The 57,671-nt window shown below is 43.3% G+C and carries 54 protein-coding genes (2 of these 54 running past the window's edge); 23 read left to right on the plus strand and 31 right to left on the minus strand.

Annotated elements, in window-relative coordinates; genetic code table 11:
- Positions 1-342, plus strand: the final stretch of a protein-coding gene (locus BLS59_RS05080) for a DUF58 domain-containing protein (RefSeq protein ID WP_091147329.1). It extends 579 nt beyond the left edge of the window; the window shows 342 of its 921 coding nt (coding positions 580-921); the start codon falls outside the window, past its left edge; it ends in the stop codon at positions 340-342.
- 101 nt (positions 343-443) lie between these two features.
- Here the strand turns inward: BLS59_RS05080 and BLS59_RS05085 are convergent, their stop codons facing one another.
- Both BLS59_RS05085 and BLS59_RS05090 read right to left on the minus strand, forming a co-directional pair.
- Positions 444-1,766 (minus strand): sensor histidine kinase, encoded by a 1,323-nt coding sequence (locus BLS59_RS05085; protein WP_091145577.1) that lies wholly within the window; start codon positions 1,764-1,766, stop codon positions 444-446.
- Between the two features lie 10 nt (positions 1,767-1,776).
- Positions 1,777-2,454 carry a response regulator transcription factor gene (locus tag BLS59_RS05090; RefSeq protein ID WP_091145582.1) on the minus strand — a complete coding sequence of 226 codons (678 nt, stop codon included), beginning with the start codon at positions 2,452-2,454 and terminating at the stop codon, positions 1,777-1,779.
- A 328-nt stretch (positions 2,455-2,782) separates the two neighbouring features.
- Between BLS59_RS05090 and BLS59_RS05095 the strand changes: the two genes are divergently transcribed.
- Positions 2,783-4,252 (plus strand): glycoside hydrolase family 130 protein, encoded by a 1,470-nt coding sequence (locus tag BLS59_RS05095; protein ID WP_091145585.1) that lies wholly within the window; start codon positions 2,783-2,785, stop codon positions 4,250-4,252.
- Between the two features lie 245 nt (positions 4,253-4,497).
- Here the strand turns inward: BLS59_RS05095 and BLS59_RS05100 are convergent, their stop codons facing one another.
- The 13 genes from BLS59_RS05100 to BLS59_RS05160 form a co-directional block, all read right to left on the minus strand.
- Positions 4,498-5,523 (minus strand): glycosyltransferase family 4 protein, encoded by a 1,026-nt coding sequence (locus BLS59_RS05100; protein ID WP_240315152.1) that lies wholly within the window; start codon positions 5,521-5,523, stop codon positions 4,498-4,500.
- Positions 5,524-5,629: 106 nt separating this feature from the next.
- Entirely contained in the window at positions 5,630-7,906 is a 2,277-nt protein-coding gene (locus BLS59_RS05105; RefSeq protein WP_091145590.1) for a glycosyltransferase family 4 protein, read from the minus strand.
- A gap of 633 nt (positions 7,907-8,539) precedes the next feature.
- Positions 8,540-9,730, minus strand: a complete 1,191-nt coding sequence (locus BLS59_RS05110; RefSeq protein ID WP_091145592.1) for an aspartate aminotransferase family protein — start codon at positions 9,728-9,730, stop codon at positions 8,540-8,542.
- A gap of 329 nt (positions 9,731-10,059) precedes the next feature.
- The gene (locus BLS59_RS05115; RefSeq protein WP_091145594.1) at positions 10,060-10,548 is read right to left on the minus strand and encodes a hypothetical protein; all 489 of its coding nucleotides are present in this window, start codon (positions 10,546-10,548) and stop codon (positions 10,060-10,062) included.
- Positions 10,549-10,560: 12 nt separating this feature from the next.
- Entirely contained in the window at positions 10,561-11,502 is a 942-nt protein-coding gene (locus BLS59_RS05120; RefSeq protein ID WP_091145597.1) for a hypothetical protein, read from the minus strand.
- A gap of 61 nt (positions 11,503-11,563) precedes the next feature.
- Positions 11,564-12,118, minus strand: a complete 555-nt coding sequence (locus BLS59_RS05125; RefSeq protein WP_091145600.1) for an RNA polymerase sigma factor — start codon at positions 12,116-12,118, stop codon at positions 11,564-11,566.
- A 27-nt stretch (positions 12,119-12,145) separates the two neighbouring features.
- On the minus strand, positions 12,146-13,111 hold the full coding sequence (locus tag BLS59_RS05130; RefSeq protein ID WP_091145603.1) for a transketolase family protein: 966 nt from the start codon (positions 13,109-13,111) through the stop codon (positions 12,146-12,148).
- Positions 13,112-13,311: 200 nt separating this feature from the next.
- Positions 13,312-14,157 carry a transketolase gene (locus BLS59_RS05135; RefSeq protein ID WP_091145607.1) on the minus strand — a complete coding sequence of 282 codons (846 nt, stop codon included), beginning with the start codon at positions 14,155-14,157 and terminating at the stop codon, positions 13,312-13,314.
- A 68-nt stretch (positions 14,158-14,225) separates the two neighbouring features.
- A complete protein-coding gene (bcp, locus tag BLS59_RS05140) occupies positions 14,226-14,684 on the minus strand; it encodes a thioredoxin-dependent thiol peroxidase (RefSeq protein WP_091145609.1) in 459 nt (152 codons plus the stop codon).
- Between the two features lie 84 nt (positions 14,685-14,768).
- Positions 14,769-16,484: a M23 family metallopeptidase gene (locus BLS59_RS05145; protein ID WP_091145613.1), complete on the minus strand. Its 1,716-nt coding sequence runs from the start codon at positions 16,482-16,484 to the stop codon at positions 14,769-14,771.
- A gap of 3 nt (positions 16,485-16,487) precedes the next feature.
- On the minus strand, positions 16,488-17,099 hold the full coding sequence (locus BLS59_RS05150; RefSeq protein WP_091145616.1) for a fumarylacetoacetate hydrolase family protein: 612 nt from the start codon (positions 17,097-17,099) through the stop codon (positions 16,488-16,490).
- Between the two features lie 184 nt (positions 17,100-17,283).
- Positions 17,284-17,748 (minus strand): IS200/IS605 family transposase, encoded by a 465-nt coding sequence (tnpA, locus tag BLS59_RS05155; protein ID WP_091145620.1) that lies wholly within the window; start codon positions 17,746-17,748, stop codon positions 17,284-17,286.
- Between the two features lie 1,218 nt (positions 17,749-18,966).
- Complete coding sequence (locus tag BLS59_RS05160) at positions 18,967-19,497, minus strand: T9SS type A sorting domain-containing protein (RefSeq protein WP_091145624.1); 531 nt, start codon at positions 19,495-19,497, stop codon at positions 18,967-18,969.
- Between the two features lie 195 nt (positions 19,498-19,692).
- Between BLS59_RS05160 and BLS59_RS05165 the strand changes: the two genes are divergently transcribed.
- Together BLS59_RS05165 and BLS59_RS05170 are read left to right on the plus strand one after the other, a co-directional pair.
- On the plus strand, positions 19,693-21,642 hold the full coding sequence (locus BLS59_RS05165; protein ID WP_091145627.1) for a KUP/HAK/KT family potassium transporter: 1,950 nt from the start codon (positions 19,693-19,695) through the stop codon (positions 21,640-21,642).
- A gap of 75 nt (positions 21,643-21,717) precedes the next feature.
- Positions 21,718-22,332: a phosphatase PAP2 family protein gene (locus BLS59_RS05170; RefSeq protein ID WP_091145630.1), complete on the plus strand. Its 615-nt coding sequence runs from the start codon at positions 21,718-21,720 to the stop codon at positions 22,330-22,332.
- Positions 22,333-22,414: 82 nt separating this feature from the next.
- Here the strand turns inward: BLS59_RS05170 and BLS59_RS32660 are convergent, their stop codons facing one another.
- From BLS59_RS32660 to BLS59_RS05185, 3 genes are all read right to left on the minus strand, one after another.
- Positions 22,415-22,576, minus strand: coding sequence for a DUF559 domain-containing protein (locus BLS59_RS32660; RefSeq protein WP_091147331.1), 162 nt, complete (start codon positions 22,574-22,576; stop codon positions 22,415-22,417).
- A 618-nt stretch (positions 22,577-23,194) separates the two neighbouring features.
- Positions 23,195-23,608, minus strand: a complete 414-nt coding sequence (locus BLS59_RS05180) for a DUF5655 domain-containing protein (RefSeq protein WP_240315153.1) — start codon at positions 23,606-23,608, stop codon at positions 23,195-23,197.
- 8 nt (positions 23,609-23,616) lie between these two features.
- The gene (locus BLS59_RS05185) at positions 23,617-25,329 is read right to left on the minus strand and encodes an amino acid permease (protein WP_091145634.1); all 1,713 of its coding nucleotides are present in this window, start codon (positions 25,327-25,329) and stop codon (positions 23,617-23,619) included.
- 80 nt (positions 25,330-25,409) lie between these two features.
- Here BLS59_RS05185 and BLS59_RS05190 point away from each other — a divergent pair, with 80 nt between their 5' ends.
- Complete coding sequence (locus tag BLS59_RS05190; protein WP_091145638.1) at positions 25,410-26,078, plus strand: phosphatase PAP2 family protein; 669 nt, start codon at positions 25,410-25,412, stop codon at positions 26,076-26,078.
- A 150-nt stretch (positions 26,079-26,228) separates the two neighbouring features.
- Here BLS59_RS05190 and BLS59_RS05195 read toward each other — a convergent pair whose 3' ends face one another.
- From BLS59_RS05195 to yihA, 8 genes are all read right to left on the minus strand, one after another.
- On the minus strand, positions 26,229-26,897 hold the full coding sequence (locus BLS59_RS05195; protein WP_091145641.1) for a hypothetical protein: 669 nt from the start codon (positions 26,895-26,897) through the stop codon (positions 26,229-26,231).
- 187 nt (positions 26,898-27,084) lie between these two features.
- Positions 27,085-27,744: a Rossmann-fold NAD(P)-binding domain-containing protein gene (locus tag BLS59_RS05200; RefSeq protein ID WP_091145643.1), complete on the minus strand. Its 660-nt coding sequence runs from the start codon at positions 27,742-27,744 to the stop codon at positions 27,085-27,087.
- Between the two features lie 424 nt (positions 27,745-28,168).
- Positions 28,169-29,869 (minus strand): M3 family oligoendopeptidase, encoded by a 1,701-nt coding sequence (locus BLS59_RS05205; protein WP_091145647.1) that lies wholly within the window; start codon positions 29,867-29,869, stop codon positions 28,169-28,171.
- A gap of 243 nt (positions 29,870-30,112) precedes the next feature.
- Positions 30,113-31,039, minus strand: coding sequence for an NAD-dependent epimerase/dehydratase family protein (locus tag BLS59_RS05210; protein WP_091145650.1), 927 nt, complete (start codon positions 31,037-31,039; stop codon positions 30,113-30,115).
- 320 nt (positions 31,040-31,359) lie between these two features.
- Complete coding sequence (locus BLS59_RS05215) at positions 31,360-31,965, minus strand: Crp/Fnr family transcriptional regulator (RefSeq protein WP_091145653.1); 606 nt, start codon at positions 31,963-31,965, stop codon at positions 31,360-31,362.
- Positions 31,953-32,807: a UbiA-like polyprenyltransferase gene (locus BLS59_RS05220; RefSeq protein ID WP_091145657.1), complete on the minus strand. Its 855-nt coding sequence runs from the start codon at positions 32,805-32,807 to the stop codon at positions 31,953-31,955. The genes BLS59_RS05215 and BLS59_RS05220 overlap by 13 nt, the downstream gene beginning before the upstream one ends.
- 1 nt (position 32,808) lies before the next feature.
- Complete coding sequence (locus BLS59_RS05225; RefSeq protein ID WP_091145661.1) at positions 32,809-33,204, minus strand: endonuclease domain-containing protein; 396 nt, start codon at positions 33,202-33,204, stop codon at positions 32,809-32,811.
- A 423-nt stretch (positions 33,205-33,627) separates the two neighbouring features.
- Positions 33,628-34,275 carry a ribosome biogenesis GTP-binding protein YihA/YsxC gene (gene yihA, locus BLS59_RS05230; RefSeq protein WP_091145666.1) on the minus strand — a complete coding sequence of 216 codons (648 nt, stop codon included), beginning with the start codon at positions 34,273-34,275 and terminating at the stop codon, positions 33,628-33,630.
- 147 nt (positions 34,276-34,422) lie between these two features.
- Between yihA and BLS59_RS05235 the strand changes: the two genes are divergently transcribed.
- Positions 34,423-34,911, plus strand: coding sequence for a VOC family protein (locus BLS59_RS05235; RefSeq protein ID WP_091145669.1), 489 nt, complete (start codon positions 34,423-34,425; stop codon positions 34,909-34,911).
- A gap of 317 nt (positions 34,912-35,228) precedes the next feature.
- Here BLS59_RS05235 and BLS59_RS05240 read toward each other — a convergent pair whose 3' ends face one another.
- Positions 35,229-35,966 carry a 3-keto-disaccharide hydrolase gene (locus BLS59_RS05240; protein WP_240315154.1) on the minus strand — a complete coding sequence of 246 codons (738 nt, stop codon included), beginning with the start codon at positions 35,964-35,966 and terminating at the stop codon, positions 35,229-35,231.
- Between the two features lie 84 nt (positions 35,967-36,050).
- Positions 36,051-37,421, minus strand: coding sequence for a Gfo/Idh/MocA family protein (locus tag BLS59_RS05245; RefSeq protein ID WP_091145672.1), 1,371 nt, complete (start codon positions 37,419-37,421; stop codon positions 36,051-36,053).
- A 212-nt stretch (positions 37,422-37,633) separates the two neighbouring features.
- Here BLS59_RS05245 and ubiE point away from each other — a divergent pair, with 212 nt between their 5' ends.
- The 14 genes from ubiE (at position 37,634) to murI (ending at position 51,357) form a co-directional block, all read left to right on the plus strand.
- A complete protein-coding gene (gene ubiE / locus BLS59_RS05250; RefSeq protein ID WP_091145675.1) occupies positions 37,634-38,365 on the plus strand; it encodes a bifunctional demethylmenaquinone methyltransferase/2-methoxy-6-polyprenyl-1,4-benzoquinol methylase UbiE in 732 nt (243 codons plus the stop codon).
- On the plus strand, positions 38,362-39,099 hold the full coding sequence (gene porT / locus BLS59_RS05255; RefSeq protein ID WP_091145678.1) for a type IX secretion/gliding motility protein PorT/SprT: 738 nt from the start codon (positions 38,362-38,364) through the stop codon (positions 39,097-39,099). Before ubiE ends, porT begins: the two co-directional genes overlap by 4 nt.
- A 536-nt stretch (positions 39,100-39,635) precedes the next feature.
- The gene (locus BLS59_RS05260; RefSeq protein WP_091145681.1) at positions 39,636-40,394 is read left to right on the plus strand and encodes an SDR family oxidoreductase; all 759 of its coding nucleotides are present in this window, start codon (positions 39,636-39,638) and stop codon (positions 40,392-40,394) included.
- A 193-nt stretch (positions 40,395-40,587) separates the two neighbouring features.
- Positions 40,588-41,037, plus strand: coding sequence for a GatB/YqeY domain-containing protein (locus BLS59_RS05265; RefSeq protein ID WP_091145685.1), 450 nt, complete (start codon positions 40,588-40,590; stop codon positions 41,035-41,037).
- 159 nt (positions 41,038-41,196) lie between these two features.
- A complete protein-coding gene (locus tag BLS59_RS05270) occupies positions 41,197-41,958 on the plus strand; it encodes an alpha/beta fold hydrolase (RefSeq protein WP_091145689.1) in 762 nt (253 codons plus the stop codon).
- A gap of 1 nt (position 41,959) precedes the next feature.
- Complete coding sequence (locus BLS59_RS05275) at positions 41,960-42,622, plus strand: CBS domain-containing protein (RefSeq protein WP_091145692.1); 663 nt, start codon at positions 41,960-41,962, stop codon at positions 42,620-42,622.
- A 112-nt stretch (positions 42,623-42,734) separates the two neighbouring features.
- Positions 42,735-43,616, plus strand: coding sequence for an NAD kinase (locus BLS59_RS05280; protein WP_091145695.1), 882 nt, complete (start codon positions 42,735-42,737; stop codon positions 43,614-43,616).
- A gap of 9 nt (positions 43,617-43,625) precedes the next feature.
- Positions 43,626-44,411, plus strand: a complete 786-nt coding sequence (gene porG, locus BLS59_RS05285; RefSeq protein WP_091145700.1) for a type IX secretion system protein PorG — start codon at positions 43,626-43,628, stop codon at positions 44,409-44,411.
- 650 nt (positions 44,412-45,061) lie between these two features.
- Positions 45,062-45,583, plus strand: a complete 522-nt coding sequence (locus tag BLS59_RS05290) for an ExbD/TolR family protein (protein ID WP_091145703.1) — start codon at positions 45,062-45,064, stop codon at positions 45,581-45,583.
- Between the two features lie 399 nt (positions 45,584-45,982).
- Positions 45,983-46,723 carry an undecaprenyl pyrophosphate synthase gene (locus BLS59_RS05295; RefSeq protein ID WP_091147342.1) on the plus strand — a complete coding sequence of 247 codons (741 nt, stop codon included), beginning with the start codon at positions 45,983-45,985 and terminating at the stop codon, positions 46,721-46,723.
- A gap of 63 nt (positions 46,724-46,786) precedes the next feature.
- Complete coding sequence (gene bamA, locus BLS59_RS05300; protein WP_091145707.1) at positions 46,787-49,339, plus strand: outer membrane protein assembly factor BamA; 2,553 nt, start codon at positions 46,787-46,789, stop codon at positions 49,337-49,339.
- A gap of 14 nt (positions 49,340-49,353) precedes the next feature.
- On the plus strand, positions 49,354-49,884 hold the full coding sequence (locus tag BLS59_RS05305) for an OmpH/Skp family outer membrane protein (protein ID WP_091145711.1): 531 nt from the start codon (positions 49,354-49,356) through the stop codon (positions 49,882-49,884).
- Positions 49,885-49,932: 48 nt separating this feature from the next.
- A complete protein-coding gene (locus tag BLS59_RS05310) occupies positions 49,933-50,445 on the plus strand; it encodes an OmpH/Skp family outer membrane protein (protein WP_091145715.1) in 513 nt (170 codons plus the stop codon).
- A gap of 69 nt (positions 50,446-50,514) precedes the next feature.
- Positions 50,515-51,357 (plus strand): glutamate racemase, encoded by an 843-nt coding sequence (gene murI / locus BLS59_RS05315; protein WP_091145718.1) that lies wholly within the window; start codon positions 50,515-50,517, stop codon positions 51,355-51,357.
- Positions 51,358-51,818: 461 nt separating this feature from the next.
- On the opposite strand, the gene BLS59_RS05320 is transcribed toward murI, so the two are convergent.
- Entirely contained in the window at positions 51,819-53,000 is a 1,182-nt protein-coding gene (locus BLS59_RS05320) for an asparagine synthetase B (protein WP_091145722.1), read from the minus strand.
- A 322-nt stretch (positions 53,001-53,322) separates the two neighbouring features.
- Here BLS59_RS05320 and BLS59_RS05325 point away from each other — a divergent pair, with 322 nt between their 5' ends.
- Both BLS59_RS05325 and BLS59_RS05330 read left to right on the plus strand, forming a co-directional pair.
- Entirely contained in the window at positions 53,323-53,760 is a 438-nt protein-coding gene (locus BLS59_RS05325) for a peptidylprolyl isomerase (RefSeq protein WP_091145726.1), read from the plus strand.
- Between the two features lie 69 nt (positions 53,761-53,829).
- Positions 53,830-54,351 (plus strand): DUF5606 family protein, encoded by a 522-nt coding sequence (locus BLS59_RS05330; RefSeq protein WP_091145729.1) that lies wholly within the window; start codon positions 53,830-53,832, stop codon positions 54,349-54,351.
- Between the two features lie 394 nt (positions 54,352-54,745).
- On the opposite strand, the gene BLS59_RS05340 is transcribed toward BLS59_RS05330, so the two are convergent.
- Both BLS59_RS05340 and rlmH read right to left on the minus strand, forming a co-directional pair.
- On the minus strand, positions 54,746-55,678 hold the full coding sequence (locus BLS59_RS05340) for a cation diffusion facilitator family transporter (RefSeq protein ID WP_091145737.1): 933 nt from the start codon (positions 55,676-55,678) through the stop codon (positions 54,746-54,748).
- Positions 55,679-55,910: 232 nt separating this feature from the next.
- Positions 55,911-56,384 (minus strand): 23S rRNA (pseudouridine(1915)-N(3))-methyltransferase RlmH, encoded by a 474-nt coding sequence (gene rlmH / locus BLS59_RS05345; protein WP_091145740.1) that lies wholly within the window; start codon positions 56,382-56,384, stop codon positions 55,911-55,913.
- A gap of 67 nt (positions 56,385-56,451) precedes the next feature.
- On the opposite strand from rlmH, the gene BLS59_RS05350 reads away from it, so the two are divergent.
- A protein-coding gene (locus tag BLS59_RS05350; RefSeq protein WP_091145743.1) for a MutS-related protein crosses the window boundary here: on the plus strand, positions 56,452-57,671 show its 5' portion. It continues 589 nt past the right edge of the window; 1,220 of the gene's 1,809 nt are visible here — the first part of the coding sequence; its start codon is at positions 56,452-56,454; its stop codon lies off the right edge, out of view.

Genomic DNA, 57,671 nt, shown 5'->3' on the forward strand with positions numbered 1-57,671 from the left:
AGCCTTAACCCCGAAAAATTACAGGCGCTGTTTGCGGCGGTTCAGCATTTAAAGTTCAGCAAGCACGAGGTAATTATTTTTAATGTAAGCGATAAGCAAAAAGAAATAGACTTTAATTTTGATAACCGCCCGCACCATTTTGTTGATATGGAAAGCGGTGCCGAAATAAAGGTGCATCCAGGCAAGGTGCGCGATACTTACCGCCGGTTATTAACAGCATATCGCCATGAGCTGGAGCTTAAATGTGCCCAATACCATATCGATTTGGTGGATGTGGATATCAACGGGGGTTACCACGAAATGCTGAAAACCTACCTGGTAAAGCGAAACAAGATGATATAAAAAAAGACTGCCCATTACTGAACAGTCTTTTTAAAAAAAATAAAGCTAACGCATTAAAAACAACAGTAAAGTAACACCTTGTACATGAAGATAAGGTGAACTTAATTCTGCGTGTTAAATATCAGCCTCACCGTGGTGCCGCTGCCCTTTACCGAGCTTATTTTAATAACGATATTGTGAAACGAGGTAATACTTTTTACAATAGCCAGCCCCAAACCATAACTTTCTTTCTCGTCGGTATCCAGCTTTTCAAAGCGGTTAAAGGCGCTGTCAATTTGTTGCTGGTCCATGCCTGCGCCGGTATCGGCAATTATAAGTGTGTAGGTGCCTTCAGCAAGTTCATCGCTAATGGTAATGGTACCCGCCTGGTTGTTGTATTTTATAGAGTTATTAATAATGTTGAACAACAGGGTGTGCATGAGCGGGCGGTTACCCTGTATGGAGTAAATGTATTTAATAAGATTGGCGAAGATTAGTTGTTTTTCCTCAATCCGGTCTTCCAGTTCTTCCTGGATCTCCATAACAACGGCCGCAATCATTACCACATCGGCTTTATCATATTGGTTGTTTTCAACCTTTGATATGAGCAGTAAACTGTTAATAATTGATTTTAATCGGTTAAGGGTTTTCAGCGAGGCGTGCATTTTATTTTCGCTGCCTTCAGTAAGTTCTTCCTGTAACAGTATATTCTCCAGCCGCGAGCTGATGATGGATATCGGGGTAAGCAACTCGTGCGATACGTTGGCAATAAACTGCTTTTCGAGGATGAACAAATTAGAGATCTTTTTCATCAGCGACGAGATACTATCGTCCAGCAGTTCAAAATCCTGGGTGGTGGTTTTTATCTTTTCATAGTCGAAATTCATAGGGTCGTTAACCTTTATCAGCTTACGATCAATGATCTTATAAAAAGGGGCCAGCAAAAATTTGGTAAATATAAGGTCGCTCACCAGGGTAAGCACCAGCGCTATAATCAGTACAACCAGCGTAAACTTTTTGATAATGGATTTAAGCTCCTCTACCGATTCAATGGCTTCGCCAATCTCCAGCATATAGGTATGCCCGTTAAAATTAAACCGGTGCGACAGGATACGGTAAGTTTGCGTATTGGTATCAACACTGCGGGTTTCGGTGCTGAATTTTACATCTTTAGTAATTACCGGATTAAACTTAACAGGGGTTATAGTTATAAATTCCTCTTTTAAAATGTTATAATCGGTATATTTTTTATTGGTACTTATAAAGCTGTTGATCTCTTTTGATGAAAGGCTGTTCATCGTTTCCTTTTTATCTTCTTCCAGCCTTAGTTCAATATGGTTATAGGAGATTTTTTCTATAGATAACAGAATAAGCAAACCGGTAAGCAGAATGATAGCTACCTTGGTTAAGGTATTATATAGGGCCAGTTTTACCTGTAATTTCATTTACCTGCTGTTAAATATTTATGCGGTAGCCGATGCTCCTAACGGTTTCAAACCAATCAATAGGGATGTATTGTGAAAGTTTTTTGCGCAGGTTTTTAACGTGCACATCCACAAAGTTCGAGTCGCTGTTTATTTCCAGTACATCGCCCCAAACATGCTCGGTTAGATTGGTGCGCGATATTACCCTGTTTTTATTGAGCACCAGGTAGTTGAAAATTTCAAACTCCTTTTTGGTGAGGTTAATGCGCTCGTCATTAAACATCACCGTACGGTTTTGGATGTTTACCTTCAGTCCTTTTATATTAATATCATTGCTTTCCAGACGGTGCTTACGGCGGGTAATGGCGTGCATTCGCGCCAGCAGCTCATTTAATGAAAATGGTTTTGCCAGGTAATCATCGGCACCTTGCTCAAGGCCCAACACACGATCATCAACGGCGCCGCGGGCAGTGAGGATGATAACGGCATCCTGGCGGTCTTTAATACCCTTTAACATTTTCAGCAGGTCGAAACCATCGCCATCGGGCAGGCCAAGGTCAAGCAGTATAAAATCGTAGTTGTTTACAAAGATCTTTTCCTCTGCCGATTTTTTGGTACGGGCATGCTCTACCGTAAAACCTTCATGACTTAAAAATTCGTCAACCTCAAGGGCCAAACCCTTTTCGTCTTCAACAATTAATACATTCATACGCCTGCAATTTACGAGATTTCAAGGACTTTGGAACAAGGATTTGGAGAGTAAGGAACAAGGATTTTGGGATGAAGGACTTTTGGATGAAGGAGTAAAGATTTTTGGAGCAAGGACTTTTAGATAAGGGATTTATTCTGCTGACGAATTATTATCAGTGATGATAATTCCATCTCATGTCCGAGAGGCCTTGCTCCAAAAGTCTTAACTCTCCAAAAAGTCTTTGCTCCTTACTCCAAAAATCTTTACTCCCGATTTCCGAAAATCTCAAAATAGCTAAATCAATTTAAGATCATCACTGTTACAAAGTAAATGCTATCTTTCATATATGAGACTTTCCATTGAACGAAAACCCATAAGAGTAAACCCCGATCCGAAACGTGTTATCGCCAGATTCTTTTTTAATGGGAACGACCGCGCCAAGGAAGTTCTTGAACGGGTAATGGGCATTAGCGAAGATGTTGCTTTTGGCATCGTATCGCCGCTATTGCAGGAGTACTCCAAAAGGCATCGTAATATTACCCGCGTATTAAACAGGCATTGCAGTAAATTAAAACCACTTTTTGAGGAGTTAAATATTGATTATGATACAATTACCATTTATCGCAAGCTGCTCATAGGTTCCTATTTTACACATGAATATTCAATCGAATCGGCAGCGTTCTTTAATCCATCTATAGTTGAAGACCCTGATCAAACCGAACTGGAAGACGGGCAGCGCCGGGTAATTATCAGCTTTAGGGCAGTGGGCGAGGGGCACATCTCTTCCATTACTTTCCGCCGCGGATTAATTGACAAGGACAATAACATCACCATTTTACCTGCCGGAAGCTATATAGACGAAGCCGAAATTGTGCGGAATGCCGTTTATAACAAGAAGCTTTTCTTTGAAAAAGCTGCTATAACACAAATTAATATAGATGTGATAAGCGAGCTGGAATCAAAGCTCGACCATCATTTTGAGTACGCCAACCTGCGCCGCATCATCCTCGATTCGCAAAAATTGCAGGAAAGCGATATGAAGCGCCTGGAATACGACAAGGTTCTTTGGCTGGCTGATTCCTACTATGAAATTGTTTTTTCGTTGGATACTGATATCTCCGACAGGGTAATATTCCCCATCTCCGAGTATGAACGCAAAGGTATTGAAGATGCCCGTTTTGTACATTTTACCAATGAGGATGGCAGCAAGGTTTATTACGCTACCTACACGGCCTATGATGGCTCGCTCATTATGCCAAAACTGCTGCAAACCAACGATTTTTATAATTTTAAGATAATGCCCCTGTATGGTGCCGGGGCGCAAAATAAAAACCTTGCCCTATTCCCCCGTAAGGTGAACGGCAAGTTTGTAATGATATCACGTATAGACGGCTGCAACAACTACATTATGTATGCCGATAAAATAAACATCTGGGAAAAACCCATCCTGCTGCAACAGCCAAAATTTAGCTGGGAATTCATCCAGATAGGTAATTGCGGTTCGCCAATTGAAACCAAGGACGGCTGGATAGTAATTACCCACGGTGTTGGCCCAATGCGCCGCTATGTACTGGGCGCAAGTTTGCTAAAGCTGGATGATCCTGCTGTAGAGATTGGCAGGCTTAAAGAGCCTTTATTAATTCCTAACAGCGATGAGCGCGAAGGGTACGTACCCAATGTGCTATACTCCTGCGGTGCCATAGTACACAACGAAAAATTGATCATCCCTTACGGCGTATCCGATTCATCAACCGCCTTTGCCGAAGTTGGTTTACAGGAGTTACTGGATAAGTTAAAGGAAGATAAAAGCGAGTAGGGAACTTAAAGCGAAAAGCAGTAACACTACTACCGCGAGCTTTCAGCTCGTGGGGCGCATGGTGTCAGCTTTCAGCTGAATGTAAGCCAAAGGCTTTAACCAAGTTACCCACGAGTTACGCTGCGCTAACCTCGCGGGAGTAGTTCTTTAAATTTGTCATTCTGAACGGAGTGAAGAATCTAATTGCCGATGTGCTTGCCGATTAACAGATTCTTCACTCCGTTCAGAATGACAAGAAAAGTGTATTACCCCAAAATCTGTTTATACAATTCAAAATAATCTCCAACCATTTTATCGCAGGAAAACTGCGAGCTTGCCCAGTTATAGCAATCTATCCTGTTGATCTCATTTAACCTGCCAACAGCATTCACGGCTTCATCAACGGTATTAACCAGGAAGCCGGTTTGGGCATCTTTTATCAGCTCGGGCATCGATCCTTTGTTGAAGGCAATTACCGGGGTGCCGCAAAGCATGGCTTCGGCTACGCTCATGCCAAAGGGTTCATTAAAACTTATGGGGTGCAGCAGGGCATAAGCATTACCCAAAAGCTCCTTCCGCTTATCGGGACCGGCGTGGCCTGTGTATTGAATTTGATCACCAAGGTGGGGTTCAACCTTTTCGCGGTAATAATTTTCATCCTGAATAATACCGGCTATCAGTAGTTTTCGTTTGCTTTTTTTAGCTATCTCGATGGCTTCGGCTGTTCCCTTATCCGGGTGGATGCGGCCGAAATATAACAGGTAATCCTGCGGTGTTTCGTAGAAGGTAAAATCACGCGTATCCAACCCGTTGTAAACCGTGGCCAGGTAATCAAGCTCCGGGCTGCGGTCGGAATTACTAATGGATACATAATGACCAATGCCATTGTACTTCTTATAAACCGGCACAATCCGCGGCGACGAAAAACCGTGGATGGTTGTTATCACCGGTGTTTTTATGAGCCCGCTATAGGTAAGCGGCAAAAAATCAAAGTTGTTGTGGATAATATCAAACTCACTGGCCTTTTCCATCAGATTGCTGATGTGCAGGCATTCCAGCACTTTGGCATCCTGGTTGCGGTCTTCTTCATAACCGGTTGCGCAAACAGCCTCCAGTTTGCCAGCGGTAATGGAATCGCCGGTAGCGAAAAGGGTTACTTCGGCACCCAGTTTTAGGAGGCCTTCGGCAATGTTTGATGCAATTTGTTCCCACGGTCCGTAATGCCTGGGCGGTGTGCGCCAGGCAACAGGAGCTAATACAGCTACCTTCATGTTTTTGATGTGCAGATTCAAATTTCAGATTTCAGATGTGCAGATATGCAAATAATTGATTTAAAGATTTGTTAATGTCCAAATTTTCTAATCTGCACATCTGAAATCTGCATATCTGCACATTCATTTAACATACTTCCAGTTTTTGGCCGTATTTGTTGTACTCGTATTCCAACTCAAAGGCTTTAAGTACCGTTAAGTGCGATATTAGGTATGCCAGCGTGCTTTCGGCGCCCTGATTACGGTTTATGCCGCTTGGCAGCAAGCCATCGCAGCAGCCCTTGGTTTCGTGATCATACAACGGCGCACGCAGTGTGTTTTCGCCCAGGAACCATTTATAGCTCAGGAACATTTTTTCAATATATTGCGGCACACGGAAAATCTGGTAAGCCTGGAAATGCATCAGTACCATCGCCATAGTTTCAATAGCCTGCTGATCAAACGTTGGGAAGGTACCACCACGGTAATACCAGCCATCATTACCAACCGGACTTAAATAACCGTTCGCCAGTGTTAGCTTATCTAAAAACGCCATGCTGGCTAAGGCAATCCTTTTGGCATCCTCGTTACCGGTGATCTCGCACGAGTGGAGCAACGCTAACGGAAGTATGGCATTATCATAGGTCATTTTTTCTTCAAACCATTGCCAGTCGTCAGATTGGTTTTTTTCGAAAGCATCAATCAGCGGCTTGGTTAAATCGTTCAATAGTTTGATCATGCCTTCATCTGTCGGGATAGCCTGCAGATACAAACTGATACCAATAATGGTATTGCCTATCCCCCTTAAATGGGTGAGAGCTGTAAAATGCGGTACCGATTTATGGAAAATCTCCAGCGCAAACTCCCGGTAAGAGTTGCTGGCAGCACAACCAATTAAATGCCCTAACGACCAAATGGTACGGCCAAATGAATCTTCAGAACCAACCTCATCAAGATACCTTCTGTCGAAACTCAAGAAATTGCGGAAATTACCATCATCGGTTTGCATATAATGGATATAGCTCAGGTAGATGGGCAGCAATTCAAATGCTTCCTTGCTACCGCTGCGCTGATAGGCCATAAGCGCCATGATAAGCGCGCGGGCGTTATCGTCCAAACAATACCCCTCCTTTAAATTAGGGATGCCGTACTTGGCATGCTGAACAATCCCGGTATCATCGGTTAGGCGCAGTACGTGGGTAAGGCTAAACTTGGGTAGTATTTCGGGGTCAACAATGCTGTTCTTTAATATCTTGTCGCTAAAGTCAAACGTAGCTATCGACTCTTGTGCAACCTTAATAAATTCGGCACCGGTAACAGGCCAGCGCAGGTGCAGGCCATATTCATAGGCGTTTTCTTTTAGTTCGTTTAAAACACGGTCCTGGTCAAGCAGTTCAATTGTAATATCGGCCAGCGCCTCGTTATTTTTAAAATCAAAAAGACGCCCACGTTTATCGGCCAAAAGCTCGGTAGCATGCCAGTAAGGGGTTGATACCACAGCGGCACCGGCGCCTACGGCGTATGATAATGTACCGCTGGTTATCTGCGCTTCGTTCAGGTAAGGTGTTACGTAAATTTCGCAGGCGGTAAGGTAATTTACCAGCTCTTCTTCGGTTACAAATTTATTGATGAAAGCCAGGTTTTTTGATACACCCAGCTGGTTTGCCAGCGTTTTTAAATGATCGCGGTATTCCTCGCCCGAGTTTTTTATTACCCCCGGATGCGTGTTACCCAATATCACATACATAACATCGGGGTGTTTTTCAACTATTTTGGGTAGCGCTCTAACTACGGTTTCCAGCCCCTTGTTGCGGCTTATTAAACCAAATGTTAATAATACACGGTGGTTTTTAAATGCCGATAGGTTTTTTACCGGGTTTTCCTCAGGTGCTTCCACATCCGGCACGCCATGCTCAATGATCTGGATCTTCTCGGCCGGAATTTCATAAATGGTAGTTAAAAACTCCACGGCCCGCTTACTCATCACAATTATTTTTGACGATTGCTCGGCAATTTCACGGATGATGATGCGCTGTACGTAGCTGGGATCTTTTAATATGGTATGCAGTATAGATATCAGCGGTTTCTCCAAACGGTTTATCAGCGGCAGGATATAAATACCGCTTTCGCCGCCATAAATGCCAAACTCATGCTCCATGATACATACATCGGCGCTGCTGGTGTTTATGTAGTTGGCCGCACGGATGTAATCCTTTTGATGATTTTGGCGGATAACATATTTAACCTCCTCGGGGTATTCATATTCCTGTATACTTTCCGAATCGTTTAACGCAACCACAAAGCCGCCTTGTCCTAACGAACGACGTTCGGGGAAATTGGCGTTAATGGCACGCATCAAATTTTGATTAAATGTAGCTAAGCCGCATTCGCGAGGTGGATAAGTTGATATATATGCTATTTTCATATGTAGATAGAATTTTTAAAACCTGTAGTTGTAAAAATTAAACAACAGCTTTTTGCTTATTGTTTAACAGGTGACTATAAAAAAGTGCATTTGTGTGCTTATTTCTCCTATTCCAGTTATTTTAAGCGCATTTTTTGATAGTTATCTAATAAATGCACAAACCATACCAGTTTAACTCAAACTAAAATTTATGAGGTATTATTTAATATGGTAACTTAAATGTTACTCAGAAAAGCACAGGAATAATTAATACTTGATGATTTTTAAAGGGTTTTGCTTTAAGGATCAGCGGCGGAAGATTTGCTACGATATTTGGGATAATCGCATCATTTCAAATATAATCAAAAAAGGCGGGAATGCTTGTATTGATGCTATGGCGGAGTTATAGCCCCTTATCAAATATAGAGAATAAACGGATTTACTAACTCCATAGGAGTTTCGTGTTTATAGATATTGTATGTAATGATTAGCTCCATAGGAGCTTCCTGTTAAATAAGGAGGCACCTACGGAGCCATCGAAAGCTACGTTTTAGCTATAAACACGTTGCCCCGATGGGGCTTAAAATATAGACGATTGTTTTACATGCGCTATCTGCCGCATTATCGGGGATGTTTTGACCTTAGCCTGATATATCAGCTTGTATAAAAATTAATAGCCTCAATGATAACCGCGCAGGCTTTTTCTATTTCGTGGGGTTTTATGATGAGGGGAGGGGCAAGGCGCATGGAGTTGCTGCAGTGCAGAAACCAGTCGGTTATTACGCCGTTTTCAATACAGCGGTCAATTATTTTTTTATTCAGGTCGAAGCTGTCCAGTTCAACGGCAAGCATAAGGCCTTTGCCGCGCACTTCTTTGATGGCAGGGTGAACCAACAGTTTACGGAAAAGGGCTTCTTTTTCGGCTACGCCGGATGGCAGATCCTCGTTCAGCAATACTTCCAGCGCCGCCAATCCCGCTGCACAACAAACCGGGTGACCACCGAAAGTGGTGATATGACCCAGGATGGGGTTATCTTTCAGCGAATCCATAATTGAGGTCGATGAAATAAAAGCACCAATAGGCATACCCCCGCCAAGTGCTTTGGCAAGCAACAATATATCGGGCACTATTCCAAAATGTTCAAACGCGAACAGCTTGCCGGTACGGCCAAAGGCGGCCTGTATCTCATCCAAAATAAGCAATGTGCCTGTTTCATTACAGCGGGCGCGCAAGGCCTGCAGATAGGCTGCATCGGGTACACGGATACCGGCTTCACCCTGGATGGTTTCTATGATAATGGCGGCGGTTTGTTCGGTGATCAGTTCGAGATCATCAACATTATTAAACCGGATAAAACCTACACCCGGCAATAGCGGACGGTAAGCCTGCTTAAATTCCTCATTCCCCATTACGCTTAACGCACCATGCGTACTGCCGTGGTACGAGTTTTGGCAAGCCAAGATCTGCTGCCTGCCGGTAAAGCGTTTGGCCAGTTTTAAGGCCCCTTCAACAGCCTCGGCACCCGAGTTGGTAAAATATACCGATTGCAGATTATCGGGCAGTATGGATATCAGCTTTTCGGCAAAGCGTACCTGCGGGGTTTGCACAAACTCGCCGTATACCATCAGGTGCATGTATTTATCAACCTGTTGCTTTACGGCTTCAATAACGTGCGGGTTGCCATGCCCCAAACTGCTCACCCCAATACCCGAGATCAGGTCTATAAAAGCTTTACCGCCGGCATCGTACATATAAATACCCTCGGCACGTTCAAATTCCAGCAATAAAGGAAAATTGGTGGTTTGCGCGTTATTAGCCAAAAAGAGTTGTCGTAGGGTAGGCATGGATGGTAATTAGTGAGTGGGTGAATTAGTGAATTAGTGAGGGAATTGTGGATTAGTGAATTTGAGAGTTAGTGAATTAGCGAATAATAAATGAAACACGTCATTGCGAGGTACGAAGCAATCTTTACAGACGCAAAGCAGTTATGCAAATCCGCTATGTAATACTTAAAGATTGCTTCGTACCTCGCAATGACGGTGTTGTTTAAACAGGCTCAGCATGACAGCCTTTTTTATGCTTTGCAAAAATCGGCATTCTAATTAATAATTCACGAATTAAATCAACGATTCCAAAATTCAATAAATCACTAATTCAATAATTCAAAACTAACTTAGTTCCCTGCTCTTTCGCTGCTTTCGCTGAGGCGTTTGATGAGTTCATCGTTAAATTCGCGTTCGCTTTTGTAAAGCTCGCTTACTTTTTCGGGAGGGAGTATTTTGAGGAAAGCATCCTTATACCTTTTGCGGATGGCTACCAGCTGGCTTTCGTAATAAATCTCTTTATCAATTTGCTCGGTACCATTGGCAGCCGTGCTTGAGTTATTAAGGCGTTTCAGGATGCGTACTGCGGTTAGTTCCTGCTGATACTGGTTATAAATGGGCCAAAACTTGGTCGATTCGTTATCGGTAAGACTAAGCTGTCTATTGATGAAATTTTGGCGGGCAGCTTCCAGCTTTTTACCCATAGCGCCTTTTTTTCCCTTGTTTTCAGGGGATACTCTTTGGCTGGGCTGAAGGTTATTTCGTACCTGCGCAAAAGATTCATAGCCGGCGGCTACAGTAAAAAACAAAACAAAAACAAACCTTATCAAATTACTCATTAAACTTTATAATCAATTAGCATCAATATAATCCGACAGATCTTCATCTGTATTGGAACTATTACTTTTCTGGTTGGCATCCATCAGCGTACGGGTATCGCTTGCATCGCTATGCAATTCCAGGTAACTCCTGATCTCGTCAACAGGTACGGCCGAAACCTGCTCATGTAAAAACGAGTGGTTATGGTCATGTGCCGGTACCGAGCTTCTTAACACAACGGTTATACCCAGTATAAGGGCAAAGCAGGCAGCTGTAGCATACCTTATGGTGTGTGAAGCCCAAAGCTTGCGTACTGTAGCGCGCTTTTTAACCGCATCCTGAAAGTTAATAACGTTATCGGTTTCTTGAACCTCATTAACGGTTTTGGCAAGGATGCTGGCGTTAAGCTTTTCAAAATAATTTTCAGGAACGGTAAAGCTTTCGGCTTCAATGCCTATATGCTCCTCCACATTAATCCTGCTTTGGATGTTGCTGCTCAGCTCCTCAAAATAATTTTCGGGCACGGTAAAATCCTGCGCCTGGTGGTTAACGTATTCCTCAATATTTATCCGGCTCTGGATATTATTGCTTAATTCATCAAAATAATCTGGCGGTACAGCAAAGCCGCTATCTTGTTTATTTAAAACATCTTCAACAGCTATCCGGGCCTGGATGTTGCTGCCTAATTCTTCAAAATAGTTTTCAGGAACGGTAAAGCCTGTGTTTTGGTTATTGGCAATCTGCTCAATAGTTATGCGGCTTTGTATGTTGCTGCTTAGTTGTTCAAAGTAATTTTCAGGAACAGTAAAGCCTGTGGATGAGCTTTTTAACTCTTCCAGCCTTACGCGTGATGCTATGTGCTGCGCTAATTCATCGAAATAGCGGGCAGGCACTGTAAACGGATCAATTGCATTGATCTGCTTTAGTGCCGTATAATCATCCAGCCATTCCCTATTGTCCATATCGCTTTTCATACATAACTATAGATGAACGAAGTGCTAAAAGGTTTAACGTGATTCTGAATTAATTTTGAATTTAATCTTTTGAAAGCAAATAAGCCTCAATTTTTTTTACTGCCAGGTGAAAAGATGCCTTTAAAGCACCCACACTTGTACCCAAAACCTGCGATATTTCCTCGTATTTCATGTCCTCGTAATACTTCATGTTAAATACAAGTTTTTGCTTTTCGGGCAGGGTTAACAGGGCCTCCTGTAATTTACGCTGTGCCGCATCGCCATTGAAATAGGTCGAGTCGGCCAGCGTATCTGCCAGTTCGTAGGCCACATCATCTAAAGATACATTGTTCTTTTGTTTTTTCTTATTCAAAAAAGTAATGCACTCGTTTGATGCTATGCGATACATCCAGGTATATAATTGCGCGTCGTTCCTGAAACCAAGCAGGTTTTTCCAAACCTTTATAAAAACATCCTGCACAAGATCGTCCGCATCGTCATGATCGATAACCATGCGGCGAACGTGCCAGTAAATTTTTTGCTGATATTTTTTTAGCAGCAGGTTAAACGCCTCGTTACGCGTTTTCTCGTCCTGGAACTTGCTTAATATCTCTGAATCTTCAACCTGCACCGACATTTTTTATTTTTTATAGTTAAATGCTAATTAAGCATTTTTGTTTTTTCTTTCTATCACCTTTTTGGCTGCCAGCACAATATGCTCGGCATCAAGGCCATACTTGGTCATCAGCTGCTCGGGTGTTCCGCTTTCGCCAAAGCTATCATTTACAGCAATGTACTCCTGCGGGGCCGGGGTATGGGTAGCCAATACCTGCGCAATGCTATCGCCCAAACCACCAAGGCGGTTATGCTCTTCGGCAGTAACTACGCAACCTGTTTTTGCAACCGACTTTAATACAGCCTCGGCATCCAAAGGTTTTATGGTGTGTATGTTGATGATCTCGGCATCAATACCTTGTTCGGCCAAAATTTCACCAGCTAAAATAGCCTGCCAAACCAGGTGACCGGTAGCAAATATACTTACATCTGCGCCTTCATTCACCATCCATGCCTTACCGATCTCAAACTTTTGATCTGCATCTGTAAAAATAGGCACAACCGGACGGCCAAAACGCAGGTAAACAGGACCTTCGTATTCGGCAATAGCTATAGTTGCGGCTTTAGTTTGGTTATAATCGCAGGTATTAATAACGGTCATCCCCGGTAACATTTTCATTAAGCCTATGTCTTCCAAAATTTGGTGGGTAGCGCCGTCTTCGCCCAAAGTTAAACCGGCGTGCGATGCGCAAACCTTTACGTTTTTGTTTGAATAAGCTATAGACTGGCGGATCTGGTCATAAACGCGGCCGGTAGAGAAATTGGCAAATGTACCTGTAAAAGGAATTTTACCGCCAATGGTCATGCCTGCTGCTATACACATCATGTTAGCTTCGGCAATACCAACCTGTACAAAGCGTTCAGGAAATTCTTTTATAAAATCATTCATTTTTAACGAACCGATAAGATCTGCACAAAGTGCAACCACCTGGTCGTTTTTTCTGCCGGCTTCCAGCAGCCCGGCGCCAAAGCCCGAGCGTGTATCTTTTTTATCTGTGTAAGTATATTTCTTCATTTCTGTTTTCTGTGGTCTGAGGCCTGTTGCCTGAGGTGTGTGATTTTGGTTTGTGGTTTCTGGGGCTGGGTTCTGAGGTGTGGCTTGTGTGGTCTTCTGAGATCTGGTTTGTGTGTTCTGAGGTGTGATGTAAAGCTGTTTTCCAACCTTCGACTCACCTCCGTCTTCCGACCTCACACAACAGACCTCACACCACAGGCCTAATAATCGCCCAGTGTTTCTTCTAATTGAGCCAAAGCCAGTTTCAGTTGCTCATCGTTAGGGGCAACACCATGCCATTTGTGGCTGCCTGCCATAAAATCAACGCCGTACCCCATTTCGGTATGCATTAATATCATGATAGGTTTGCCCTGGCCAGTGCGGCTTTTGGCAAGCTCCAGGGTTTTCACCACATCGGCCATATCATTACCTTTCATCTCCAAAACATCCCAGCCAAAGGCTACCCATTTGGCATGTAAATCGCCTAATGACAGTACCAGGTTTGTTGGTCCGTCAATTTGCTGGCCGTTTACATCAATTGTTGATATCAGGTTATCTACCTTGTTGTGGGGTGCAAACATAGCTGCTTCCCAAATTTGTCCTTCCTGTAATTCGCCATCGCCATGCAGGGTAAATACCAGTGATTTATCACCATTAAGTTTTTTAGCCAGTGCTGCGCCAATAGCAACAGATAAACCCTGACCTAACGAACCCGACGCAATGCGGATACCCGGTAAATGCTCATGCGTAGTAGGGTGACCCTGTAAGCGCGAGTTTAACTTACGGAAAGTTGCCAGTTCTGCCTTATCATAATAGCCTGCATGTGCCAAAGTGCTGTAAAATACCGGCGAAATGTGGCCGTTTGATAAAAAGAAAAGGTCTTCGCCAATACCATCCATGTTAAACTTTGGATCGTGGTTCATGGCCGAAAAATAAAGGGCGGTAAAATACTCGGTGCAGCCCAATGAGCCACCCGGATGGCCCGACTGACAGCCGTGTACCATTCTAACAATATCGCGTCTGATCTGCGATGCGGTTTTTTCTAATTCTTGTATGTCTGCTTTCATTAAAAGTGATTAGGGAAAGGCGAAAGTAATAAAATTTATAATAATGATTGTTCTTTTAACACTTATTATTAAATAAGGTCGAGAATTTGTTGTGACGAATTTTTGGTATCTACCTTATCAATTACTTTGGTAATGATGCCATCACCATTAATAATAAAGGTGGTGCGGGCGGTGCCCATATATTTTTTGCCGTACATATTTTTTTCAACCCAAACGCCGTAGGCTTCAACAATTTGTTTTTCGTTATCGGCAATCAGGGTAAATGGCAGGCTGTATTTGGTTTCGAATTTTTTGTGCGATTTTTCGTCGTCGGTACTTACGCCGATAACTTCAAAGCCCTTGCCTAATAACGATTGGTAATTATCCCTGAAATCGCATGATTCGGCAGTACAGCCCGGGGTATCATCTTTGGGATAAAAATAAAGGATCACATTTTTGCCTTTATAATCGCTCAGCGAAACGGTTTTACCGTTTTGGTCGTTAGCTGTAAACTCGGGGGCTTTATCGCCGTCTTTTAAAGTTGCCATGTTTTTATTTGAGTTATGAGTTTCGTGTTGCCAGGGGCGAGGGACTGTTTTGTTACTCGAACCAGACTACCCGAACCCCGATCCTTACCTATAAAATTCCGCAGTAAAATCTGCAAAGTTGTTTTTGTTATCGCCAATGGTAAGCTTAAACACATGCTTGCCCGGGCCAATATCGCCGCTAAAGGTATAACTTAGAATTTTACTTTTATAATCGTGTTCCATTAACACCCATTTATTGTCGATAGTACCCACGTAGCTTTTTATACCCGACAGGTTATCACTCATCCTGAAATTGATGCTGCGGGCTGCGGCCATGTGACTGCCATTTTTAATATTAAGCGGTGTAATTACAGGCGGCACGGTATCTATTTTTATGTAGAAATCGCCAAAGCTGGCCGGTTGGCCTTTTACATAGCCATCCTGGTAATAGCCGCCCTGGCAAAAGCCCGCGGTGCTTACAATTACGGCTTTATCGGCATACTTACCCAGGTCAACATCGGGTTTTATCCAAAGGCTGTAACTGTCGTGAATAGGGGTAAGCGCGTTATGAATATGGTGTACCTGCGAATAACCATTCACCGGTTTTGCCGAAACGGAGTAAATAAAATCCAGATCGTCATACAAATTGCCCGGGCTAACGCTAACTTTTACCTTATCGGTGCTAAACTCACTTTTCTCGTCGTAATGAAACAGGGTGCCCGCTATTTTGGTAATCGGCGCGTTAAATGCCGATGATTGTATTTTTAATTTCAGTGAGGAAGTATTACCGGCAACATCTTTTACTACATATTCCACATCATGCAACGCATTATCATTAAAAGTGATGATACCGCGGTTAATGGATTGCGGATAAAGCGAAATATGGCTTCCCGGCATTATAAAGCACTTCTGCATCCACCTGCGCGATGAGGTGAACGCCGGGTAATCAATATAAGCGTTAATGGCATGGGTTTGATCGAACGCGAAACGTTCAACGGCAAACGTATAAACCGTTTGGCCATCCAGCTTTAGCTCCAGCGAGTAAATGCCGTTATGATTGGCTGATGTGCTATTCATATCGGTGGTATTAATACCGAAGCCAATGTTGCCGCTTAAATGTAAAACCTGCGGCTTGGTAAGGTGGTAACTGCCCGCCGCGCCGGTAACGCCTAAAAATTCCTTTGGCGTTTTTTCGCTGAACGGGTTACCGTTGAGATGGTAAATACCGATGGAGGTGATAGATGGCGGTACCTTATCCGGAATAGTTAAACCGAACAACTGGGCGTTAATGGTTTCCTCCGTTTGGCTGTCCCTGATCTCGAAATGCACATGCGGCCCCGCCGATGCACCAGCGTTGCCGGAGATGGCAAAAACTTCGTCCTTACAAACTTTTACCTGCGTGGCTTCCAGTTTAAAATCGGCCTCGTAGGTTTGATGATCATACTGGTAGGCTTTAACCAGGGCTGCAATTGCCGCGCTAAAACTTTGCAGGTGACCATAAACGGTGGTGTACCCATTAGGGTGTGTTATATAAACCGCCCTACCAAAACCACCAAACTGTACACGTACCCTTGATACATAACCATCGGCGGCGGCATGTACAGGGTAACCGGTGCGCTGGTTGGTTTTAAAATCCAATCCCGAATGGAAATGCGCGGGCCGCAATTCGCCAAAAGAACCTGCCGTAGTAGGCGGCAGATCAAGCGGGTAGCGAAAATAATTTTGCGGGTATTGCTTACTTTGTATAATGGGCGACTGCTGCGCATTGGCGTAAAAGCCCAGGTACAGCGCGCATAGGGTAATAATATATTTTTTTATCATTAGTTATTTAACGTAAAAGTCAAGCAGTTTTTCATCTTCCAGATAGCCTTCCAGCCTGTCGCCAACTTTTACTTTTGATACACCCGCGGGGGTGCCTGTAAATATAAGGTCGCCCTTTTTTAGGGTGATGTATTGTGAAACAAAGGCAATAATACTTTCAAACGAAAACAGCAGATCGCGGGTATTGCCCTGCTGCCTTACTTCGCCGTTTATTTCCAGCTTAAAACCCACCTGGTAAATATCCGCGAATTTGGTTTTGGGCACAAAGTTGCTCACCGGCGCCGAGCCGTCAAACGCTTTGGCCAGTTCCCAGGGCAGGCCCTTTTCTTTATGGCGGGTTTGGATATCGCGTGCCGTAAAATCAATACCCAGGGCAACTTCTTCGTAATAGCCGGCCGCAAATTTCTCGGTAATATGCTTACCTTCTTTGCTTATTTTAAGCACTATCTCAATTTCGTGGTGTATATCGTCAGAAAAATCGGGGTGGTAAAAAGGTTTGTTATCCTTTAACAAGGCGGTATCCGGCTTCATAAAAATAACCGGGACAGCCGGCACCGGGTTATTTAATTCCTTAGCATGTTCAGCATAGTTGCGGCCAATGGCAATTATTTTCATTTTGTTATTTGGATTTCGTTAAACGGGCTATTTATACCCAGCGGTTCAAAAATCTAAAATTAATCCCAAATTGAACGTCTGGAATCCGAAATAAATATAGGGAAGGCATTATATAGCTGCTCCGTAGGAGCTACCTATTTGTAGAAAAAATGATATGATGTTTTTGCACCGTTAGGTGCTACCCTTAATCTAACAGATCATTAAAAACGTATTTTTCATCATAATCAATCGAATAATCTTTTAATATGTCCAGGTATTCGGCTTTAAATGATTTTTTAAGATGATGTTGTTTTTGATTGATTATATATTTTACAACTCCATCTATTTGCGATTTGCTGTTGCTAAAAGCGCCATAACCTTCCTGCCAATGGAATTTTCTTTTGGTAAAACCTTCCTTGTTTATAAATTCGGAACTATCACCTTTAACGAGGCGCATCATATCGGATATTGATTGTTTAGGATTTAGACCGATAAGCATGTGTAGATGGTCGCTGGCGGAGTTTATAACTAACATTTTATGCCCGTTATTTTGAACAATTCCGGTTATGTAGCTATGCAAACGATCTTCCCATAAGGTGTCTATAATTGCCAGCCGGTATTTTACAGCGAATACGCAATGGATATAAAGTTGTGTATAAGTATTAGGCATTATCAAATTTAACAAAATTGTTATTAGGGTAGCCTCTACGAGGCAAAGAAATCGATGTTCATTCTTTGCTACAAATGTTTTCCCCCGATGGGGGATTAACTACGGCGTAAGGTACTACCTATTTGTAGGCGTTCATTTTTCTACAAATGCTTTCCCCTGATGGGGGATTAACCTACGGCGTAATGTACTACCTATTTGTAATTCTTATTACAAATAGGTAGTACCCGATGGAGGATTAGCCTGCACCGTTAGGTGCTACCTATTTGTAGGCGTTCATTTTTCTACAAATGCTTTCCCCCTATGGGGGATTAACCTACGGCGTAAGGTACTACCTATTTGTAATTCTTATTACAAATATTTCTCCCCGATGGAGGATTAGCCTACGGCGTACGGTACTACCTATTTGTAGCGTTCATTTTTCTACAAATGCTTTCCCCCGATGGGGGATTAACCTACGGCGTAAGGTACTACCTATTTGTAGGCGTTCATTTTTCTACAAATGCTTTCCCCCGATGGGGGATTAACTACGGCGTAAGGTACTACCTATTTGTAGGCGTTCATTTTTCTACAAATGCTTTCCCCTGATGGGGGATTAACCTACGGCGTAAGGTACTACCTATTTGTAATTCTTATTACAAATATTTCTCCCCGATGGAGGATTAGCCTGCACCGTTAGGTGCTACCTATTTGTAGCGTTCATTTTTCTACAAATGCTTTCCCCCGATGGGGGATTAACTACGGCGTAAGGTACTACCTATTTGTAGGCGTTCATTTTTCTACAAATGCTTTCCCCTGATGGGGGATTAACCTACGGCGTAAGGTACTACCTATTTGTAATTCTTATTACAAATATTTCTCCCCGATGGAGGATTAGCCTGCACCGTTAGGTACTACCTATTTGTAGCGTTCATTTTTCTACAAATGCTTTCCCCCGATGGGGGATTAACTACGGCGTAAGGTACTACCTATTTGTAGGCCTTCATTTTTCTACAAATGCTTTCCCCTGATGGGGGATTAACCTACGGCGTAAGGTACTACCTATTTGTAATTCTTATTACAAATATTTCTCCCCGATGGAGGATTAGCCTGCACCGTTAGGTGCTACCTATTTGTAGTAGACAAGGCAGCCCGATAACCTTTGCCTCGTAGAGGCTACCCACTCAGGGGAAAATATTGACTAAATTGGATGGTGACGACGAAACAAATCCGAAATGAAGCTTACAATACCGAAATTCGTTTGATAACCGATTCGGTGCCGGCTACTACGCGTACAAAATAAAAGCCGCGGGTAAGTTTGTTATTAACGGGATAGTTAAAGCTGTGATCGCCAATATCAACCCTTTGCGAAAACAGGGTGGTAATATCATTCCCCAGCATATCCATTATTTTAATAGTAACGTTGGCATTACGGCTTACGGAGTATTTTACATTTATCTGGTCGGTAACCGGGTTGGGGTAAGTTTGTACCTCGTTAAGCAATTTATCATCAGGGCGGGATACGCTAACTTTAACGCTTGATGTTACGGCCGGTTTTAAAGGGGGTAATACCAGGTGCAGTCCGTTTTTTAAATAAGATGTTTTGCCTGCCTTGGTTTTTGTTGGGTGCAGGTAAGTAGTATCGCTTTTAAGCGGCTTATTTTTGATCGGAGCAGCTCCTGCTACAAACGCAAAGTTCATAAAAATTGCTGTCGCAATTAATATGCACCACGTGTAAGTGTAAATACAGGAATAAGTAATTTTCCGTCTCATGATTAAGTCTTGGTTACAAAAGTATAAATAATGCCCTCATCAACTAAAAAAATGCACTTTTTATAAAACTTTTTAACAAATTTTAACAATATACAAAGCTTTAAGGGTATTGACTTATAATTTACTTATACGTTTAACGATAATTTAAGTTTTAACGGAAAAATTTAATATTTTTGGGCTTTTTAAAACAATAACGTGTCAAACCATAAAGATCTGCAAAAACTGACGGCCGCCGGCCTTCTGATCAGTTTAGGAATAATTTACGGTGATATTGGTACTTCCCCACTATACGTATTTAAAGCCATCGTTGGACAGCAACGAATTTCTGAAACCCTTATTCTGGGTGGTGTATCCCTCATTTTCTGGACATTAACGCTGCAAACCACATTAAAATACGTGGTAATAACGCTGCGTGCCGATAACAAGGGTGAGGGAGGCATATTCTCCCTGTTTTCGCTGGTGCGCCGTAAGGCAAAATGGCTTATAGTACCCGCTGTAGTTGGTGGCTGCGCCCTGCTTGCCGATGGTATCATTACCCCGCCTATTACTATTTCATCGGCCATTGAGGGTTTGCAAACCACGTTTCCGCATTTGCCCACTGTTGAAATTGTAATGGCCATTATTACCGGTTTATTCATCATACAGCAATTTGGTACATCATTGGTTGGTAAGGCTTTTGGACCTATCATGTTCATCTGGTTTACCATGATGGGCGTTTTGGGTATTTCTTATATCGTTCTTTCGCCGGGTATTGTGCGGGCTTTAAACCCTTACTACGCTTATGAATTACTTAGGCATAGCACAAGCGGCAACGCGTTTATTGTATTGGGTGCGGTATTTTTATGTACAACGGGTGCCGAGGCTTTATATTCAGATTTGGGCCATTGCGGTAAACAAAACATCCGCATCAGCTGGATATATGTTAAAACCTGCTTAATATTAAATTACCTGGGCCAGGCGGTTTGGCTGCTGCAACGCAACAACAGTATCATTAACCTTAACGTTAACAACCCTTTTTATAAAATAATGCCCGATTGGTTCCTGATCTTCGGTATCGGGATAGCTACGGTAGCGGCAGTAATTGCCAGCCAGGCGCTTATTTCAGGATCGTTTACGCTTATTGCCGAGGCGGTGAGATTAAACCTTTGGCCAAAAGTAAAGATCAACTATCCATCTGAGCAAAAAGGGCAATTATATGTGCCCAGCGTTAACTGGTTGCTTTGGGCCGGTTGTTTGGGTGTGGTGATCATCTTCCGCCATTCAGACAGGATGGAAGCTGCTTACGGTTTAAGTATTACGGTGGCCATGCTCATGACCACTATACTGGTATCAAAATTCCTGCAGCGTAAAAAAGTACCATCATACATGATCACCGCGTTTTTGGTTATCTACCTGTTTATTGAGGGCACTTTCCTTGCGGGTAACCTGGTTAAGTTTGTGCATGGCGGCTGGTTCACGCTGTCTATTGGCTTTGTACTGTTCACCATCATGTGGACATGGCATACCGCACGCAAGATCCGTAACCGTTACGTGAAATTTGTTGGGATAGACGATTACTACAATATCATAAATGAACTGAGTGCCGACGAAAGCGTACCCAAATACGCATCGCAGCTGGTGTACTTAACCAGTGCCAACTTTAACTCAGAAATTGAATCGAAAATAGTTTACTCCATTTTACAAAAGCAGCCTAAGCGTGCCGATGTATATTGGCTGGTTCACGTTGATGTGGTGGATGAGCCTTACAAACGCGAGTACGAGGTTGATTTCCTGGTGCCAAACAAACTTATCCGTATTGACTTTAAATTAGGTTTCAGGGTTGAGCAGCAGATAAACCTCCTGTTCAGGAAAGTAGTTGAAGACCTGGTTAAAAAAGGCGAGGTAGATATTACCAGTAACTACAAATCATTAAACAAACACAAAATTGTGGGCGATTTTAGATTTGTGGTGATCGAGAAAGTATTATCGCGTTCACATAACCTTTCGTTTTACGAGCGTTTTATTATGGATTTTTATGTTTACCTGAAAAAGGTGAGCTTATCAGAAGAACGCGGTTTCGGCCTCGACCTGAGTTTTGTTACGGTTGAAAAAGTTCCGCTGATGCTATCCATTCCGGATGCGGTTGAGATCCATCGCGTAAATTAAATTTGCATTAAGCGTATATTAATTCAGAATTACTACAGAATATTTTTTGATATTTACGGAGTCATATAATAGCCCGTGAATATCAAAAAACTATTCTTAACCTTTTGGTTCCTGCTTTTTACCGCTGTTGTTTTTGCCCAGGGACTTGACCTTAACCTGCTGAAAGCCATTAATGGCCCGGTTAACACCACTGCCGACAGGAACTGGAAGTATTTTACACGCAAGGCCATTTTTATAGATGCATCGGTACCGGCAAGTTTACTCATAGCTGGTTTCATTAACCACGATAATGAACTTAAAGCCGATGGATTACAAGCTGCATCGGCTATAATAATTGCCGGCGGCACCAATCTGCTCGTCAAAAAAATAGTTAACAGGCCGCGTCCCTTTGTTACGCATCCCGATGTTATAATCCCCAAAGATCATCCTACAGATTCGTCATTCCCTTCGGGGCATACATCTGCGGCATTTGCTGCGGCAACATCGCTTAGTTTGGCTATTCCTAAATGGTATGTTATAGCGCCCTCGTTTGCCTATGCAGGTGCCGTAGGTTACTCGCGCATGTACTTAGGCGTGCATTACCCAAGCGATGTATTGGCAGGTGCAGCCCTGGGCGTAGGTTCGGCCTATCTTACCTATAAAGCCCAGCAATGGATCATGGGGAAGAAGAAAAAGCATGAAGGTTATTAGGAGCCTCACCTAAACGGCGAAGCCCTCATGAAATAATCCTCTCCAAAGGAGAGGACTTTCTAATCATTATTTATTGTACGGATTAGATTTTTCTATTGGATTGATTGTCCAACTTTTCCTTTATTGTTAAAAATGTGCCGTTCGGATTTCTTATTACTTCACCATTGGTGAATCGGATAACTTCAAAGCCTAAACTATTTAAAACTACTGTTCTTAATTCATCCTGCTCTTTTGTAATGTAAATAGGTGGTAACCTCTGTCAATTTCGAAACTTGCGCTCGTTTGTAACCACAAGTGTTGGGAAGACCAAATTTTAATAAAAAGGTTGTCATTTCGACGAGCCTGCATGGGAATTGCGTGTGAGCGGCAAGGAGAAATCCTCTACGAAATGCTAAGTTCAATTGCATATCGTAGAAGATTTTTCGCTATCGCTCAAGAGATAGTTTCTCCTCGTACCTCGTTCGAAATGACAATGCTTTTTATCTTCCCAACACTTGTAGTTTGTAACGAGTGCTTAACATGGTTACGCGATTGTATCGCGAAGATGCGTCGTAGACGCAAAAACACTTTAACCACTCGTTACAAACGAGCGCAAGGATATGATGTTTTTGTAACCCCAACCAATGGGCTCTGCATAACTGTTCGACTCACCCCGTCTGCGCTTCGCTGGCCTACATTCTCTACAGCTTTGCCGTAAAGAGGGTGAAAACAGTTTTTAATTTCCCTTTTCTTGCGATAGTTTCAACCAAAGCAAACCCCTCTTTCCGCCGAAGGCGAAGAGAGGATGACCAAGCGTAGCGATGGTCGGGTGAGTAACTCTGCGGTTAGTTCCCCTCTCTCAAGCAATTGACAAGCACCCCACCTAACTTTCAGCTTCCAGGCTCTTCCTCATAAACCCTCTCACTTCGTCGTTAATATCCTCTTTCAGATACATCCGGAAATGGTGGTTATGTTGATTAGTACCCGGTACCGTCTTTATTTTGGCGAAACAGAGGTTATCGTCATAAATTTCATCGAAGGGAAAAACAACATCAATAAAGTTTTTACCCAATTGCGTAACGTAGGCAAAATTGGTTTTAAGGCCAAGGGCTATCATACTTTTGGTGGGATAAGCCTTTACCGGCGCCAGCTGCAAAAACTCAGTAATGAGGTGATCAAACAGGTCAACAGTATGCGCGGATTTTCCGGCCAAAAAATCGCCCAGGTTACGCTCGCGGCAGGAGTGCAGCTGATTGGTGGCTGTAAACTCGCGGGCGCAAATGGGGCAGGTCCACATGGGTGCAGTTATGCCTTTTTAGCCTCTTTGCCTATAACACTGTTCTTGTAGCTGTAAGTGAAGTAAATTACAAGCCCTACTATCAGCCATACCAAAAAGCGGATCCAGCTATCGTAAGTAAGTTGTGCCATAAGGTAAAAGCAGCTCAGCAACCCTAAAACGGGAATCAGCGACAGTTTTTTAAATACCGAAAGCACGGTTAGGCTGGTTGATAATATGATGAACAAAAAGAAAGGGAATTTTTGATGAATGTTTTCGCCCGAGAAAAGTTCAAGGAATGGTTTCCAGAACAAAACAAGGCACACCACATAAACCACCGGCGCTATAAATTGCGAGTTGATGTAAGGTAAGTGGAATTTACCTTTTATGGCTGCTTCGCGCGGTAACATTAATACGCCCCCGCAAACCAATACAAAGGCAAATAAGGTACCTATACTGGTCAGATCGGTAACTACGGTAAGGTTTAAAAACAGCGCCGGGATACCTACCACAAAGCCGGTAACAATGGTTGAAAACGAGGGGGTATGATACTTAGGGTGTATTTTTGAGAAAACCTTTGGCAGCAAACCATCGCGGCTCATGCTCATCCATATACGCGGCTGGCCCAGCTGAAAAATAAGGAGCACACTGGCGGTAGCAATTACAGCGCTAATGGAAATCACATAGCTGATATTGTGCAAACCAACCTTAGCAAATACAAACGCCAGTGGATCGCCAACCTGCAGTTCCTTGTAGCTTACCATGCCCGTAAGTACCAGGGAGATCAACACATAAAGCACCGTACAAATAGCCAGCGAATAGATCATACCACGCGGCAAATCGCGCTGCGGTTTCTCGCATTCTTCGGCCGTTGTTGATATGGCATCGAAACCAATATAGGCAAAGAACACGCCCGATACGCCTTTCATTACGCCGCTAAAGCCATTAGGCATAAAGGGGTGCCAGTTGGCAGGGGTTACATAAAAAAAGCCGATAACGATAACCGCCAGTACAATAGCTATTTTTAAATAAACCATGGCATTAGTAGCTTTTTTTGTTTCGCGGATGCCGATGTAAACCAGGTAGGTAATTATAAATACAATGGCCAGCGCCGGTATGTTTGCTATAAACCTCAGGTTACCAACCCCCGGCGAGCTTGCCCAGGCTGCGGCATTATCTTTAAGTGTATCGGTAATATCGGCAAGGTGGTTGCTTGCGGTAAGTTTGGCAACCTCCTCGTGCGCCTTAAATGCCGAAAGATAATCGGTATAAACATATTTTGGCAGGTGAATGTGGAAACCTTCTAACAGGTTCACAAAGTACGTACTCCATGATATGGCTACCGCGATGTTGCCTATAGCGTATTCCATCAGCAGATCCCAGCCTATGATCCAGGCTATCAGTTCGCCAAATGAGGCGTAGGCGTAGGTGTAGGCGCTGCCCGCAACGGGTATACGCGATGCAAATTCGGCATAGCATAAAGCCGAAAAACCGCAGGTTACCGCGGTTATGATAAATAATATACTTACACCCGGGCCGCCCTGAAAAGAAGCTTCGCCAATGGTGCTGAATATCCCTGCCCCCACAACGGCGGCTATCCCCATCAGGGTTAAATCTCTTACGTTAAGTTCTTTTTTGAGTTGTGCGGATGCTGTGCCAGGGTGTTCGCTGTCGCTGAAACCGCACTCAACATCATGTAATATTTTTTCAACAGATTTTTTTCGAAATATGCTTTTCGACATATAATTAAAAGTAATGAGTGTAAGTCAATCCAAACATAATCATTTTTTTGCATTGAATAAGTATATGCTTATTTTGCACCATGAAGATAGGGATAAAAGATGTTTTACAGAGGATATGGCCATTTTTTATACTCTACTTACTGCTTTTAAGCATCTGTTTAACCATCAAAATGCTATATACCCGCGAGGTTATTTATTTTGCCGTAAACGGGTGGAACAGCCCCTGGGCAGATTATATTGAACCCTACATTACCGATCTGGGCGATGGCATTACGGCCATCACCCTGTCGCTCATTATGCTGTTATTCAGCTACCGGAAATTTCTTTTGCTGGCCTCAAGCTATGCCATTACAGCCATAGTGGCACAGATACTAAAGTTCATATTTGACGCACCCCGGCCCAAGGTTTATTTTCAGGATCAATGGGATAAAGTACATACCGTTAAAGGTTTGTATATACTCAGCACCCACAGTTTCCCTTCGGGGCATACGGTGAGTGCATTTTCGGCGGCGTTGGTAATTACTTATTTGTGCAAAAATAAAGGCTGGGGTATCCCAGCCTTATTGATAGCTATTTTAATAGGTTATTCCAGAATGTATTTAACCCAGCATTTTTTTGAAGATGTGATGGCCGGATCTGTTATTGGCGTAATGGTAACCGTTTTCTGGCTTACCTGGCTCGATGGCCGGCAATTCATCCACACCCCCGGCTGGACGAGAGGACTGCTGCAAACTATCCGTAAAAAATAACTCGGTGGTGAAACACACCCCTCCGCTCCTCTCAAGAGGGGAATCGCACGGCACCACCGCTTTATAAGTTTACTTTTCAATTCCCCTCTTGAGAGGGGGCGCGAACGGATAGCGCGGGAGCAGGGGTGTGTTCTACAAGCGATACAGCGATTACAACTCTGCGGCCAAACGTTTTTTCCTGCGGATGCTGGCAACCAGCACTATAATGATAATCAGCGGCACGCCACCAAACAAACCTATTTTAAGGCCGGGCGATAAACCATTTGAGTTTGATAAGTATTGATCCTTACGATTTAACGCCGGCGCCACTTTAATAGAGGCCGAAAATTCCTTTAACTCAGGCAAAGCCAAGGCACCCCTTACTTCGGGATAAAAATACTCAAAGGTATACGTAGCCTCCTGGGTATAAAGCAAGATGAAATTTCTGAGTTGTGCAGCCTCGCCGGTGGAGTTGCTGTTATCAACCCTCAGCGTAAACACACGGGCCTCCAGCGAACCAATGGTGGTATCGCGCGGGTTCATGATACTGCCCGTTATGGATTGCTTCTGGATGCCATCGGCAAAATTTTTAAATACTTTTTTAAGGTCGCGCTCCTTGTTCAGCGGTTTGTTGTTATCGGCATTTTTGGCCTTTATTACCATTATGTAACCCAAAGCACCACTACCTGAATATATCTGCTGACCTAAAGTATCTTTCTTTTGAAAGTTGGCCGGTAACGACACCGTAACCAAACTATCTATTTTAACGGGTTTAAGCGCCTGACTAAAACCCAACACTGTATACAGTATAAAGCCTAAACTTAAAATGATCTTTTTCATAGGTTATTTAACCTGTAAAAGAGCATTTGGTTTTAATAAATGACAGATAGGATATTTTATGAAATTAATATGACGCTGATAATCAGCTATGTTATGTTGTTTCAGGAGGACATAAATTACCTTGTTTTAAAGGTTGATAAAGGCTTGCTAAGTGGTTGCACTACCGAAAATTGATGGATAATATACATCAGGATTTTGCCAGTTCAACAATATCTTTTACATCAATAATTTGCTGGCGATAGCCTTTGCTAACTACGTTGATCATAGCCAACCCAACTTCTTGCAGGGTGCAGAAACCCGCCGGATAAACCAGCCTGCCAATTGGATAGAGCCATGCAATGTATTTGTAAAAGCTCTTCACATTTTTTTGGCCAGGAGTGGCTTTCATAAACCCGGGCCTGAACATGTACGCGTTTTTGAATAGTCGTATTAACTCATTTTCGGTAGCGCCCTTTACGCGGGCCCAGGCTACGCGGCCTTTTTCGGTACTGTCTGTACCGGCGCCGGTTACGTAGCACATGGTCATATCGGGGTTTAGTTTGGCTAAAAGCTGTCCGGCGTTAACGGTAAGGTCGTAAGTGATGTGTTTATAGTCGGCTTCGCTTATCCCAACAGATGATATGCCCAGGCAAAAGAAACAGGCATTGTATCCCGCCAATTGCGATTCAATAGGCGATAGATCAAACATATCCTTATGAATAATTTCCTTCAACTTAGGATGCGTTACACCTCCCGGCTTACGGTTGATAACCAGGATCTGTTCCACATCGGGATGGTTAAGACATTCCAGCAGCACGCCTTCGCCTACCATACCTGTTGCACCGGTAATAATTGCTTTAATTTTCATGGGATGATGTATTGACTACCGTAAATGTAAGGCATTTTTAAGTAGGTTGGGTGTATCGCTTTTATAACACACCCCTGCAGCCGCGCTACCCCATCGCGCCCCCTCTCAAGAGGGGAATTAGAAAGCGATGGCCTTGTGTGATTCCCCTCTTGAGAGGGGTGGAGGGGTGTGTTATACTGCTTGCATAACACACCCCTGCAGCCGCACTACTCCATCGCGCCCCCTCTCGGGAACTGCTGTATCAATAAAAACGGTGTCATTTCGACGAGGTACGAGGAGAAACTATCTCTTGAGCGATAGCGAAAAATCCTATACGATATGGATGGGAGCTTTGCATCATGCAGAAGATTTCTCTTTTGCGCCCCACACTCTTGCCCTCGCTGCTCTATCGAAATGACATTTTTAATTATAACACACTTCACCCTTATATCTTATCCATCTCGGCCTTAATAAATTCGGCCAGTTCTTTTACGTAGGCTGCGCTGAAATCAAACTTGATACCGGCGGTTTCGTAAATTTCTTTGATAGATTTGGTGTAGCCCAATTTAAGGGCATCCATGTATTGCTGTAAACCTTTCTCGGGGTTTTCTTTGTAGTTTTTCCAAACTGCAATGGCGCCTAACTGGGCCATGCCGTATTCTATATAGTAAAACGGCACCTCAAAAATGTGCAGTTGCTTTTGCCATAGGTTGGCTTTGGCATCGGGATGTTCGCTCCAGTCAACAAAGCCTGCGCCGAAGGGCTCGTAGATCTCTATCCAGGCTGTTCTGCGGTCTTCGTCGGTATGGTTGGGGTTGGTGTAGATCCAGTGTTGAAACTGGTCAACAACGGCTACCCAGGGTAAGGTTTTCAATACATCGAAAAGCTGATCGCGTTTGGCGCGTTTAAGGTCCTCTTCGTTATCAAAAAATACGTCCCAGTTATCCATCGAGATCAGTTCCATTGACATAGAAGCCAATTCGGCAACTTCCGAGGGGCAATGTTTAAAGTCGTTCAGTTCCAGGTCGGCAGTAAGGAAGGTATGTACCGCGTGGCCACCCTCATGTACCATTGTCGTCAGATCACGGAAGGTATTGGCCGAATTCATGAAAATGAACGGTGCGCCGGTTTCTGATAGGGGATAGTTGTAACCACCCGGTGCTTTGCCTTTGCGGCTTTCCACATCAAAAAGGTTATTATCCTTCATAATGGCCAAACGCTCGCCCAGGTAGCTGTTGATATTGGTAAAGCACTGGATAGATTTTTCTATCAGTTCATCACCGCTGTTAAATGGTTTTAATGCCGGCTTGCCCGATACATCAACATCCATATCCCAGGGTTTTAAAGCAGGCAGGGCTAAAGCCTCCTTGCGTTTTTCGGCTTGTTCGCGTAAAATGGGTACTATTTCTTTTTCAATGGCTTCGTGAAAAGCGTAGCAATCCTGTGGAGTATAATCAAACCTGCCCAATGCCTGGAACATATAATCCCTGAAGTTCTCAAACTCGGCATTCAGCGCTACTTTATGGCGCAGCTGACGCAGGTGATCAAACAGGGTATCAAGCGTATCCTTATCCTGCAGGCGACGGCCGGTTATTTTTTCCCAAACTTCCTGGCGTTTGGCGCGGTCAGTTCCTTTTAAAAATACCGAAGCCTGCTCCAGCGTGTATTCCTTATCATCAATATGCACCGACATGGAGCCGGTTATCGACTGGTATTTCTGCTGCTCTACCTGTATCTCGGTTTGTACCGGGATATTTTCCTCGCGGAACAGTTCTAAACTTTTTTTGATCGCCCTTAAAAAGATGAAATATTTTTCGCCATCGAGCTCATCTATGTACGGACTGGCAACCAGCTTTTTATTCAGTTCATTATCGTAAGGTGCAATTTTAGGCGATATTTCTGTTGCGAAATACTGGAAACTTTGCAGCAACTCTTCACTGGTAGTATCGCAGGTCATGCGGATATAGCGCCAGGCCGAATCCTCTTCCAAAGCGGCTTCAAGTTCGCTTTTATCATGCAGCCATTTTTCCAGTTCCGTAACTGAATTTATAGGGCGTTCCAGCAATTCTTTATAAATAGGCTCCAGGGTTTCCCACTTGATATCAAGCGTAGCCGGGATATATGTTCTTGTTTTTTTGTGGATCATTTTATTGGATGTAGAAATTGTATACTTGCAAATATGCAGAATATTTGGAAGTTCAAAGTCATAAGTCTGTAGTGTAAAGTTTGTCATTTCGACGAGGTACGAGGAGAAATCTTGTACGATAAGCAATTGTGTCTTAGCATTTCGTAGAAGATTTCTCCTTGCCCCTTACGCACAATTCCCATGCTAGCTCGTCGAAATGACAGCTTTTTAAAAAAAACTGAATCTTAGGTAATAAAATTGAACTTAAGACTTATACAACGTTTTCGACATTTCCATTATTCCATCCTCATAACTGGTGGGTTTAAAGTTAAAGGCTTTTTCAAATTTGCTACTGTCGAAAATGTAGTCATGATCGTACTGGTAATACATCTCTACAGTGCCCATCACAACTTTTTGAAATAGACCGATGATCCATAGCATGAACTTTTTGATGCTCATGAATTTGGGTTCTACATTGTAAACTTTGGCGGCAATTGCTATAAACTGCTTGCCGGTAATGGCCGGTGGGGTGGGCAGGTGCCAGATCTGGTTACCGCTATCGGGAGTTTGACCTAACAGGAACATGGCCTTGCCTGCATCTTCAATAAAAATAAAATTGTGTTTTTTATTAGCATCACCTATCCATTGGGCACTTTGTTTTTTGGCGTATTTGGATAGTACCATCATGTCAACAAAGCTGTTGGTGCTGTCTGTGCCGTAAAAGTCCGGGGCGCGGGCTATGGTGGCGTTAATGTTGCCTGCCTTTACTTCATCCATAAGCATATTGGCAATGCCCGCGCGCACTTTTCCTTTTTCGCTGCTTGGGTGGTAAGGGGTATCCTCTGTCATGGCACCGTTAACCAGGCCATACATATAAATGTTATCAAAAAATATTAACCGCGCGCCTGTTGTTTTGGTAACGTTAATAACGTTTTGCATAATAACGGGCCATTGTTTTCGCCATATGTCTGCATCATAAACCAAACCGGCAACAAGGTAAATGATTGTCGACCCTTTGGCTGCCGCAAGCACTTCATCATAATTTAGCAGATCGGCCTTTTGCCAGCTTACGTTTTTACCGCTGATATTAACCGGCTTACGACTAACCAAACGTACTGTTTCATTGGCATTCATTAATTGGCGGGTAAGGGCATTTGCCACCGGACCGCCGGCTCCTAATATTGTGTGCATGATATTTTCTCCTTTTGTTTTGTGTATAACAAAGGTAGGAGCACTTTGAAAGCCAAAACGTTAACAAAAGATAAGAATTTACACGATTTAAGGATGAGAAAGGATGAGCAGGATTTTATGTGCAGATTTGGGATTTCGGGGATTCGATCTGAGAATGATGAAAATGTGTCATTGCATCACACCCTGTCATCCTATGTTTGGATAACATATCGGTTAAAATTTTAGATTTTACCCATTAGAATTTCCCCCTTTAGAGTTTAGGATTTGGTCTTTAGAATTTCCCCTTTAGGATTTAGAATTTGATCTTTAGAATTTCAAAACTATGCACTTATCTTCATGATCCTCCGCCTTATCCGCGATAGCGAAACGGGGGTGATGCCCAGGAAATTGGCAATGTAGTGTTGTGGGATGCGCTGTAATATTTCGCCGCCGGTTTCCAGGAGTTTGTTGTAACGTTCTTCGGGAGTTTGGGTTATAAAGGCGGTAACACGATCTTCATAGCAAATGAGGTAATGTTCGGCAATCAACCGGCCAAAGCGTTCCATTTTTGCACCGATAAGTTCATGGGCATATAGCTGCTGCATTACTTTGTAGCTGAGGGTAACCATTTGGGTATCCTCCAAAGCCTGTATATAATTGCCGCCCGGCGTACGGGTTAAAAAACTTTTGTAGGAACTTAACAGTTCGTTTTCAAAGCTGAAATAACCCGTGATTTCTTCTCCATCCTTAATGTGGAAGTAGCGTACCGCGCCTTTTACTACCAGACCAATGTGGCTGCAAATTTTACCGGGTTCGGCAAAGTTCTTTTTCTTTTTTAGTTGGCTAACCTCCAAATGAGGTGCCAGGGCCTGCCATTCCGTATCATTTATTGAAATATACGATTCAACATGGTTGCGGAATTTGCCCAGCGCTGTTAGCGGATCCATATTCTATCTAACAAAAACAATACGGCAAATACCACGCTGGCAATACCGTTGGTGGTCATAAAGGCAAAATTTACCCGGCTTAAATCGTTGGGTTTAACCAACAGGTGCTGGTAGGTAAGCATAGCGCAAAAGAACACGATGCCTATATAATACAAGAAGCCAACGTGCGTAAAAAACACCGGCATCAAAATAAACAAGGCCGAAAGTACGTGTAAAAAGGTAGATAACCTTAACGCGTTCACTTTACCGAGGTAGGCCGGGATGGAATGCAGGTTTTGGCTGCGGTCGAAATCCTCATCCTGCAGGGCATAAATAATATCAAATCCGCTTACCCAGCAAAGTACTGACAAGGAGAAAAATACGGGTGTTAAAGCAAATTCGCCGGTAACCACGAGGTAAGCACCAATAGGAGCGAGCGACAAGCCCAGGCCCAATACCAAATGACAAAGCGCCGTAAAGCGTTTAGTAGCACTGTACCCCATTACCACAAACAAAGCAATTGGCGATAAATAAAAACACAGCGGATTAATGAACCAGGTTGCCGCTATAAATAACCCGCAGTTAACCAGCGTAAAAGTTAAAGCCGCCGGCGCGCTAATGCGACCAGCCGGGATATCGCGTTGTTTGGTACGCGGGTTTTGCGCGTCGATGTCCCTATCCAGATAGCGGTTAAATGCCATTGCCGAATTACGGGCGAAGATCATACACAACACCATCAGCACCAGCTTTTGCCAGTTAAAGGTGTGCTGCGTAGTAGTTACCGCCAAAAAAAAGCCAATAAATGCAAACGGCATTGCAAATATGGTATGCGTAAAGGTTACTAATGAAAGGTATTTTTTCATGTTATATGGTATGCTCCTGGTAAGAGGAGGTGTGTTCTGTTATATGTTGCTCAAGTGTTCTTAAAACGGTGGCAATATCTGTTTTTATTTCGTTTTCGCTAAAGCGGATCACCGTTAAACCATGTTCTGCGAGTTCTTTATCTCTTAGCTGATCTTTGTTAACAGCGTCTTCGTGATTATGGTAATGCCCGTCAACTTCTATCACCAAATTTAGTTCGAAACAATAAAAATCTACTATATAATTTAATAACGGCTTTTGTCTGTGAAAATCATATCCGTGAAGCTGTTTACCTTTTAAAGTCTTCCACAATAATATCTCGCCAAATGTACTATCGTTCCTTAGCTTGCGGGCTAAATCTTTCAATTTTGGATTGTATGGGATGATTTTACGTGGCATATCATCTGCTTATTATATATTTCTTACTAACACAAAAGCCTTGGCCTCGTGCGATTCCCCTCTTGAGAGGGGTGTAAGGGGTGTGTCCTTTCGCGTGTATAACACACCCCTGCTATCGCTCTATCCCATCGCGCCCCCTCTCGAGAGGGGAATTAAAAAAGTGAAACCCGGCCCTGTGCGATTCCCCTCTTGAGAGGGGTGGAGGGGTGTGTCCTTTCGCTCGCATAACACACCCCTGCTATCGCTCTATCCCATCGCGCCCCCTCTCGAGAGGGGAAGTTAAAAAAAGTGAAGCCTTGGCCTCGTGCGATTCCCCTCTTGAGAGGGGTGGAGGGGTGTGTCCTTTCGCTCGTTTAACACACCCCTGCTGTCGCGCTATTCCATCGCACCCCCTCAAGAGGGGAATTAAAAAGCACCCTACTATCAATCCTCCCCGCCATTCGCCCTTTCAAGTGGCGAGGTATACGGTGGGATCACAAAATCCTTGTTTATATTATCTATAAAATCTAAAATCTCATCACGACCTAATTGCAGCTCTGATGATGTTATGAAATATTTTGGCGTTTCCTCGAAAGTTTCGAGCAGGGCCTTTTTGAATTTCGCGAGATTCTGGTCGGTTTTTACGCTTGATTGTTTGTCGGCTTTGGTGAATACCAATACAAAGGATAGCCCTTTTTCGCCCAGCCAGTTGCAAAATTCAACGTCTATCTTTTGCGGCTCCAGTCTGCTGTCTATCAGTACCATTACGCATTGCAGGCTTTCACGCTTATCCAGGTAGTTATGGATAAACTTGTTCCAGTTGGCTTTATTGGCTTTGGATGCGCGGGCATAGCCGTAACCCGGTAAATCGACAATGTACCAGCTATCGTTAATAAAAAAATGGTTGATAAGCTGGGTTTTACCCGGGGTTTGCGATGTTTTTGCCAGCCCTTTTTTTGCCACCAGCATATTAATGAGTGACGATTTGCCCACGTTTGAGCGCCCTATGAAAGCGTACTCCGCCTTAATTGGGGGCGGTAATTTCGAGATCTGGGTATTGCTGCAAATAAATTCGGCCGTTTTAACGATCATGCTGCAAAGGTAATTATTTTTAGTTGTGCATACAGGCATGTAAAACTCATTAGCTTTATGCTGCTGTTTTGTTTGTGCTTGTTTTACAATGGGTAAACAAATATTAATGCAATTATACCTAAATTTGATGTTTAAACATGTAATATTATGGAAGAATATAAAATCCCGGCTCAAACACGCATAGGTCATGTACATTTAAAGGTGAGCGACCTGCAAAAATCACTTGATTTTTATAGCGGTTTGCTGGGTTTCGAAAAAATGATGCTATACGGTGATCAGGCTGCATTTATATCGGCAGGTGGTTACCATCACCATATAGGGTTAAATACCTGGCAAAGTAAAGGCGCATCGCCCGCGCCCGAGTATGCCCCCGGTTTATACCATACAGCTATATTATATCCCGAGCGTAAGGATCTTGCAGTTATCCTGCAGCGCCTTATCGATGCCAAATACCACATCACCGGCGCATCAGACCACGGCGTATCCGAAGCCATTTACCTTAACGACCCCGATAATAACGGTGTTGAACTTTACTGGGACAGACCAGAAGACCAATGGCCCCGGGATGCCAATGGCCAGTTCACCATGTTTACCCGAAGGTTGGATATTGAAGGGTTGCTGGGGTTATTGAAATGATGGTTGGACGAAAAATCAAAGTGGGTGTCATCCTCAGCTCCGTCGAAGGATAGCGGGCAAAGGCCTCTTCGCGCGACCCTTCGACAAGCTCAGGGTGACATAGCCCCCCTCTCTAAAAAAAACAAAACTCCGCAAGTTCAGGCGTGGACGCTTACTATTTTCTAATTCCGGCGTGGACGCCGGAACTTAAATTGGATATTATAGTTTTGTCATCCAAACATAGGATGACGTGGTGACTAAAAAGCCATTTGCTTTTACACAAACGGCTAAAATCCTGATAATCCTTTAATCCTAAAAATCAGGGTTCAGACAAAATGCTATAGCTCCTTAATCCTGATATTCCTGAAGTAAGCCTTATGGCCGTGATCCTGCAGGGCAATGAGGCCGGTTTTAGCGTCGCCGTAATCGGGATAATCTTTCCATTTGCCGGTGGCTTTTTTCTGTTTCCAGTCGTCGGTCCAGGCTTCAAAGGCGATGATCTTTGAGCCGTTTAGCCAATGCTCCACATGGCCGTCGTTAAAAACAATTTTGCTGGTGTTCCATTTGCCAACAGGCATGATCTTTTTAAGGGTGTTTGGCAGGTGCATGGCATAGTCGCAACCTGTTTTTTGCCATTCTTCCAGTTTATCGGGCCAGCCCAAATCGTCGATGATCTGGTATTCAGGGCCGGTTTCGTAGGTGGCGTGATATTTTGGGTCTTCTATTACGTGGTACATTACGCCGCTATTGCTGGCGCTGTCAATTTTCCATTCCCATTCCAGCTCAAAATTGGTGTACGCCTTGTCGGTAACAATATCGCCGCCGGTATCGCCCTGGGCAGCGCCCAGGCACACCAATGAACCATCAACAATGGTCCAGTTTTTTACATCGCCTTTTTTGTTGAATCCATGCCAGCCCTTAAGACTTTTACCATCGAACAATTTAACCCAGCCGGCTTTTTTTGCCGCGTGTTTTTTTACAGGATGAATAGGTTTTACCGGTATGGCTGCTGTTTGTACACAAACCAGCGCGGCTGCGGCCATTATCAGGCTTAATTTTTTAATTTGTTGTTTCATGTTTTTTAGTTGATTGAGTGAATGGTTGATTAGGTGAGTGGTTGATAAACTCAATCAACTACTCACTAATCAACTTAATGAACCTTATTTTTTAACTACCTGCATTTTTTCGGGGTCCCAAAACATGGGGGCGTTGTTAAAATAGCTGTCGTTACAGAGCAGGGCCGGTGCGGCGGCGCGATAGCCGAAAACGGCATCTTCGGTAACTTTGCCTTTGCTGCGTATGGCCGTAAAAAAGTTGTTCATGTGGTCCCAGGGGCCGCCAAGGTAACCTTTATCAGCATCAAAGGTGATCTCCTCCGGCGGTAGCATTTTTTTACGTTCGGCATAGCCGGTACCTGCTTTTTTCAGTTTATCTAAATAGAAAGGATCGTCGGAGGTGAGTATTTTGTTGCGTTTCAGGGTTACTTTATCCCAGGTGACATCCATTGATCCTTCGCTACCCACCAATTTAAGGTAGGTGGTGCCACTGGTGCCATCCACAAAATTGCACCGTAACGACAAGTTAAACGCCGGGTGCGCCTGTGATTTGGCATAATCAAAAGTGCCTAACAGCACATCAGGCACTTCGCGGCCATCATTCCAGAAACGTAAACCGCCGGACGCGTAAATTTTATTAGGTCCAACAGAATCTGTTATATAATGCAGACTCGAAAACAGGTGAACAAACAGGTCGCCGGCCATGCCTGTACCATAATCGGTATAGTTTCTCCAGCGGAAAAAGCGTTTCGAATCATAATCGCGTTTTTTGGTATTGCTTACATAGGTTTCCCAATCAACAGTTTGTGCCGATGCATCATCGGGGATAGGGTATTGCCAAACCTCAACCGGTTCGCGGCGGGCCCAAAAGCCTTCGGCATAATTAAGCTCACCAATGGCACCACTCTTCAGCAGTTCATGCGCCTTCTCGTTCCCCAATGACGATACACCCTGGCTGCCCACCTGGAAAATCATCCCGGTATCTTTTTGGGCTTTTATCACTGCCGGGCCTTCGGTTACGGCATGTACCATCGGTTTTTCGCAGTATACGTGCTTGCCGGCGTGCATGGCATCAACAGAAATTTGCTGGTGCCAGTGGTCGGGCGTGGCTATGATCACCGCATCCACATCCTTGCGGTTCAGGATCTCTTTATAAATTTTGGTAGTAAAAATATCGGCACCCCATTTGGTTTTGGCATCTTTAAGGCGGCCATCATACAAATCGCAAACGGCAACCAGCTTTACGCCCGGAATTTGCAGGGCTACAATGGTATCCTGTGTACCCATGCCTCCGGCGCCAATAAGGGCAATGTTTATCTGGTTGTTAAGTTCATAACCCAGCTGCCGTTTTAAAATGGCAAAGGGCTTTACCGTGTTTGTGGAGGCCAGCAGGCTTTGGCCAACGGCTACGGCAGCCGTGGTAGTGGTAAGTTTTTTGATAAAACTCCGTCGGGACGATTCTGGTGTTTCTTTCATACAGCAAGGACTTGAATGTTGGTTGTGATAAAATATTTAAGGAACAGGTAATCCCCAAAATCACCCTCGCTTTCCAATGGGGACGCACACGCACAAGTAATTGCGTTTTTAAAAGTAGCGAATAGCATTTACATTTTCACAACCTTGTCAACTTAATATTGCGGGATAAACTCAATCAACATACAATCACTATCTTTGTCATCACTATAAAAATGAGCAAAACCATAACACCCTACAACAACGAGCAGGCTACCAAAAAAGAACAGGTGGCAGATATGTTCAATAATATATCAAAAACCTATGATTTCCTTAACCACTTCATGTCCTTGGGTATTGATATCATCTGGCGTAAAAAGGCTATTAACGAGCTTAAAAAGGATAAACCAAAACTTATACTTGATGTGGCCACTGGTACCGGCGATTTTGCTTTTGAAGCCCTCAAGATCCTTAACCCCGATAAAATAGTTGGGGTTGATATATCACGCGGGATGCTGGACATTGCCGATCAAAAGATATTAAAGCGCGGCCTGGGCGATAAGTTTTCTGTAAAACTTGGCGACTCGGAAAAACTGCCTTTTGGCGATGCCGAGTTTGATGCTGTAACCGTTGCCTATGGTGTACGCAACTTCGAGAACCTGGAGGTTGGTCTGGCCGATATTCAGCGGGTGCTGAAACCGGGCGGTAAGGCAGTAGTGCTGGAGTTTTCAAAACCGAGAGTATTCCCGGTTAAGCAGTTGTATAATTTTTATTTCAATTATATTACACCGGGCATTGGCAAGCTTTTTAGCAAAGATGCAAGGGCATACAGCTATTTGCCCGAGTCGGTAGCGGCTTTCCCTGATGGGGAACGGTTTGTTGCCATGATGGATAAAGTAGGCTTTAAAAATACCAAACAAAGGCCTTTGGCGTTTGGTATCTGTTCTATTTATACGGGTATTAAATGATTATAAAACGTTACCTTATTGCAGTATTGTTTGTGTTTTGCAGCAAATTGTTATTTGCGCAGCACGTACCTGCATGGGGTGGCGGTGCCGATCAGCAGGATTTGAGCTTTGGCTTTAGCTTTGGTTATGTAAGCAGTGATTTTAAGATCACCAAAAAGCCCGGCTGGCGCACCCCTTATTTTGATCAGGAAACCCACGCAAACATCACCGATTCATTAAACAGCATCAGTTCAAAAAGTACCCCCGGTTTTGCCATCGGCTTTTTAACACGCTATAGTTTAAATGAGCATGTGGAAGTGCGGGTAACTCCCTCCCTTATTTTTGCCGATCGTACCATCAGCTACGCTTACCGCAATCCCGATCAAAACCAGGATAAGCAGGTGCAAAGTACCTCTATAGACCTGCCCCTTTCGTTCAAAATAAAATCAGACCGGCTGGGCGATTTTCGCGCCTATATGCTGGGCGGTATTAAATACACAAAGGCCATCGGCTCCAAAAAAAATGCCGACTCGAACCTCGACAACCTGGATAAGCTGGTTAAAAACGTAGGTGGCTTTAGCTCATACGAAGCAGGTTTAGGCTGCGATATCTACTTTGAATTTTTCAAACTCTCGCCCGAAATAAAGATCTCCAATTCATTCGGCAACGTATTGCTGCCCGAAACACACCCTTTTTCGAATCCGATAAGCAAGCTGGGCCTGCATACTATTCAGTTTAGTTTGTTTTTTGAGTAAGGGGAGAGAAAGGCGTTGCGTAAACTGCTGTAGAGGACTCACCCGGCTGCGCTTCGCTGGCCACCCTCTCTACGGCTTTGCCGTAAAGAGGGGATGGATAGTTTGCTATTTGGGGTTTGGAAAATAAAAATAAAAAAATGTCTTCGCCCTCTTTCCAGCGCAGCTGAAGAGAGGGCCGACGCACGCAGTGCCGTCGGGGTGAGTCGGAGCGGTTGCAGAGCCAACTTGCTTATTCTCGCCCACATACACAATATGCTTAGCACCACGTTAACTTGCCGCAGAGGACTCACCCGACCATCGCTTCGCTCGGTCACCCTCTCTACGGCTTTGCCGTAAAGATGGGATGTGTTGGTGGAGATAAAAAAACAAACAAAACCTTTTCCCCGCCCTCTTTCCAGCGCAGCTGAAGAGAGGGCCGACGCACGAAGTGCCGTCGGGGTGAGTCGAACCACTACGCAGAGCTCCCTTATTACCCTTACACGACAATAATTCAAACTAAAAAACATAATTTCGCTGCCATAGTTATCCTACTTACCATGACTAAGATTGCTTTAATCACAGGCGCCACTGCCGGCATAGGCGAGGCTTGCGCTCACGTTTTTGCCCGCGAGGGTTATAATTTGATCCTTACCGGTCGGCGGAACGACAGGCTGGAGAAGCTTGCCGCCCATTTAAATGATAAATATAATGTTGAAGTTGCCACATCGTCATTTGATGTGCGTAACCGCCAGCAGGTAATTGATAACCTGGAGGGCCTGCCCGCCAAATGGAAAAAAGTGAACGTGCTGGTTAACAACGCGGGCCTTAGCCAGGGGTTGGATCCGATACAGAACGGCAATATAGACGATTGGGAAACCATGATAGATACCAATATAAAAGGCTTGCTTTATGTTAGTCGCGTGGTATCAAACTGGATGATTGATAACGGTTATGGACATATCATTAATTTAGGGTCGATAGCGGGAAAAGAGGTTTACCTTAATGGTAACGTATATTGCGCAACCAAGCATGCAGTTGATGCCTTAAATAAAGGTATGCGGATAGACTTATTATCGCACGGGATCAGGGTAACAGCGGTACATCCGGGCGCTGTAGAAACAGAGTTTTCGGAAGTGCGTTTTAAAGGCGATAAGGAAAGGGCCAAAAAGGTATACGATGGTTTTGAACCGCTGATAGCCCAGGACATTGCCGAAACCATTTGGTTTGTAGCATCGCGCCCCGCCCATGTAAACATCAACGACCTGGTTATTATGCCAACCGCCCAGGCAACAGCGGGCAATATATTCAGAAGTTAAATGTGCGGATTTCAGATTTCAGATGTGCAGATGATGGATTTGAAGATTTGGAAATTTGAAAATGATAATCGCTAAATCACTAAATCACCAACTCATTAATTATAATCTGCACATTTGCACATCTGAAATTTGAAATCAAATCTGCACATCAAAAAATCACTAATTCACTAACTCAATCATTCACCAATTAAATATGTCACTAATTACACAAATAGACCAGGATATAAAGCTGGCTATGCTGGCAAAACAGCCCGATCGTTTAAGGGGGCTTAGGGCAATAAAATCGGCGTTGCTTTTGGCAAAAACCGAAAAAGGCGCTGCGGATGAAGTTACGCCCGAAGCCGAGATCAAGGTGCTTCAGAAACTGATAAAACAGCGTAAAGAATCGGCCGATATTTATAAAACACAAAACCGCGAAGATCTTTACGAAATTGAAATGGAAGAGATGCGCGTTATTGAGCCATACCTGCCGCAGCAAATGACCCGTTTTGAAATTGAAGGTTATCTGGAAGAGCTTATAGGCAGGATAGGTGCCACATCTGTAAGCGATATGGGCAGGGTAATGGGTATGGCCAATAAAGAGCTTGCGGGCAAAGCCGATGGCAAAACCATATCAGAAGTGGTAAGGCAATTGCTGGGTTAGTATCAATTTAACAATATTAGCTTAATTCAACATTCATAAAATTATTGCTATAATTGTTGCAACTCATCCGCAATAAACTAATTTTATAGCGGACAAACAGAATTTGTACCGAAAAACGTTTTGGTATAAGTTAAATGAAAATTAATATTTAGTAATTATATGGATTTCGTGCTTAAAGAGGAACACGGTTTTAGTTATATCGATGAGGGCGAAGGTGAGGTACTGTTGCTGTTGCACGGGCTAATGGGCGCATTAAGCAATTGGGAGGATGTGGTGGACAGGTTTAAGACAAACTACCGCGTTATAATTCCCATGCTGCCAATTTATGATATGCCGCTTTTAACCACTGGGGTGCGCAGCTTGTCGAAATTTGTACATAAGTTTATTAAGTTTAAACAACTGAGTAATATAACGGTGCTGGGCAATTCGCTTGGCGGCCATGTGGCTTTGGTTTATGTTTTGGCACATCCCGAAAATATAAAGGCTATGGTGTTAACCGGCAGCTCGGGCTTATATGAAAATGCTTTTGGCGGTTCGTTTCCGCGCCGCGAGAGTATTGATTTTGTGCGCGAAAAGGTACAGTACACTTTTTATGACCCAGCCATTGCTACTGATGAAATGGTTAACGATATTCATAAACTGATAAACGACAGGCATAGCGTATTGCGGTTATTGGCCATGGCAAAATCGGCCATTCGCCATAACATGAAAAAAGATCTGCATAAGATGAACCTGCCCGTTTGTTTAATATGGGGTAAGGACGATAAGATAACACCGCCAGAAGTGGCCGTGGAATTTAGCGAGGAGCTGCCGAATGCCGAGCTGCATTGGATTGATAAATGCGGTCATGCACCAATGATGGAGCGCCCTGTTGAATTTAATGAATTATTAAGCGTATTTTTAGATAAAATAAAAGCATAATATGGTTGCAATTGAACTGATAGCTGACGCAATACCCCCGGTACATACTTCTGATCCTATTCAGAAAGTGTATGATCGTATGGTGGAGTTTCGCGTGAGGCATCTGCCAATTGTTAACGAAGATCAATTCTTAGGCCTGATTGCCGACGATGATATGGCCACTGAAAGTGACTTGCAAACGCAGGTTGGCGCGTTGGCCCTATCGCTGGTAAATCCTTACGTACGCGAGGATCAGCACGTTTATGACGTTATCCGTTTGTTTTACGAACGTAAGCTAACGGTTGTACCTGTGCTGGATGCCAAGCAAAACTACCTGGGGCTTATTACCATTAATGATATAACCGAGTATTTTGCAAAAATAACTTCGGTAGCGCAGCCGGGCGGTATTATTGTGTTGGAGATAAACAATAAAAATAATTCGCTGGCCCACATGGCGCAGATAGTGGAATCAGATAACGCACAGATCCTGAGCTCATACGTGCAAACCTTTCCTGATTCAACCCGGATGGAGGTAACGCTTAAAGTGAATAAACAGGATATCTCCACCATAATAGCTACATTCTTACGCTACGAGTACGATATAAAAGCTACTTTTAATAACACCGATAATAACGATAACGCCAAAGACCGTTATGATTCACTCATGAACTATCTAAATTTGTAATTAGTTCATAGTTAATGGATCATAGTTCATAGCAAAAAGTTCATAAAGTTTAATTGATAAAGTAAATGGCCATGAACCATGAACTATCAACCATGAACCCCAAAATCAAACAATGAGAATAGCAGTTTACGGCAGGCCATTTAATGATCCATCGGTAATTCCCTACATACAACAGGTATTTGATACATTGGCGCAGCATAATGCCGAAATTTATGTGCACCACCTGCTTAATGAATACCTGCAGGACAAGATAAACACCGTACAATATAAGGTACTGGAAAGCACCGATTCGCTCAAAGGCTTTATTGATATTTTTTTTACGCTTGGCGGCGATGGTACCCTGCTTGATATGGTTACCGTTATCCGCGATTCGGGCATACCAGTTATTGGCATAAACTTTGGCAGGCTGGGCTTTTTGGCCAGCGTAAATAAAAGCGATATAACCGCCGCCATACACGCCGTAGTAAACCAGGAATTTACGCTGGATAGCCGCGAGTTGTTAAGGATAGATTCGCCGGCCAATATTTTTGGCGAGGATAACTTTGCCCTTAACGATGTAACCATCCATAAGCGCGATGATGCGGCCATGATCATCACCCATGTGTTTTTAAACGATGAGTTTTTAAACTCCTACTGGGGCGATGGTATCATCATCTCCACATCCACAGGTTCAACGGCCTACTCGCTTAGCTGCGGCGGCCCTATCATCTTCCCGCAATCAAACAGTATAGTAGTAACCCCTGTATCGCCGCATAACTTAAATGTAAGGCCTATTATATTGCCCGATAATAGCAAACTATGCTTCGAGGTAGAAACCCGCAGCTCCAAATACCTCGTATCCTGCGATTCGCGGATGGCCGTAATGGACGAAACCATGAAATTTCAGGTAGAAAAAGCAGGTTTTCAGTTAAATTTAATTCGCTTAAATAATGAAAGTTACTTAACCACGTTAAGGAACAAACTATTATGGGGATTGGATGCCCGTAATTACTAAATTTACCGGATGCCTAAAGCTGTACTCGTTATACTCCTTTTATTTGTATCATCATACCACCTGCAGGCCCAAACCTGGGAGGTAGGCGGCTCCGTTGGTGCAGCCGGATACATAGGCGATCTTAACCCCAACAATCCTATTAAGCCAAGCGGCATATCTGCAGGCATCTTTGTAAAGCGCAATTTCGATGGATATTTCTCGGCCCGCTTAACCTACAGCTACGGCCGCATAGCCGCCGCCGATAGCACATCCAGCAGCCAGCAACAGCGCGACCGTAACCTGAGCTTTACAGACGGCCTTAAAGAACTAAGCCTTATAGGCGAGTTTAATTTCATGAACTACATACCCGATGCAGGCCCAAACAGGTATACTCCTTTTATATACGCCGGTTTTGGCATTACTGGTTATAATCCGCGTACCACATTTGAGGGCAGCCAGGTAAACCTGCGCCCGCTAAAAACCGAAGGCGGAAAACCTTACGGCGATAATACAGTGGTAATACCCTACGGTGTTGGCATAAAATATAATTTCCAGGGTAAGTGGAACCTGGCTGCCGATTTAGGATACCGCTACGTTTTAACCGATTATTTGGATGACGTAAGCGGTAGCTACATAAAAAAGAGCGCCCTAACCAGTGATCTGTCCCGGGCACTGTCTGACAGATCGGGCGAGGTTACGGGTAATTATATAGGTTCGCCCGGTTCCCAGCGCGGCGATTTTAAACCCCGAGATACTTATTTCTTTTTGGGCATTTCCATATCCTACACATTTGTAACCCAGCGTTGCTATTATTAAAGAAAGTTTTAAAAGGCAACTCCCGCGAGCTTGCAGCTCGTGGAGCGCATGGTTTCAGCTTTCAGCTGAATAAAGCCGGAGGCTCCAAACTCGCGCGGGTTTGACGGAGTGTAACCCGTGTGAAAGCATGATTTAAGCTTCCAGCTTATTCGGCTGAAAGCCGAAACCATGCTATGTCACGGGCTTCCAGCCACAGGTGTTAGGACGATTAGCTGCTCCGTCAGGAGCTACCTATTTGTAGCGATTCAAGCGTAATTATTTATTGCCTCATCGAGGCTACCCTTGAATGTGATGGCCTGTTAATTTGGGGTAGCACCTACGGCGCAATTTTTTTTTAACATGATTTGCTACAAATAGGTAGCCCCTCCAGGGCACAGGTTGCAATTGTTCCAACTCTTCCGAACACTTGTAGCTGGAAGCCCGCGCCAGTAAATACATAACAGACTTGCAAGGTTGCCCTGCTCACGTAGAGATTGCTTGGTACCTTACAGCAATGATGTGTTTGTTTCTGATATTTAATTCCGTAAAATCAAACTAAACAAAATTATATTTTGCTTAATTGGAAATAATGTCTTTATTTGTTCGTTAAATAATAAATCACCGGTATTTAATGCTGTTGTGGTTAATGTTAACCTTAATCTTTTAAAGTCATGGCCGAATTAAATTCATCATCAGCGGGCTCAGGCAGGGCACGCGGACGCAGAAAAATGAACGTACGTGTTGATCTTACCGCAATGGTTGATCTGGCGTTCCTGCTCATCACCTTTTTTATTATGACCACCTCGCTGGCCAAACCCAAGGCAATGGACATAGCCATGCCTATTGATGACGATAACCAGCCCGTACCCGCCAGTCGCAGCCTTACCATATGCCTGGGCAAAAACGATAAGGTAATGTATTACCTGGGCGAGCTCAAGAACCCTGTTATAGCGCCCGTGGTTACCGGCTTCGGCAGGGAGGGGCTGCGAAAGGCTATTATGGAAACCAGCAAAATGGTGCGTGATAAAAGCGGCAAAAGTATGATAGTGCTCATCAAACCCAGCGATCATTCCATTTACAATAGTTTGGTAGCTACTTTAGATGAGCTTAACATCACCCAATCGCCGCAATATGCTATCGTTAATATCGCCCCTGATGATGTGAATGTTTTAAAACAAAAAGGCATTTATTAATCAACAAATAGTAAGCGTGCTAAATCCCTAATTAGCAGCTTAAAAAGCCGGGCACTGGTGTCATTTTTTGATATCTGGGTGCCCGTTTTTTTGTTTTTAGCTTTTTTATTGCACAATAAACGCTTACCAAAAATGTTATTTATGTGTTTTTTGGTGCATTTTGACACATTATTTACAATAACATTTTCTTTTCGTGCAGCATACTAAAAAAATACAAAGTAAGTTTTACCTTTGTACCCTGAAAAAACCGGCAATTTGCCTTATTAAACAGGCAGGTAGCAGGTTAGTTTTTAACGTTGATTAGTCTAAAACAAATATTTATTTAGGCATCGCATTGATAAAATTTAAAATACAAGCATGTCTTTTAAGCCCTCGCGGGGGCTTTTGATAAAGAATAATATGGAATATTTGGATAAGATTGATTTGTTGAAGTTGCCTAAACACGTTGCCATTATAATGGATGGCAATGGCCGCTGGGCAAAAGAAAAAGGCAAATTAAGAATGTTCGGCCACTCAAACGGGGTAACATCCGTAAGGGATGTTGTGGAAGGTGCCGATAAAGCCGGTATAAAATACATCACCCTATATACCTTTTCATCAGAAAACTGGAACCGCCCCAAGCTTGAAGTTATGGCTATTATGGAGTTAATGGTAAGCACCATTGCCAAAGAGATAGCAGGCTTCATGAAAAACAACATTAAACTTAATGCCATTGGCGATTTGGATAAGCTGCCGGCAAAATGCCTTAAAGAGCTTACTGCCGCTATGCAAAAAACCTCGCAAAATACCGGTGTTGTACTTACCCTGGCCTTAAGCTACGGCTCAAGGCGCGAAATTTTACACGCGGTAAAAAGCATTGCTGCCCAGGTAAAAAGCGGCGAGATAGAAATTGAGGATATTAATGAAGATGTTTTTGAACACAATTTATTCACTAATGATATGCCCCATCCTGAATTACTGATCAGAACCGGTGGCGAATATCGTATAAGTAACTATTTATTATGGCAAATTGCCTATGCCGAATTGTATTTTACACCCAAGCTATGGCCCGACTTTAGGAAGGAAGATTTGTACGAAGCTTTACTTGATTATCAGAAACGCGAGCGCCGTTTTGGGATGACAAGTGAGCAAGTTAACTAAATTTTTACTTTTAACACTTTTTAACAACTGTATAAATTATTTTTAGCCCACTAAAATATTCGAATGTATAAATATCTTTTTGCTATTCTTTTCTCTGTTTTTGGTACTGCTGCCCTTGCCCAGGTTTCCAGTATTCCGCGGACATCGTTGCCAAAACCGTTACCGGCCGATAGTTTAAGCTACCTTAATCCTAAGGATTATATTATTGGGGGTATTACAGTTAGTGGCATAAAGTATCTTGATAAGGATAATTTAATACTGCTTTCAAAACTTACCAAAGGCGATCGTATAAACCTGCCGGGCGAACGTAATGCCGAAGTAATTAAAACTTTATACTCACAGGGTTTATTTGATGATGTACAGCTTAACATCACCAAAATTGACGCGGATACCGTGTTCCTGGATATTGCCGTTGTTGAGCGCCCGCGCCTATCGCGCATGCACATAACCGGCATACGTAAAGGCGAAATTGAGGATGTTACCAAAAAATTGGGCGATAGGGCAGGTAATATCGTTAACGAAAACTTACTGCGTACCACCAGCGCTATTATTAAAAAGCATTTTAACGAAAAAGGCTTTTTAAATACAACTGTTACCATGAAGCAGCGCAAGGATCCGGCCGAGGCCAATAACGTAATCCTTGATGTGGCTATTGATAAAAAAACCAAAGTAAAAATTAAGCAGGTTACGTTTGAGGGCAACACGGCCTTTAGCCAAAAGAAACTGAAAAGCTTCCTGTCAAAAACGCGCGAGAAAAAATGGTATAACCTTTTTGGATCAAAAAAATTCAAACAGGATAAATATGACGAGGATAAACAAAACCTTGTTGAAAAAATGCAGGCTAAAGGTTACCGCGATGCCGAAATTGTTGCGGATACCGTTACCAAAAACGATGATGCTACCGTTAACGTAAAAGTTAAAGTTTACGAAGGCCCTAAATACTACTTCGGTAAAATTAAATGGTCTGGCAATGCCAAATACGCTACTGATATATTAGAAAAAATATTACACATTAAAAAAGGGGATGTATTTAGCGAAGATGAACTGAACAAGAGATTGGTTGGCCCTACGCCAAACAATGATGACGTATCATCATACTACCTTAATGATGGTTATTTAACTTACACCGCAGATCCTGTACAAACAAGGGTTTACGGCGATACGGTTGATTTGGATATCCGTATATATGAAGGACCGCAATACACCATTAACCGCGTAACCTTAAAAGGTAACGATGTAACAAATGATAAAGTTGTTTTGCGCGAAATTCAAACCAAACCCGGTCAAAAATTCAACAAAGCATTGCTTATAAGCAGCGCACGTGAAATTGGCCAGCTGGGTAACTTTGACGAGCAAAAAACCGAGCCTAAGCCGGTTAACATTAACCCGCAGGATGGTACGGTTGATTTGGTTTACAACGTAGTTGAAAAACCTTCAGATCAGATTGAGCTTTCGGGTGGTTTTGGCGGCGGGCAGCTGGTGGGTACACTGGGGCTTACGTTCAACAACTTCTCGTTACGTAACATATTTAACCTTAAAGCCTACAAACCACTGCCAAAAGGCGATGGTCAGAAATTGAGCTTAAGGGGTCAGTCAAGCGGTCGTACTTATCAAAACTTTTCATTCACCTTCTCTGAGCCGTGGTTAGGTGGTAAAAAACCTATATACTTTGCGTTATCTGCTTACACACAAGGTAGCTCAACCGGCCAGTACTATCCAACATCAAGCCCTTACTACAACAAATTACGTATTAACGGTATCGGTGTTACTTTGGGTAAACGTTTAAAATGGCCAGATAACTACTTCCAGTTAAACTACTCACTTAACTTTGACCATTATAACCTGGATCACTACACCGGTTACTTATTTGAAAACGGAACATCGTTCAACATTAAGTTAACCCAGGAGTTAAGCCGTAACTCAATTGATGCACCAATTTTCCCTACGCAGGGTTCAAATATTAAATTCACCGTACAGGCAACGCCTCCGTACTCTGCATTTAACCACATCAATTACAAAATAGCATCGCCAGAGCAGCGTTACCATTTTGTGGAGTACTACAAATTTAAGTACGATGCACAATGGTTCTCTAAACTGGTTGGTAAATTTGTACTGATGAGCCAGGTAAGATTTGGTTTCCTGGGTATGTACAACAAAGAAGTAGGCCCATCGCCGTTTGAACGCTTTAAGTTAGGTGGCGACGGTATGCAGAGCTACCAGTTTTTACAGGGTAGCGAGATCATCGGCCTAAGGGGTTACCAAAACTTCTCGGTTGTGCCAGATGGTTCAAACTATAACCAGAATACAAACCCTGGTAGTACAATTTACAACAAATACACGTTGGAGCTTCGTCACCCGGTTATCGCAAGTCAGTCGGCAACTATATTCCTGCTGGCGTTTGCTGAGGGTGGTAACGTTTGGAACAATTTTAATCAGTTCGATCCGTTTAACGTAAGACGCTCGGTAGGTATGGGTGCAAGAATATTTTTACCTATATTTGGATTGCTTGGATTAGATTATGGTTACGGATTTGATAAAATACCTGGCGCACCAGATGCAAATAAAGGTCAGTTCCATTTTACAATTTCTCAGAGTTTATCCGGCGGATTTAATTAATTTGCAGGCCATATATGAAGAAGATAATTTTAATAACCATTTTAACGTTCACAGCATTCGCGGGAGCTTATGCCCAACGTTTTGCTTATGTTGATTCGGATTACATATTAAAGCACATGCCTGAGTATGCTTCATCGCAAAAGCAACTGGCAGCATTATCTGATCAGTGGCAAAAAGAGGTTGACGGCCGTTTTCAGGAGATAGACCGCTTATACAAAGCATACCAGGCCGATCAGGTTTTAATGACGGCCGATATAAAGAAACGCCGCGAGGGCGAAATTGTGGAAAAGGAAAAGGCTGCCAAAGATTTTCAGCGCCAGAAATTTGGACCCGATGGTGAGCTTTCACAAAGAAGCACAGCACTGGTTAAACCAATTCAGGATAGAGTGTCTAAAGCTGTACAAGCAGTAGCCGAAAATGAAAACCTCGACATGATTTTTGACAAAAACAGCGAAGTAATAATGCTGTATGCCAATCCGCGTTATGATAAAAGCGCAGATGTGATCACCAAATTAGGGCTTAAACCCGGAGTATTTGCTAAATAAATTTTTGAAATAAATAAACAGACTATTATTAAACACAGAACAAGGAAAATGAAAAAACTATTTAAAGTTGCTTTAGTTGCAGTAGGAATGATATTTGCGGGCAACTTTGCCAATGCGCAAACTAAAATTGGCCATATTAATTTTAATCAGCTAATTGATCTGATGCCCGAAGCAAAAACTGTACAAACACAGATGCAGGCATACCAAAAAACTTTCATGGATCAGTTAACTACCATGAACAATGAGTACACTACAAAAGGTCAGGAATTCCAAAAAACTCAGGATAAAATGACAGATGCTGTACGTAGCGCAAAAGGTGCTGAATTACAGGATATGCAAAAACGTATGAATGATTTTCAAACCAACGCACAACAACAGGTAACTGCAAAAAGCAATGAACTGGGCAAACCACTTATTGACAAAGCTACCGCCGCTGTTAATGCCGTTGCTAAAGAAAAAGGTTACGCTTACGTATTAGATTCATCACAGATCACCTTATTGGTATCTCCTGATGCTGATGATCTTTTACCAGCTGTAAAACTTAAATTAGGATTAAAATAATCATCAATTATTAGTCATTTATAAAAAAGCGCCCTGTATATACGGGGCGCTTTTTTTATTTTTGTAGATATGCAAAGGCAACCTATAGGTATTTTTGATTCGGGCTTTGGCGGTTTAACGGTTTTTAAATCGATAATTGAGCAACTGCCCGGCTATGATTATATATACATGGGCGATAATGCCCGTGCGCCTTATGGCAACAGGTCATTCAGCACCATTCACCAGTACACCTGGGAGTGCGTACAATGGCTTTTTGACCAGGGTTGCCCATTGGTTATCCTTGCCTGCAATACAGCATCGGCAAAGGCCCTGCGCACCATACAACAGCATGACCTTAAAAACGCCGATCCATCAAAGCGCGTTTTAGGCGTTATAAGGCCCACTGCCGAAATTATTGGTCAATATACCCAATCCAAACAAATAGGGGTGCTGGGCACCAAGGGAACCGTACAATCGGGCTCGTACCTGCTGGAGATAGAGAATTTTTTTCCGGATGTTAAAGTTTACCAGCAAGCCTGCCCGCTTTGGGTGCCCCTCATTGAAAACGGCGAGTACAACCAGCCCGGTGCCGACTTTTTTGTAAAGCTGTACCTTGATCAGATCATGGCGCAATCGGCCCAGATTGATACCATTTTGCTGGCCTGTACGCATTACCCCATTATCAAACAAAAAATTGAGGCCAACCTGCCGGCCAATGTTAAAGTAGTTTCGCAGGGCGATATAGTGGCCAAAAGTTTGGTTGACTATTTGCACCGCCACCCCGAAATGGAAACCCGCCTGAGCCGTAATGGTCACAACGAATTTTATACCACCACAGATGATACCGCCGACTTTGATCATCATGCTTCTCTGTTTTTTTCGGCACCCGTAAAATCAACTTTCGTATCGGCCAATGATCTGGTGAAGTGTTAGGGAGTGGTTCCTGAAGCTGCTGACGGACCTATTATTTCATGGGTTTTGTGGCCACTGGTGTTGGGAGTAGTTAATTTATATAAAAAGGTTGTCATTTCGAGAGAGCAAGCGTGGGTAAGAGTATGGCGCGAAAGAGAAATCTTCTGCGGAACCCAAAGCTCCAATTGCATATCGAATAAGATTTCTCACTCGTTCCTGGTATCGAAATGACAACCTTTTAGTCTTTCCAACACCTGTGCTTTTGTGGCGATTAACACATCCCCGCTACCGCGCAATCCGGCGGCACCCCTTCTCAAGAAGGGAGTCAATTTCGGTTGATCTTGTTAAGTGGGTTAGACGGTTCCTGAAAAGCTACTGACGATGTACTGACGGTTGCTGACGACATACTGACGGCTACTGACGAGGTACTGACGGCTACTGACGAAATGTATTTCTGCCAACCGCACACTGCCAACTGCCCACTATGTTTTCTGTTTTTTCTTTTTGGCTGCTGGGAAAAGTACGTTGTTAAGGATCAGCCTGTACCCCGGCGAATTGGGGTGGAGCTTAAGATCAGTAGGGGGATCGCCCACTGAATGTTGATAGTCTTCCGGGTCGTGGCCCCCGTAAAATGTCCACTGGCCTTTACCGTACTCCCCGTGAATGTAGCGTGCTTCGTTGGCGGTTTTCATTTCGCCCATGATAGTTACCCCCGGCTTCAGCAAACGTTCGTTATAGGCCGTTGTAAGGCCCATAAAGCCTTTAATTACCTTGTCATGGTCCTGTGTAAGCATACTCGGCACCACATCCCACTTAGCCGAAAAATCAAACAGGGTAAAAAAATCGCGCTGGCGTTCAACCTGCCGGGTAACAGTAACATCAATATTACTGAACTGGTGCGATATAGGATTCATATCCAGTGTAAAGTTTTGAAAAGCAAATGTTTGCGAAAAGTCGAGCTTGGCTTGGGCGTTTGGTTCGGCGGCATCACCGTCAAACATGCGCTCGCATATATCCGTGTTTGCTGCGGCCAGTGCAATATCAAAAGTGTCTGTACCAGAGCACATTGCAAACAGAAATCCACCGCCCGCGCAAAAATCGCGGATATTTTTGGCTACTGCCAGCTTCATTTGCGATACCTTTTTAAAACCCAGCTGGTGTGCCATGGCCTCCTGGATCTTCATATCGTCCATATACCATTGCGCATACCGGTAAACCCCGTAAAACTTGCTGTATTGGCCCGTAAAGTCCTCGTGGTGCAGGTGCAGCCAATCATACTTGGGCAGGTCGCCGCGAATCACCTCTTCGTCGTAAACCACATCGTAGGGGATCTCGGCATATTTAAGTACCAGGGTTACAGCATCATCCCATGGAAGCTTGTTCTTAGGCGAATAGACGGCCATTTTAGGTGCTTTCTCCAGTTTAACAACATCCATATTAACCGATGGATCGCTTACCTGGGTAATGATATCGGTAGCCTGGGCATCTGCCAGTACCTGGTAACTAACGCCCCGTATTTTGCATTCTTCCTCCAGTTTGGTACCATATTTCATCATAAAACTACCCCCGCGATAGTTGAGCAGCCAGTCTACCTCTTCGCCGTTTTTCAGCGTCCAGAAAGCTATGCCGTATGATTTCAAGTGGTCTTTTTGCTCATCATCCATAGGGATCAAAATAGAAGCAGCCCTTGTTAAAAGAGGTAAAAGGAGAAAGGTAAAAGGTAAAAGGCAGCGGAAAAGAGGAGAAAGGCGTTGAAAAATAGGTGAAAGGTGAAAGGCAAAAGGTGAAAGGCATTTTTTATGGGAGTTGTTATTCACTTTAGATATCAGTTTTATATTGATGCTTATATATCAAATGTAACGAATAAACGGGAAAGGTATTATTATTATCTTTCTTCCTAACCTTTCGCCTTTTACCTTTATCCTTTCACCTTTCGTCCCAAATCATTACCTTTGCCAACTGTTTTTCAAAAAAAACGTCAATAAAATGAGCAAAGCAATAATCAAAACCGAAAAGGGCGATATGACCGTAGAATTTTACGACAATGATGCTCCTAATACCGTAGCTAACTTTAAAAAATTAGCAAGTTCACACTTTTATGATAATGTGACTTTTCACCGTGTTATCCCTAATTTTATGGTACAGGGCGGCGATCCAACCGGTACTGGCGCTGGTGGTGCAGGTTACAAAATTGATTGCGAACTAACCGGCGAAAACCAATACCATGATCGTGGTGTGCTTTCAATGGCTCATGCTGGTCGTAACACTGGCAGCTCACAATTTTTCATTTGCCATAGCCGTGCAAACACTGCTCACTTAGATCGTAACCACACCGTTTTTGGTAAAGTTATTGAAAACGTTGACGTAGTTGACGATATACGCCAGGGCGATAAAATTTTAACCATCGAAGTAATAGAAGATTAGTGAATGGTGAGTTGTTATTAGTTAATTCAATCTAACTCAATCAACCGCTCACTTAATCAACCAAATTATATGAATTTACAAGGAATTGTAGCCGTATCTGGCAAACCGGGTTTGTGGAGAGCTTTGGCGCAAAATAAAACCGGTTATGTATTGGAGAGCCTTGATGCTCAAAAAACAAAGCTGATAGTAAACTTATCTACCGCCAAACTGGCCGCGCTTAGCGAGATCACCATTTTTGGAGTAGATGATGATATAAAGCTTATTGATGTTTTTGAGGAGATGAAAAGTGCTGCCAGCATTCCTGATACTAAAGCCGATGGCAAAAAGTTAAGGACCTTCTTTTTTGAGGTAGCGCCAGATCATGACGAGGAAAAGGTTTATGCCTCTGATATGAAAAAGGTAATATCATGGTACCAGCTCTTGAAAGATCTGCCGTTGTTTAATGAGCCCGATCCCACACAAGCACCAGTTGCTGAAGCCGAAGCTGCACCAGTTGCGGAAGCACCGGTAGCCGAAGAAAAAGCAGCCGAACCTATAGTTGCCGAAGCTCCAAAAGCAAAAGCTAAAAAGGTAGCTACTAAAAAAGCTTAAGTAATTTATAGTCTTTAAATAATAAAGCCCCGGTGAGTGATCATCGGGGCTTTGTTATTAAGAGATTTCCTATTATTAATCAAATAGGAAAATTAAGGCATAAATTATGATAGGCAAAATGTTAAAAAATATCCTTGAGCCAACCTTGGGTTCAATAGGCTTTGTTTCAATATATCTCGTAAGAGATACCAGATAAACAAGGTAGTAAATCATCAGCGAAGCAAATATAAAACCTATTCCGAAAACACCTAATCCGAGGTTTTCGGTAGAGAAAATATATATAGGCCATGCAATAAATATCAATAGTTGAATACAGGTTATAATTAAAATAACCTTTAAGGCTTTGGCTGTATTCATCTGATTTGTTGTATTTGGCTATTAGCATCTAAAGCCCTTACAAACACTCGGGCTGCCCGCATTTTTCATCGGCAAACTCGGGTTCAAAGGTGCTATGGCTTATGTCCAGGTGTTCCAGGCGATGCCGAAGGTCGTGTTTGATGCTGTCAAAATCGGCAATGGCCTCGGGTTTGATAACAAGGTGGGCGGTGAGAGCGTTCTCCGTAGTACTTAAAGCCCAAACGTGCATGTGGTGAACATCTACTACGCCTTTACCCTTCATTAGTTCGGCTTTGATCTTTTCGAGATCCATTTCGGCAGGTACGCCGTCCATCTCCAGGCGCAGGCTGTCTTTTAAAAGGCTCCAGGTGCCGCGTAATATCACAATGGCAATAATGATACTCACTACGCTATCAATCCAATACAGGTTGGTAAAATAGATGATAATGCCCGATATTACTACTCCAAGCGATACAATGGCATCAACTGCCATGTGCAGGTAGGCGCCTTTAACGTTAAGGTCGGTATCTTTGTCCTTAACAAAAAGCCAGGCTGTAAAGGCGTTAATACCAATGCCGATAAAAGCAACCCAGGCCATTGTGCCGCCCGATACTGTTTCGGGGTGCATAAAGCGCATAATAGCTTCGTAAACGATAAAGCCAACCGCTACAAAAAGTATCATCGCATTAAAGAACGACACAATAATGGTAGACCGTTTGTAGCCATAGGTGTACTTGCTGTTGGCGCTTACCTTGGTAAGCTTAAAGGCCAGCAGCGCAAGGGCCAGCGCTGCAACATCGCTTAAATTATGACCGGCATCGGTAAGCAGCGATAAGGAATGCGTGGTGAAGCCGGTAATGGCCTCAACAACCACAAATGCGGAGTTTAAAATTATACCGATTATGAATGCGGTATTCAAATGATCGAGCTTGGGTGCATGATCATGATGATGATGTCCTCCGTGTGAATGTGAATGATCGTGACCTGCCATAAGGCAAAGATAGGATTTTTGATGTGCAGATATGCAAATTTCAGATATGCAGATGCTTGTCTTAATCAGAAGTTCATGTTATGAGTGTGTGAAGCGGGATTAAACAGATTTGTCGGATTGTTGGATTAGAAAAAATGCACTACAATCTCTTTAACCGGATAAATAATCATTCAGAACGTGCATTTGCACATTTGAAATCTAAAATCTGCACATCCGTAATCTGCACATCCAATCACTCATGATGGTACGGTTCGCCTTTAATAATGGTATAGGCCCGATATAGTTGTTCTACAAAAAACAGGCGTACCATTTGGTGCGAAAACGTCATGCGCGAGAGGGAAATTTTATCGTTTGCACGCTGATAAACGGACGTATCGAAGCCATAAGGACCGCCGATAATGAAGATAAGATTGGCCGATGAACTAATCTCTTTTTTATTGATATAGGCCGCAAACTGGGTTGATGAGTATTCGGAGCCTTTTTCGTCCATCAGGATCACATAATCAAGCGGGGTGATTTTCTTGAGGATTAGTTCGGCTTCTTTGGCCTTTTGCTGATCGGCACTTAGCGCTTTAGTGTTTTTTAGTTCGTTAATTTCAACCAGTTCAAGTTTGGTGTAGTGCTTAAGGCGTTTTACATACTTATCAATGCCATCTTTTAAATAGGCATCCTCTGTTTTACCAACGGTTAAAAAAGTGATCTTCATATCTGAAACAAATAAACGTTTATTTAAAATATATGTGTTTATTTAGCTACAACTTTTTTAACAAACCATGCAGCAGGATATTATTAACGATTACCAGCAAAGAGCCGCGGCGGCGCAGCAGGAAGCCACGAATTACAAAAGATTAGCCAATACTTATTCGCTGTTGCGGTTAAGCATTTTTGCTTTGGTGGTGGTAGCTATATCTATAGCTGTTCATGAAGATAACTTTACCATTGTAGCCATATCATTTGTGTTACTGGTGTTTGCATTTGCATGGCTTGTAGCCCGCCAAAGCCGGTTCGAGAAACTAAAGAAATACTTTGATGATCTGCAAACGGTTAATAACAACGAGATTGCCAGCATCCAAACTAAAGCCAATATTTACAATGATGGTGCGCGCTTTGCCAACGACAAGCATTTTTATACCGCCGATCTGGATATTTTTGGTAACGCCTCCTTGTACCAACTGGTAAACCGCACCGCCACATCAACCGGAAACGATAAGCTGGCTGCATGGTTTGATAAGCCATCGTCAAAGGCTATTGTATTACAACGGCAGGCTGCTGTTAAAGAGCTCGGTACAAAAAACAACTGGAAGCTTGATGTGCAAACCCGCCTGCTATTCGCCATAAAACAGGATGTTAACCAGCTTAATAACTTGTTTAAATACCTGCGCCTTTCTTTAGATATGCCCGGCGAAAAATGGCTTACGCTTTATGCTAAAATAGCACCTTATCTTTTTACCGCCATAATAATTGCCGCCTGGTACGTTCCGGAGGCAAGGATAGCAGCAATCGTATTAGGTATAGTTAACATGGGATTGGTTACTTCAAAAGCCAGCTATATTACCAAGGCCGATATGATAGCCGGTAAAATTGGTAATACGCTTGCCAATTATGCCGAAGTATTTAAGCTTATTGAAGAGGAGCAATGGCAGGCGCCCTACACTGCCCATTTGGCCGCGCAGTTAAAAACTGCGCAAACATCAAACAAAATAAAGGAGCTTGCGTCGCTTATTAACAAGCTTAATTATCATTTAAATATGATAGTGGGCGGTATTCTCAACCTGTTTTTTCTGTGGGACATTAAGCAGGTTATAGCTATTGAAAACTGGAAACGCCAGAATAACGAAAGTCTGGAAGCATCCTTTGATGTAATTGCCGAGTTTGAAGCGTTGCTTAGTATTACCGGTCTGGCAATTAATTACCCGCAATGGAGCTACCCGGAAATTGACGATAGGGCAGGTTATACGCTGACAGCCAAAGAACTGGCGCATCCACTTATCGA

Origin of the sequence: Mucilaginibacter pineti (assembly GCF_900101875.1) — a bacterium.
Taxonomy (GTDB): Bacteria; Bacteroidota; Bacteroidia; order Sphingobacteriales; family Sphingobacteriaceae; genus Mucilaginibacter; species Mucilaginibacter pineti.

Coding starts and splice junctions, on each gene's coding strand:
- BLS59_RS05085 (WP_091145577.1), bottom strand. CDS start 1,766: ATGAAATTACAGGTAAAACTGGCCCTATATAATACCTTAACCAAGGTA.
- BLS59_RS05090 (WP_091145582.1), bottom strand. CDS start 2,454: ATGAATGTATTAATTGTTGAAGACGAAAAGGGTTTGGCCCTTGAGGTT.
- BLS59_RS05095 (WP_091145585.1), top strand. CDS start 2,783: ATGAGACTTTCCATTGAACGAAAACCCATAAGAGTAAACCCCGATCCG.
- BLS59_RS05105 (WP_091145590.1), bottom strand. CDS start 7,906: ATGAAAATAGCATATATATCAACTTATCCACCTCGCGAATGCGGCTTA.
- BLS59_RS05110 (WP_091145592.1), bottom strand. CDS start 9,730: ATGCCTACCCTACGACAACTCTTTTTGGCTAATAACGCGCAAACCACC.
- BLS59_RS05115 (WP_091145594.1), bottom strand. CDS start 10,548: ATGAGTAATTTGATAAGGTTTGTTTTTGTTTTGTTTTTTACTGTAGCC.
- BLS59_RS05120 (WP_091145597.1), bottom strand. CDS start 11,502: ATGAAAAGCGATATGGACAATAGGGAATGGCTGGATGATTATACGGCA.
- BLS59_RS05125 (WP_091145600.1), bottom strand. CDS start 12,118: ATGTCGGTGCAGGTTGAAGATTCAGAGATATTAAGCAAGTTCCAGGAC.
- BLS59_RS05130 (WP_091145603.1), bottom strand. CDS start 13,111: ATGAAGAAATATACTTACACAGATAAAAAAGATACACGCTCGGGCTTT.
- BLS59_RS05135 (WP_091145607.1), bottom strand. CDS start 14,157: ATGAAAGCAGACATACAAGAATTAGAAAAAACCGCATCGCAGATCAGA.
- bcp (WP_091145609.1), bottom strand. CDS start 14,684: ATGGCAACTTTAAAAGACGGCGATAAAGCCCCCGAGTTTACAGCTAAC.
- BLS59_RS05145 (WP_091145613.1), bottom strand. CDS start 16,484: ATGATAAAAAAATATATTATTACCCTATGCGCGCTGTACCTGGGCTTT.
- BLS59_RS05150 (WP_091145616.1), bottom strand. CDS start 17,099: ATGAAAATAATTGCCATTGGCCGCAACTATGCTGAACATGCTAAGGAA.
- tnpA (WP_091145620.1), bottom strand. CDS start 17,748: ATGCCTAATACTTATACACAACTTTATATCCATTGCGTATTCGCTGTA.
- BLS59_RS05160 (WP_091145624.1), bottom strand. CDS start 19,497: ATGAGACGGAAAATTACTTATTCCTGTATTTACACTTACACGTGGTGC.
- BLS59_RS05180 (WP_240315153.1), bottom strand. CDS start 23,608: ATGTGGACCTGCCCCATTTGCGCCCGCGAGTTTACAGCCACCAATCAG.
- BLS59_RS05185 (WP_091145634.1), bottom strand. CDS start 25,329: ATGTCGAAAAGCATATTTCGAAAAAAATCTGTTGAAAAAATATTACAT.
- BLS59_RS05190 (WP_091145638.1), top strand. CDS start 25,410: ATGAAGATAGGGATAAAAGATGTTTTACAGAGGATATGGCCATTTTTT.
- BLS59_RS05195 (WP_091145641.1), bottom strand. CDS start 26,897: ATGAAAAAGATCATTTTAAGTTTAGGCTTTATACTGTATACAGTGTTG.
- BLS59_RS05200 (WP_091145643.1), bottom strand. CDS start 27,744: ATGAAAATTAAAGCAATTATTACCGGTGCAACAGGTATGGTAGGCGAA.
- BLS59_RS05205 (WP_091145647.1), bottom strand. CDS start 29,869: ATGATCCACAAAAAAACAAGAACATATATCCCGGCTACGCTTGATATC.
- BLS59_RS05210 (WP_091145650.1), bottom strand. CDS start 31,039: ATGCACACAATATTAGGAGCCGGCGGTCCGGTGGCAAATGCCCTTACC.
- BLS59_RS05215 (WP_091145653.1), bottom strand. CDS start 31,965: ATGGATCCGCTAACAGCGCTGGGCAAATTCCGCAACCATGTTGAATCG.
- BLS59_RS05220 (WP_091145657.1), bottom strand. CDS start 32,807: ATGAAAAAATACCTTTCATTAGTAACCTTTACGCATACCATATTTGCA.
- BLS59_RS05225 (WP_091145661.1), bottom strand. CDS start 33,204: ATGCCACGTAAAATCATCCCATACAATCCAAAATTGAAAGATTTAGCC.
- yihA (WP_091145666.1), bottom strand. CDS start 34,275: ATGATCGTTAAAACGGCCGAATTTATTTGCAGCAATACCCAGATCTCG.
- BLS59_RS05235 (WP_091145669.1), top strand. CDS start 34,423: ATGGAAGAATATAAAATCCCGGCTCAAACACGCATAGGTCATGTACAT.
- BLS59_RS05240 (WP_240315154.1), bottom strand. CDS start 35,966: ATGAAACAACAAATTAAAAAATTAAGCCTGATAATGGCCGCAGCCGCG.
- BLS59_RS05245 (WP_091145672.1), bottom strand. CDS start 37,421: ATGAAAGAAACACCAGAATCGTCCCGACGGAGTTTTATCAAAAAACTT.
- ubiE (WP_091145675.1), top strand. CDS start 37,634: ATGAGCAAAACCATAACACCCTACAACAACGAGCAGGCTACCAAAAAA.
- porT (WP_091145678.1), top strand. CDS start 38,362: ATGATTATAAAACGTTACCTTATTGCAGTATTGTTTGTGTTTTGCAGC.
- BLS59_RS05260 (WP_091145681.1), top strand. CDS start 39,636: ATGACTAAGATTGCTTTAATCACAGGCGCCACTGCCGGCATAGGCGAG.
- BLS59_RS05265 (WP_091145685.1), top strand. CDS start 40,588: ATGTCACTAATTACACAAATAGACCAGGATATAAAGCTGGCTATGCTG.
- BLS59_RS05270 (WP_091145689.1), top strand. CDS start 41,197: ATGGATTTCGTGCTTAAAGAGGAACACGGTTTTAGTTATATCGATGAG.
- BLS59_RS05275 (WP_091145692.1), top strand. CDS start 41,960: ATGGTTGCAATTGAACTGATAGCTGACGCAATACCCCCGGTACATACT.
- BLS59_RS05280 (WP_091145695.1), top strand. CDS start 42,735: ATGAGAATAGCAGTTTACGGCAGGCCATTTAATGATCCATCGGTAATT.
- porG (WP_091145700.1), top strand. CDS start 43,626: ATGCCTAAAGCTGTACTCGTTATACTCCTTTTATTTGTATCATCATAC.
- BLS59_RS05290 (WP_091145703.1), top strand. CDS start 45,062: ATGGCCGAATTAAATTCATCATCAGCGGGCTCAGGCAGGGCACGCGGA.
- BLS59_RS05295 (WP_091147342.1), top strand. CDS start 45,983: ATGGAATATTTGGATAAGATTGATTTGTTGAAGTTGCCTAAACACGTT.
- bamA (WP_091145707.1), top strand. CDS start 46,787: ATGTATAAATATCTTTTTGCTATTCTTTTCTCTGTTTTTGGTACTGCT.
- BLS59_RS05305 (WP_091145711.1), top strand. CDS start 49,354: ATGAAGAAGATAATTTTAATAACCATTTTAACGTTCACAGCATTCGCG.
- BLS59_RS05310 (WP_091145715.1), top strand. CDS start 49,933: ATGAAAAAACTATTTAAAGTTGCTTTAGTTGCAGTAGGAATGATATTT.
- murI (WP_091145718.1), top strand. CDS start 50,515: ATGCAAAGGCAACCTATAGGTATTTTTGATTCGGGCTTTGGCGGTTTA.
- BLS59_RS05320 (WP_091145722.1), bottom strand. CDS start 53,000: ATGGATGATGAGCAAAAAGACCACTTGAAATCATACGGCATAGCTTTC.
- BLS59_RS05325 (WP_091145726.1), top strand. CDS start 53,323: ATGAGCAAAGCAATAATCAAAACCGAAAAGGGCGATATGACCGTAGAA.
- BLS59_RS05330 (WP_091145729.1), top strand. CDS start 53,830: ATGAATTTACAAGGAATTGTAGCCGTATCTGGCAAACCGGGTTTGTGG.
- BLS59_RS05340 (WP_091145737.1), bottom strand. CDS start 55,678: ATGGCAGGTCACGATCATTCACATTCACACGGAGGACATCATCATCAT.
- rlmH (WP_091145740.1), bottom strand. CDS start 56,384: ATGAAGATCACTTTTTTAACCGTTGGTAAAACAGAGGATGCCTATTTA.